We start from the raw sequence: 57,671 nt of genomic DNA, 5'->3' as shown, positions 1-57,671 counted from the left end.
CACCGGGAGCACGGACGCGCCGAACTCGTTCGCCAGCCGGGCGTTCAGGGAGAGTTCGTCGGGGAGCTGGGTGCCGGCGAAGTCGGTGCCGAGGACGAGGACCACGTCGTAGTCCCGGGCCACCAGATGGAAGCGGTCGACCAGGGTGGCGACCAGTTCGTCGGTGCCCTGCTCGGCCTGGAGCGCGGACGCCTCGACGTAGTCCATGCCGTAGACGGTGGCCGGGTCCTGCGAGAGCCGGTACCGCGTCCGCAGCAGCTCGAACATCCGGTCGGGTCCGTCATGGACGAGGGGCCGGAACACGCCGACCCGGTCCACCTGCCGGGTCAGCAGCTCCATGACCCCCAGTTCGACCACCTGGCGGCCGTCGCCGCGGTCGATGCCGGTCACGTACACGCTGCGCGTCACGTGTGCACTCCGTTCCTTCGTCTCGCCGTCTCGCCGGTCTCTTCCGTGGCACGGAGTCCGTGGCACAAAAATCGCCCGCCCAGGTGAGCGGAACCCTCTTGACAATACCCCCGCCGGGGGTTAGGGCGCCCGTCAAGACATCACCCGGTCGGCGGACGTGAAACAATCGACATTGGCTCACAGGCAACGACAGCGAGCAGGAGACACAGCACGATGCGCATCGGAGTTCTCACCGCAGGCGGCGACTGCCCCGGCCTGAACGCCGTGATCCGGTCGGTCGTGCACCGGGCGGTGGCGCAGTACGGCGACGAGGTCATCGGCTTCGAGGACGGCTACCGGGGTCTGCTCGACCGCCACTACCGCAGCCTGGACCTGGACGCCGTCAGCGGCATCCTGGCCCGCGGCGGCACCATCCTCGGCTCCTCCCGGCTCGAGCGCGACCGGCTGCGCGAGGCCTGCGACAAGGCCACCGACATGGTCGAGGAGTTCGGCATCGACGCGCTGATCCCGATCGGCGGCGAGGGTACCCTGACGGCCGCCCGCATGCTCTCCGACGCCGGTCTGCCGGTGGTCGGCGTCCCGAAGACCATCGACAACGACATCTCCTCCACCGACCGCACCTTCGGCTTCGACACCGCCGTCGGCGTGGCCACGGAGGCCATGGACCGCCTGAAGACCACGGCCGAGTCCCACCAGCGCGTGATGGTCGTCGAGGTCATGGGCCGGCACGCCGGCTGGATCGCCCTGGAGTCCGGCATGGCCGCCGGCGCCCACGGCATCTGCCTGCCGGAACGCCCCTTCGACCCGGCCGACCTGGTCAAGATGGTCGAGGAACGCTTCGCCCGCGGCAAGAAGTTCGCGGTCGTCTGCGTCGCCGAGGGCGCCCACCCCGCCGAGGGCAGCATGGACTACGGCAAGGGCGAGATCGACATGTACGGCCACGAGCGCTTCCAGGGCATCGGCACCGCGCTGGCCTACGAGCTGGAGCGGCGCCTCGGCAAGGAGGCCAAGCCGGTCATCCTCGGCCACGTCCAGCGCGGCGGCGTGCCCACCGCCTACGACCGCGTCCTCGCCACCCGCTTCGGCTGGCACGCCGTCGAGGCCGCGCACCGCGGCGAGTTCGGCCGGATGACCGCGCTGCGCGGCACCGACATCGTGATGGTGCCGCTCGCGGAGGCCGTCACCGAGCTGAAGACGGTCCCGAAGGACCGCATGGACGAGGCGGAGTCGGTCTTCTAGGCCCCGCGGTCCCCACCCCCCTCCCCGCCGCTCCTGGACTCCACCGCCGCCCAGAAGTTCTCCACGATCCGGTCGAGGAACTCCCGGCCGGAGTCGCCCGCGCCGCTGCCGCCGCCACCCCAGCCGAGGGTGGCGGCCATGCGCCCCTGGTAGTCGAGGTGCAGCTCCCGCAACACCTCCTCCACGACGTCCCGGGCCAGGGGCACCAGCCTCGTCACCGGCCGCACCTGCGCCTGCCACCGGGTCGTCACCGCGCCGCGCAGCAGGCCGGCGAGCGGCGCCTCGCGGCCCGTGACGGCGACGAACTCGGGCGGGGCGAGCTCCAGCACCCGGGCCAGGGCGGCCGACTGACGCTCGTCGCCGCGCCACTGCCCGCTCTCCTCCGTCCGCAGGTAGCCGCGCAGCTCCATGCCGACCGCGTGGGCGACGTCCTCGGGCGCGATCCCACGGGCGACGCGGTGCTCCCGCAGGGTCCGTGGGCGGCTGATCAGTTCCCCCGGTGAGCACCACAACACCCCGGCGAGCGCGGTGAGTTCCGCGCCGCCGGGAGCGGCCGTGCCGCGTTCCCAGGCGACGACGAGGCCGGGCGTCACGTACGGCAGCCCGTACGAGACGCGCATCCCGTGCGCGACGTGCTCGGGCCCCATGCCGAGGCCGGCCCGGAGCCTGCGGGCGGCCGGGGCGTCGAACGGGGGGCCGGCGGACTCGGGCCGGGGCGGAGGTGGGCGCACCCGCCACAAGCTAGGGCCGCGGCCGGCCGGTGGCCACGGTCGGTTCCGCCAGGATCACCGGCTGTGCAAGGGCGCGGGTTTGGAGGTTCTACCTGACGCGCCCGGCCTGGGGCACACTCTCAGGGAACCGCCGGGGGAAGGGGCGCTCATGGCCGAACGGGACGTCGGCATGGGGCAGTTGTTGCTCGCCGAGTACCAGACGATCAAGGACGAGCAGAAGACGCGGATCGGGTTCCGGGACAACCTGCTCTACGTCACGCTGACCGTCGTGGCCGCGGTGATCGCCGCCGCCGCACAGGCCAGGCAGACCGCGATGCTGCTGGCGCTGCCGCCGGTGTGCGTCGTGCTCGGATGGACGTACCTGGTCAACGACCAGAAGATCTCCGCCATCGGGGCGTACGTGCGCGAGGAACTGGGGCCCCGGCTCGCGGAGACGGTGCGCGTGCGGGGGTCCGAGGTCTTCCGCTGGGAGGTCGCCCACCGGGGCGACGCCCGGCGGGTGTCGCGGAAGGCCGCCCAGTGCGTGGTGGACCTGCTGGCCTTCTGCGTCGTGCCGCTCAGCGCGCTGACCGTCTACTGGGCGGGGGACGACGTGTCCGCCGGTCTGGCGGTCCTGTCCGTCCTGGAAGCGGTCTCGGTGGCCGGGCTGGGGGTGTACATCGTCCAGTACGCCGTGCCGTTCGGGCCGCGCGGGGCGGGAGACGGCGGGGCGGCAGGTCCCGGGGCGGGAGGTCCCGGGGCGGGAGGGGGCGGGGTGGCGGGTGCTGGCGTCGGGAGCGGTGGGGCGGCAGGCCCTGGGGCGGGAGGCGGCGGAGCGGCGGGTGCTGGCGTCGGGAGCGGTGGGGCGGCAGGTCCCGGGGCGGGAGGCGGCGGAGCGGCGGGCACCGGCGGCGGAAGTGGCGGGGCGGCAGGCCCCGGGGTGGGAGGCGTCGGTGTCGGGAGCGGTGGGGCGGCAGGTCCTGGGGTGGGAGGCGGCGGAGCGGCGGGTGCCGGCGGCGGAAGTGGCGGGGCGGCAGGTCCCGGGGTGGGAGGCGTCGGTGTCGGGAGCGGTGGGGCGGCAGGTCCTGGGGTGGGAGGCGGCGGAGCGGCGGGTGCCGGCGTCGGGAGCGGTGGGGCGGCAGGCCCCGGGGCGGGAGGCGGCGGTGTCGGGAGCGGTGGGGCGGCAGGTCCCGGGGCGGGAGGCGACGGGGGTGAGTGACCGCGCCGGCTCCCGCGCGACCGGCTCGCCGTCAGGGATGAGCCGCGGCGCATGCCCGGACGCGCGCGCCCCGGCGCACCGCCCGGCGCGGCCCTGAGCGGGGCGCGTGTGACCGGCGAGGCGGGCGAGGCCGGCGCCCCGGTGGTCACCGGCCCGGCGCCGGTGACTCCGAGACCCAGCGGTAGACCAGCTCGGGCCGGCCCACCTGGCCGTACACCGGACGCCGCTCGGCCCGGCCCGCGTCGACCAGGTGCTCCAGGTAGCGCCGGGCGGTGATCCGGGATATCCCCACGGCCTCCGCGACCCCGGTCGCCGCCAGACCCTCCCGGGCGTCCCGGAGGGCGCCGGTCACCCGCTCCAGCGTCGGGCCGCTCAGGCCCTTCGGCAGCGCTGCGGGGGACGGCGCGCGCAGCACGGCCAGCGCCCGGTCCACCTCGTCCTGCCCGCCGGCCTCGCCCACCGCCGCGTGGAACTCGGCGTACCGCACCAGCCGGTCGCGCAACGTGGCGAAGGTGAACGGCTTCAGGACGTACTGCACGACGCCCAGCGAGACGCCCTCCCGCACCACGGCCAGGTCCCGCGCCGACGTCACCGCTATGACGTCCGTGTGATGCCCCGCCGCCCGCAGCGACCGGGCGAGCTGCAGCCCGTGCACGTCCGGCAGGTGCAGGTCCAGCAGCAGCAGGTCCACCGCCTCGCGGTCCAGGAACCGGCGCGCCTCAGCCCCGGTGTGCGCCTTCCCCACCGCGACGAACCCCGGCACCCGACCGACGTACATCACGTGCGCGTCGGCGGCGACGGGGTCGTCCTCCACCACGAGGACCCGGATCGCCGGCCGCTCCCCGCTCATCTGCCGCCACCCACCGCCGTGCGCAACGGCAACCGCACCTCGAACACCGCGCCGCCCTCCTCGGCCTCCGTCACCGTCAGCGCGCCCTCGTGACGCGTGACCGCCTGCCGCACGAGAGCCAGGCCCAGGCCCCGTCCGCCGGGACCCGCGGGTTTCGTCGAGTACCCCCGCTGGAATACCAGGTCGGCGTGGGCCGGGTCGACCCCGGCCCCCGTGTCCGAGACCCGCAGCACCAGTTCGGCGCCCTGCGCGTAAGCGGTCACCGTCACCCGTGCCCCGGTGCTGCCCTGTGCCGCGTCCACCGCGTTGTCGATGAGGTTGCCGAGGACCGTCACCAGGTCGCGCGCGGGCAGGCCCTCGAGCAGCCCGTCGTCCAGCCGGCTGTCCGCCGACACCACCAGCTCCACGCCCCGTTCGTTCGCCTGCGCCGTCTTGCCCAGCAGCAGCGCGGCCAGCACCGGCTCGCTCACCGCGGCCACCACCTGGTCGGTCAGCGCCTGTGCCAGCTCCAGTTCGGCCGTGGCGAACTCCACCGCCTCCTCGGCCCGGCCCAGTTCGATCAGCGAGACGACCGTGTGCAGGCGGTTCGCCGCCTCGTGCGCCTGCGAGCGCAGGGCCTGGGTGAAGCCCCGCTCCGAGTCCAGCTCGCCCATCAGGGACTGCAGTTCGGTCACGTCGCGCAGCGTCACCACCGTGCCCCGGCGCTCTCCGCCGGACACCGGCGAGGTGTTCACCACCAGCACCCGGGAGGCCGTCAGATGCACCTCGTCCACGCGCGGCTGCGCGGACAGCAGCGCCCCGGTCAGCGGGACCGGCAGGCCCAGGTCCGCCACCGAGCGGCCGATCAGGTCCGCGTCCCCGGTGCCGCCCACCCCCAGCAGCTCCCGGCCGCCGTCGTTGATCAGCGCCACCCGGTACTGCCCGTCCAGCATCAGCAGCCCCTCGCGCACCGCGTGCAGCGCCGCCTGGTGGTAGTCGTGCATCCGGCTCAGCTCGGTCGCGTTCATGCCGTGGGTGTGGCGGCGCAGCCGCGCGTTGATCACATAGGTGCCCACCGCGCCCAGCAGCAGGGTCCCGCCGGCCACCCCCAGCAGCGCGGTGACCTGCTCCTGGACCCGGGCGCTGATCGCCTCCACCTTGATGCCGGCGCTCACCAGGGCGATGACCCGGCCGTTCTCCTCCACCGGGGTCACCGCGCGGACGGACGCGCCGAGGGTGCCGGTGTAGGTCTCGGTGAAGGTGCGGCCGTGCCGCGCGGGCTCGATGCGGCCCCAGAAGTGCCGGCCGATCTGCCTTTCGTCCGGATGGGTCCAGCGGATGCCGGACGGAGTCATGATCGTCACGAAGTCGACGTTCGTGTCCCGCATCACCCGCATCGCGTACGGCTGCAGCTCCGCGCTCGGATCGGGGGTGTGGATCGCCGAGCGGACCGAGGGGGAGTCCGCTATCGAGCGGGCCACGGCGGTCGCGTGCCGGGCCGCCGCGTCCACCGCCTGCCGGCCGTCGCTGAGGTAGGTGAACAGCGCGTACCCGGCCACCACCACCGCGATCAGCACCGCCTGCACGGCGAACAGCTGGGTCGCCAGGCTGCGGGGCCGGGGCAGGGACGGGAAACGCATGCCTGCAGTGTGCCTCTCCCTTCAGGCGTGAACTAAATGAACGGAAGGGTGACCGCTCTCACAGGGGCGGGAGATAGTCACGGCATCCCCACCCCGGACGTGAGCCGCACGCCGGTGATGCCGACGAAGACGTCAAGGAGGGCAGCCGTGGCCGCCAGCACCCCAGATACGGCACCTGCCGCACCCCGCGCCAAGCGGGACCGGACCCATTACCTGTACATCGCCGTCATCGTGGCGGTCGCGCTCGGTATCGCCGTGGGACTGATCTGGCCCGACGCCGCGGTCGAGCTGAAGCCGCTGGGCACCGGCTTCGTCAACCTGATCAAGATGATGATCTCGCCGATCATCTTCTGCACGATCGTGCTGGGCATCGGCTCGGTGCGCAAGGCCGCGAAGGTCGGCGCCGTCGGCGGTATCGCGCTCGGCTACTTCCTGGTGATGTCGCTGGTCGCGCTCGCCATCGGGCTCGTCGTCGGCAACGTGCTGCACCCCGGGGACGGACTGCACCTGACCGACGCGCTCAAGCAGACCGGGCACGCCCAGGTCTCCGCCGACGCGCTGCCGCCGGTCGACTTCGTGCTGTCGATCATCCCGGTCACGTTCGTGTCCGCCTTCACCGAGGGCCAGGTCCTGCAGACCCTGCTGATCGCCCTGCTCACCGGGTTCGCGCTGCAGGCCATGGGCTCGGCCGGGCAGCCGGTGCTGCGCGGTGTCGAGCACATCCAGCGGCTGGTCTTCCGCATCCTGTCCATGGTCATGTGGGCCGCCCCCATCGGCGCCTTCGGCGCCATCGCGGCCGTCGTCGGCTCGGCCGGCCTGGACGCGCTGAAGAGCCTCGCCGTGCTGATGCTCGGCTTCTACGTGACCTGCTTCCTGTTCGTCTTCGTCGTGCTCGGCGCGGTGCTGCGGATCGTCGCCGGCGTGAACATCCTCTCCCTCTGCAAGTACCTCGCCCGGGAGTTCCTGCTGATCCTGTCCACCTCCTCCTCCGAGTCCGCGCTGCCGCGGCTCATCGCGAAGATGGAGCACCTGGGCGTCAGCAAGCCGGTCGTCGGCATCACCGTGCCGACCGGCTACTCCTTCAACCTCGACGGCACGATGATCTACATGACCATGGCGTCGCTGTACATCGCGGACGCCCTGGGCACCCCGATGTCCGTCGGCGAGCAGATCCCGCTGCTGCTCTTCCTGCTGCTGGCCTCCAAGGGCGCCGCGGGCGTCAGCGGCGCCGGCCTGGCCACGCTGGCCGGCGGCCTGCAGTCGCACAAGCCCGCGCTGGTGGACGGCGTCGGCCTGATCGTCGGCATCGACCGGTTCATGAGCGAGGCCCGCGCCCTGACCAACTTCGCCGGCAACGCCGTGGCCACCGTGCTGATCGGCACCTGGACCAAGGAGATCGACAACGGCCGGGTCCGGCAGGTGCTGGCCGGCGACCTCCCCTTCGACGAGACGACGCTGCTGGACGAGCAGCAGTCCGCCGCCGGGCTGCCCGAGCCCCGCGAGGGCGGCGAGAAGGAGCTGGCCAAGGCCTGATCCGAAGCTCCGGACGCCCGGCCCCGCCTGAACCCGGGCCGGGCGTCCGGTACCGCCAGCCGGGCGGCCGGGTCTCCCCCCGTGACTCGGCCGCCCGGCTCCCATCCACTAACGTGCCGTTCCGGTCGACCGGAACGGCACGTCGGTGTCGTTCCCGAACGCGGTACGAAAGGCAGGGCACGGGGGATGAGCATCGACTGGGACCGGCGGACCTGCGCACGCAGGGGCCATGTCACCTACGCGCCGGACGACCCCCGGCTGCGGTCGCGGCTGCACGCCCGGACGGAGCTCGGCGACGTCTGGCGCTGCCTGCGCTGCGGCGACTTCGTGCTCGGCGAGCCGCACGCGTCCGGGCCGGCCGAGGACGCACCCCTGGTGCCCCGCGGGAAGGTGCTGCGGGACCTGTTCATCCTGCGCTTCCTCGCGGTCGAGCGGGCCGTGCGCGGGGTGTTCATCGTGCTGGTCGCCGTCGCGGTGTGGCGGTTCAGCAACAGCCGGAACGCGGTGCGCCGGCTCTTCAAGGAGTACCTGAACGTCTTCCGCCCGGTGTTCCGGCACTTCCACTACGACCTCGACCACTCCCCGGTGGTCGGCTCCGTGCAGAAGGCCTTCGGCTACCGGCAGTCCACGCTGCTGCTGGTGGCGGCACTGCTGCTGGCCTACGCGCTGGTCGAACTCGTCGAGGCGGTGGGCCTCTGGTACGCCAAGCGCTGGGCGGAGTACCTGACGGTGGTCGCCACGGCCGCCTTCCTGCCGCTGGAGATCTACGAACTCACCGAGCACATCAGCTGGCTGAAGATCGCCACCCTCGTCCTCAACGTCCTCGCTGTCCTCTACATCGCGCTGGCCAAGCGCCTGTTCGGCCTGCGCGGCGGGCGCCGGAAGTTCGAGGAGGAGCGGCACAGCGCCTCGCTGCTGGAGGTGGAGGAGTCCGCCGGGATGGCCGCCCACGGCCGGCCCTTGCCTTGACGCCGACGTCAACGCCTACGGTCGTACCCATGCGAATCGGCGAGCTGGCCGCACGGGCCGGGACCACCACCCGCGCCCTGCGCTACTACGAGACGCGGGGGCTGCTGCCCGCCCGGCGCGACGGCAAGGGGCACCGCACCTACGACGAGGGCGACCTCCGGCTGGTCCGCCAGATCCGGACCCTGCAGGACTGCGGGTTCGACCTGGAGGAGACGCGGCCGTTCGTGGAGTGCCTGCGGGCCGGGCACCCGGAGGGCGACTCCTGCCCGGCGTCCCTGGTGGTCTACCGGCGCAAGCTGGACGAGCTGGACGCGCTCGTCGGCCAGCTCACGGCGGTGCGGGAGACGGTCGCCGGGCAGCTGCGGCGGGCCGAGCTGGCCCGGGAGGCGCTGGCCGCCGAGGCGCTGGTTCCGGGCGGTCCGGAACCCCTGTGCGAACTGGGAGGGCGGGACGAATGATCAAGGCTGCGGGTGTGGCCGAGGTGGGGGACGCGGACTTCGGGACGGAGGTGCTGCGGGCGGACCTCCCGGTGCTGGTGGAGTTCACCGCCGACTGGTGCCCGCCGTGCCGCCAGATGGGGCCGGTGCTCAGCGACCTGGCGTCGGAGCAGGAGGGCCGGCTGAAGGTGGTGCAGCTCGACGTGGACACCAACCCCGAGACCACGAACGCGTACAAGGTGCTGTCGATGCCGACGTTCATGGTGTTCCAGGGCGGTGAGCCGGTGAAGGCGATGGTGGGGGCGCGGGCCAAGCGCCGGCTGCTGGAGGAACTGGCCGACGTGCTCTGAAAGCGGCCCCGCACACCAAAAAATCCCCTGAGCAATTGCGCTCGGGGGATTTCTCTGCGTATATTCAGTGATTCGCGACTTCATTTGGGAGAAGACGCGGAGCAGTGCACTGAGCAGAGTATATCCGGGCGGGAGCGGAATTGTCAAACAGCGAATTTCCGGACGATGAATTGCGGCGCGAGCAGGAATTCATCGACGGACTGTACGCGCGCGTCGACGAGCTGCGCGGCGAGGCCGAGACCTCGGTCGCGGACGCCCTCGCGCAGGGCGACAAGCCCATGCAGGCCCGGCTGGAGCGGGACATCCTGGTCGCCGAGCGGTCCGGGCTGCTCGCCGCGCTGAACGCGGTGGACGGTTCGCTCTGCTTCGGCCGGATCGACCTCACCTCCGGAGTCAGCCACCACATCGGCCGGATCGGACTGCGCGAGGACGACGCCGAGCGCACCCCGGTCCTCATCGACTGGCGGGCCGACGTCGCCCGCCCCTTCTACCTGGCCACCGGCCACACCCCGATGGGTCTGCGCCGCCGTCGGCACCTCACCACCGAGGGCCGCACCGTGACCTCGCTGCACGACGAGATCCTCGACCTCGGCGACGCCACCCGCACCGGTTACGAGGACCCCAGCGGTGACGCCGTCCTGCTGGCCGCGCTGAACTCGGCGCGCACCGGCCGGATGAGCGACATCGTGCAGACCATCCAGGCCGAGCAGGACGAGATCATCCGGGCCCCGCACCGCGGGGTGCTGGTGGTCGAGGGCGGCCCGGGCACCGGAAAGACCGCCGTGGCGCTGCACCGCGCGGCCTACCTGCTCTACGAGCACCGCGAGCTGCTGGCCCGCCGCGCCGTGCTCATCGTCGGACCCAACCCCGCGTTCCTCGGCTACATCGGCGAGGTGCTGCCCTCCCTGGGCGAGACCGGCGTGCTGCTGGCCACGGTCGGCGAGCTGTTCCCCGGGGTACGGGCCACCGCCGCCGACACGCCGGAGGCGGCCGCCGTGAAGGGCCGCGCGGACATGGCCGACGTGCTCGCCGCCGTCGTCCGCGACCGGCAGGCCCTGCCCGATCCGGTCGTCACCGTCGAGCACGACCGCGAGGTGCTGATGCTCGACGACGGACTCGTGAGCGTCGCCCGTGAGCGCACCCGCGCCACCGGGCTGCCGCACAACGCCGCCCGCGAGCACTTCGAGGGCCACATCCTCAACACGCTCACCGAGCTGTACGCCGAGCGTGTGGGCACCGACCCGTACGACGGCGGCAGCCTGCTGGACCCCGCCGACATCACCCAGATCCGCGACGAACTCGCCGAGAACCCCGAGTTCTGGTCCGCCGTCGACCTGCTGTGGCCCCGGGTCACCCCGCGGCGGCTGGTCGCGGACTTCCTCGCCGAACCGGACGGCTACCTGCCCCCGGCCGACGCCGACGCGATCCGCCGCCCGGTGACCCGGGCCTGGACCGTCGCCGACGTACCCCTCCTGGACGAGGCCGCCGAACTCCTCGGCGAGGACGACCGGATCGCCAGGGCCCGTGCCGAACGCGAGCGGGAGACGCAGGTCGCCTACGCCCAGGGTGTGCTCGACGTCTCCTACGCCTCCCGGACCTACGAGTTCGAGGACAAGGAGGACGGCGACCCGGACGCCAGCGAGGTCCTGTCCGCGCACGACATCATCGACGCCGAGCGGTTCGCCGAGCGGCACGAGGAGCAGGACCACCGCAGCGCCGCCGAGCGGGCCGCGGCCGACCGGACCTGGGCCTTCGGGCACATCATCGTGGACGAGGCGCAGGAGCTGTCCCCGATGGCCTGGCGGCTGCTGATGCGACGCAGCCCGACCCGTTCCATGACCCTGGTCGGCGACCCCGCGCAGACCGCCGAGGCGGCCGGTGTCGGCTCCTGGGCGGACATCCTCGCCCCCTATGTCGAGGACCGCTGGGAGCACGCCCGGCTCGGCGTCAACTACCGCACCCCGGCCGAGATCATGGAGCTGGCCGCGGCCGTGGTCCGCGCCGAGAAGCCGGACTTCGAACCGCCGAGCTCGGTGCGCTCGACGGGGGTGCGGCCCTGGGTGCGGGACGCGCGCGGCGACCTGCCCGGCGCGGTCGCCGAGGCGGTCGCCGAACTCACCCCCGCCGAGGGCCGGCTCGCCGTCATCGCCCCGCGCGAGCTGCACCGGGCGCTGGCCGCCCGGCTCGACGGGGTGACGGCGGACGCGGAACCCGACCTCACCCGCACCGTCGTGCTCCTCGACCCCCGCCAGTCGAAGGGCCTGGAGTTCGACTCGGTCCTGGTCGTGGAACCGGCCCGCTACGGCACCAGCGACCTCTACGTGGCCCTCACCCGCGCCACCCAGCACCTCGGCGTACTCCACACCGGCGACCTGCCGGCGGGGCTGAAGGACTGAGCCCCCGGCGGGGGCGACCGCCTACGCCGGACGCAGCCACACCGTGGCCAGCGGAGGCAGCGTCAGCCGGATGCTCGCGGGGCGCCCGTGCGCGCCCTGCGGCTCCGGCTTGACCGCGTCCGGGTTGACCACGTCGCTCCCGCCGTACCGCCCCGCGTCGCTGTTCAGCACCTCCACCCACGCCGGCACGTCCTCCGGCACACCGATCCGGTAGTCGTGCCGCACCACCGGCGCCAGATGCGAGACCGCGAGCAGCGGATTGCCCTCGGCGTCGAGCCGCAGGAACGCGAAGACGTTGTCGTCCACGGCGTCACCGGTGACCCACTGGAAGCCGGCCGGATCGGTGTCCCGCTGCCACAGGGCCGCAGTCGTGCGGTAGGTGGCGTTCAGGTCCCGTACCAGGTCCCGCACGCCCCGGTGGTCGCCCTCGGCGCCGTAGGACGGGTCGAGCAGCCACCAGTCGGGGCCGTGCGCCTCGGACCACTCGGCTCCCTGGGCGAACTCCTGCCCCATGAAGAGCAGCTGCTTGCCCGGGTGCGCCCACATGAAGCCGAGGTAGGCGCGCAGGTTCGCGCGCTGCTGCCACCAGTCGCCCGGCATCTTCGACACCAGCGAACCCTTGCCGTGCACGACCTCGTCGTGGGAGATGGGCAGCACGTAGTTCTCGCTGTACGCGTACACCATCGAGAACGTCAGCTCGTGGTGGTGGTAGCTGCGGTGCACCGGCTCGTGGCTCATGTACTGCAGCGAGTCGTGCATCCAGCCCATGTTCCACTTCAGCCCGAAGCCCAGACCGCCGAAGCCGCTCGGGCCCCGGTGGTGGGTGGGGCGGGTGACGCCGTCCCAGGCCGTGGACTCCTCGGCGATGGTCACCACGCCGGGGCAGCGCCGGTAGACGGTGGCGTTCATCTCCTGGAGGAACGCCACCGCGTCCAGGTTCTCCCGGCCGCCGTGCTCGTTCGGCGTCCACTGGCCGGGCTCGCGCGAGTAGTCGAGGTAGAGCATCGAGGCGACGGCGTCCACGCGCAGTCCGTCGATGTGGAACTCCTCGCACCAGTACACCGCGTTCGCGACCAGGAAGTTGCGCACCTCGCGCCGGCCGAAGTCGAACTCCAGGGTGCCCCAGTCGGGATGGGCGGCGCGCAGCGGGTCGTGGTGCTCGTACAGGGGCCGTCCGTCGAACTCCGCCAGGGCCCAGGCGTCACGCGGGAAGTGCGCCGGGACCCAGTCCATCAGGACGCCGATGCCCGCCTGGTGCAGCCGGTCCACGAGGTACTTGAAGTCGTCCGGTGTGCCGAGCCGCGCCGTGGGCGCGTAGAAGCCGGTGACCTGGTAGCCCCAGGAACCGCCGAACGGGTGCTCGGCGACCGGCATCAGCTCCACATGGGTGAAGCCCATCTCCGTCACGTAGGCGGGGAGCTGCTCGGCGAGCTGCCGGTAGGTGAGGCCCGGCCGCCAGGACGGCAGGTGGACCTCGTACACGGAGAAGGGCGCCTCGTGGACGGGCGTCTCGGCGCGCCGGGCCATCCACTCGGCGTCGTCCCACTCGTGGTGCGAGGCGTGCACGACGGAGGAGGTCGCGGGCGGGACCTCGGTGCGGCGGGCCATCGGGTCGGCCTTGAGGGTGTGCGAGCCGTCCGGGCGGGTGATCTCGAACTTGTACAGCTCGCCCTCGCCGACGCCCGGCACGAACAGCTCCCAGACGCCCGTGGAGCCGAGCGAGCGCATCGGGAAGGCTCCGGCGTCCCAGAAGTTGAAGGTGCCGGCGACCCGGACCCCCCGCGCGTTCGGCGCCCACACCGCGAACCGGGTGCCCGTCACCCCCTGGTGCGTCGTGACGTGCGCGCCGAGCGCCCGCCAGAGCTGCTCGTGCCGGCCCTCGCCGATCAGGTGCAGGTCCAGCTCGCCCAGCGTGGGCAGGAACCGGAACGCGTCCTCCGTCTCGTGGACGGCGCCGTCGTAGGTGACGAGCAGCCGGTAGGCGGGGACGTCGGTGAGCGGGAGCAGCCCGGAGAAGAAGCCGTCGCCGTCGTCGTGCAGCTCGGCCCGCAGGTCCCCGGAGACCACGGTGACCGCCTGGGCGTAGGGGCGGAAGGCCCGGAAGGCGACACCGCCGGGGACCGGGTGCGCGCCGAGCACGGAGTGCGGGGCGTGGTGCGTGCCGTGCAGCAGCCGTTCCCGGTCACCGGCGTCGACGGCGGGGGAGACCGCCACCTCCGCGGGGGCAGGCCGGTCCGGCGGCTCGGGCCTGCGGGCGGCCGGGATCGCGGCCCGGTCGCTCCCGGACGGCCCGGTCCCGGACAGCCCGGCCCCGGCCTGGTCGGTCCCGGACGGATCGGCCCCGGCCCGGGCGGTCCTGCTCCGGTCCGGCTTGCTCTTGCCTGTCTTGTTCTTCGAGGGGGCTGACTTCTTGGACGTCACGGACGGTTCTCCCGGGCGAAGGTCGGGTCGGACGTGGCGAGGCGGCGGACCGCGGCGAGCGGCACGGGCAGCCACTCGGGGCGGTGACGGGCCTCGTAGACGACTTCGTAGACGGCCTTGTCGGTCTCGTAGGCCCGCAGCAGCACCGGGTCGGTGCGCGGATCGCGGCCCGCCACCTCCGCGTACCCGGAGCAGTAGGCGGACCGGCAGTGCCGCGCCCAGTCCGGGTCGGGCGGGTTCGCCGAGTGGGCGGCGTAGTCGAAGGAGCGCAGCATCCCGGCGATGTCGCGCACCGGCGGCTGCGGCATGCGCCGCTCGGCCAGCGGCCGGGCCGGCTCGCCCTCGAAGTCGATCAGCGACCAGGTGCCGGACGGCGAGCGCAGGCACTGGCCGAGGTGGAGATCGCCGTGGACGCGCTGGGCGGTCCAGGTGTGCCCCTCGGCGGCCAGCTCCGCCAGCGCCTCGAAGGCGGAACGCAGCCCGCGCTCGTACGGCAGCAGCGCCGGCACCGCCCGCACGGCCGCCTCCAGCCGCTCGGTCATGCCGTCCACCAGCAGCCGGAGCTGGGCCTGGCCCAGGGTGACCGTCGGCAGGGCGCGGGCCAGCGCGGTGTGCACCTCGGCGGTCGCCCGGCCGAGCGCCCGGGCCTCGGCGAGGAAGTCCTCGCCCTTGGCCAGCTCACGCAGCGCCAGCTCCCAGCCGTCGTCGGCGCCGTTCAGGAACGGCTGGAGCACCGCCAGGACGTAGGGCTCCGGTTCCGGCCCGGCGAGCAGCCACGCCGTCGGCGCGGGCACCCGGTCGCAGCCCTCGCCGGCCAGGGCGAGCGGTATCTCCAGGTCGGGGTTGACCCCCGGCACCACCCGGCGCAGCAGCTTCAGAATGAACGTATCTCCGTAGACGATCGACGAGTTGGACTGCTCGGCGGTCATCAGCCGGGGTACGAGGCCGTCCCGGATCTCCTGGTCCGGGTCCCGTTCGAACCGCAGCCCGCCGATGCGCGCCCGGGTGCGCAGGGCCTCCAGGAGCACCTCGGCGGGCCGGGGGTCGTACAGGGCCTCGTACACCGTGCGTCCGGCGAGCGGGCCCTGCTCCACATGCCCGATCAGCGCGGGCGCCAGCCGTGGCGGCAGCGCCTCGCGCACGCCTATCAGCAGCTGGTAGCAGTCGCCGGGGTGCGCCGGGGCGCCCAGTACGGGTGGCTGGTGGACGCGCAGCAGCAGGTGGTAGAGGCCCAGCCGGCCGTCCGGGGGCAGCAGTTCGGTGACGGCCACCTGGGTGAACCCGGTGACCGGACGTCCCTTGCCCGCGAACCAGCGCTGCCTGGGCAGCCACTCGCGCAGCAGCGGATCGAGCGATGTGAGGAGGTGGCCGGTCGTGCGGTCGGTGCCGAAGGGGGTGACCGTTTCCGCCATGGGCGTCACGTTCCTTTCCCCGGATCGTCGGGGTGTGAGTGTTGCGTGCCCCGGGTGGGGCGGAGGAAACCGCCGGCCGCCCCACCCGGTGGCACTACGCGGCGTCCCGGCGCAGCCGGAACCAGTAGAAGCCGTGGCCCGCGAGGGTCAGCAGGTAGGGCAGTTCACCGATGGCCGGGAACCGCACCCCGCCGAACAGCTCGACCGGATGGCGTCCGGTGAACGGCCTGAGGTCCAGTTCCGTGGGCTGTGCGAACCGGGAGAAGTTGTGCACGCACAGCACCAGGTCGTCCTCGAACTCGCGCAGGAAGGCGATCACGGCCGGGTTGGAGGACTGCAGCTCGGTGTAGGACCCGAGCCCGAAAGCGGGGTTCTGCTTGCGGATCTCGATCATGCGGCGGGTGAAGTGCAGCAGCGACGACGGCGACGACATGGACGCCTCGACGTTGGTGACCTGGTAGCCGTAGACCGGGTCCATGATCGTGGGCAGGAACAGCCGTCCCGGGTCGGACGACGAGAAGCCGGCGTTGCGGTCGGGCGTCCACTGCATGGGGGTGCGCACGGCGTCGCGGTCGCCGAGCCAGATGTTGTCGCCCATGCCGATCTCGTCGCCGTAGTAGAGGATCGGCGAGCCGGGCAGCGACAGCAGCAGCGCGGTGAACAGCTCGATCTGGTTGCGGTCGTTGTCGAGCAGGGGCGCGAGCCGGCGCCGGATGCCGATGTTGGCGCGCATGCGGGGGTCCTTGGCGTACTCGGCCCACATGTAGTCGCGTTCCTCGTCGGTGACCATCTCCAGGGTCAGCTCGTCGTGGTTGCGCAGGAAGATGCCCCACTGGCAGTTCGACGGGATCGCGGGCGTCTTGGCGAGGATCTCGGAGACCGGGTAGCGGGACTCGCGGCGCACGGCCATGAAGATGCGCGGCATGACCGGGAAGTGGAACGCCATGTGGCACTCGTCGCCGCCGGAGGCGTAGTCGCCGAAGTAGTCGACCACGTCCTCGGGCCACTGGTTGGCCTCCGCCAGCAGCACGGTGTCCGGGTACTGCGCGTCGATCTCCTTGCGGACCCGCTTGAGGAACTGGTGCGTCGCCGGCAGGTTCTCGCAGTTGGTGCCCTCCTGCTGGTACAGATACGGCACGGCGTCCAGCCGGAACCCATCGATGCCGAGGTCGAGCCAGAACTTCAGCGCGGAGATCATCTCCTCCTGCACGGCCGGGTTCTCGTAGTTGAGGTCCGGCTGGTGCGAGAAGAAGCGGTGCCAGTAGTACTGCTTGCGTACGGGGTCGTACGTCCAGTTGGAGGCCTCGGTGTCGACGAAGATGATCCGGGCGTCCTGGAACTGCTTGTCGTCGTCGGCCCAGACGTAGTAGTCCCCGTACGGGCCGTCCGGGTCCCTCCTCGACTCCTGGAACCACGGGTGCTGGTCGCTGGTGTGGTTCATGACGAAGTCGATGATGACCCGCATGCCGCGCTGGTGCGCGGAGTCCACGAACTCCACGAAGTCCGCGAGGTCGCCGAACTCGGGGAGTACGGCGGTGTAGTCGGATACGTCGTAACCGCCGTCACGCAGCGGGGACTTGAAGAAGGGCGGCAGCCAGAGGCAGTCGACGCCGAGCCACTGGAGGTAGTCGAGTTTGGCGGTCAGACCCTTGAGGTCGCCGATGCCGTCGCCGTTGCTGTCCTGGAAGGAGCGGACCAGGACCTCGTAGAAGACGGCGCTCTTGAACCAATCCGGGTGCCGGTCCTTGGCGGGGGTGTCCTCGAAGGTGTCCGGGACGGGCTCGTTGACGATCATATGGCGGGTGACCCTCCGGTCGGCGGGGTGGACGGTCGCAGGACCTCGCTGTGCTCACCCGGTGGACGTTCCCCGGACTCCCGGCCGACGGCCAGCACATGCGCGCCGCCCGGACCGAGGCGCACGTAACTGGCCCTGCCCCAGTGGTAGGTGTCGCCGGTGAGCAGGTCGCGCACCGGCGTCGACTCGTGCCATTCCAGGCCGAGTTGCGGCATGTCCAACGAGACCGTGGCTTCCTGGGTGTGGTGCGGGTCGAGGTTGGCGACGACCAGAACCGTGTTCGATCCGCTCCGCTTCGAGTAGGCGATCACCGCGTCCTTGTCGGTGTGGTGGAAGTGGAGGTCGCGCAGCTGCCGCAGGGCCGGATTGGCGCGCCGGATGGTGTTCAGTCGGGTGATGAGGGGGGCGATGGTGCGGCCCTCGCGTGCGGCGGCTTCCCAGTCGCGGGGTTTGAGCTGGTACTTCTCGGAGTCGAGGTATTCCTCGCTGCCTTCGCGGAACGGGGTGTTCTCGCAGAGCTCGTAGCCGCTGTAGATGCCCCAGGCGGGGGAGAGGGTCGCGGCGAGCACGGCGCGGACCTCGAAGGCGGGGCGGCCGCCCTGCTGGAGGTAGCCGTGCAGGATGTCGGGGGTGTTGGCGAAGAAGTTCGGCCGCATCCAGGCCGCCGCCTCGCCCGACAGCTCGGTCAGGTACTCGGTCAGCTCCTGCTTGGTGTTGCGCCAGGTGAAGTACGTGTACGACTGCTGGAAACCGATCTGGGCCAGGGTGTGCATCATCGCGGGCCGGGTGAACGCCTCGGCCAGGAAGATCACGTCGGGGTCGGCGCGGTTGACCTCGCCGATGACCCGTTCCCAGAACACCACCGGTTTGGTGTGCGGGTTGTCGACGCGGAAGATCCGCACCCCGTGGTCCATCCAGTGCCGCAGGATCCGCACGGTCTCCGCGACCAGGCCGTCCATGTCCGCGTCGAACGCGATCGGGTAAATGTCCTGGTACTTCTTCGGCGGGTTCTCCGCGTAGGCGATCGTCCCGTCCGGGCGGTGGTGGAACCACTCCGGGTACTTGTGCACCCACGGATGGTCCGGGGAGCACTGCAGCGCGAAGTCCAGCGCGATCTCCAGGCCGAGTTCCCGGGCCCGGGCGACGAAGTGGTCGAAGTCCTCCAGGGTGCCCAGGTCGGGGTGGACCGCGTCGTGGCCGCCCTCGGGCGAGCCGATCGCCCACGGCACCCCGACGTCCCGCGGCCCGGCGGTGAGGGTGTTGTTGCGGCCCTTGCGGAACGTGGTGCCGATCGGATGGATCGGCGGGAGGTACACGACGTCGAAGCCCATCTCCGCGATCGCCTCGAGCCGCCGCTCGGCACTGCGGAACGTGCCGTGCGGCCGCTCCGCGGTGCCCTCCGAACGCGGGAAGAACTCGTACCACGAGCCGTACAGCGCCCGCTCCCGCTCCACCAGCAGCGGCATCGCCTCCGACGCGGTCACCAACTCCCGCAACGGAAACCGCGACAGCACCCCCTCCACCTCCGGCGACAGCGCAGCCGCCAGCCGCCAGGCGGCCGGCCGGCCCTCGTCCCGGAGCGCCGCGGCGGCCGCCAGGACGGGCTCGCGCCGTTCCTCCGGCACCCCGGCGGCCGCCCGTTCGTACAGCTGTGCGCCCTCGGTGAGGACCAGGTCGGTGTCGATGCCCGCCGGGACCTTGATCCGCGCGTGGTGCCGCCAGGTGCCCACCGGGTCGGACCAGGCCTCCACCGTGTAGGTCCAGAGGCCCGCTTCGCCCGGCGTCACGGTGGCGCCCCAGCGGTCGGTGCCCGGGGCGAGTTCGCGCATCGGGGTCCAGGGGCCCGGCCGGCCCTCCGGGTCGCGCAGTACGACGTTCGCGGCGACGGCGTCGTGTCCCTCCCGGAACACGGTGGCCGACACCTCGAAGGCCTCACCGGTGACGGCCTTGGCGGGCCGGCGACCGTGCTGGACCACGGGGCGCACGTCGAGGACGGGGATGCGCCCGACGGCCGTGGAACCCGCCTCGGCGGGGCGCCCCTCGGGCGGCACGGGATCGCGGAGGTTCTCCGCCGGCTTCCCGGCCTTCCTGCCCGAGGCCTTCTTGCCGGCTGTCCTGCTGGTCGGTGGTGCTGACGAGTGGTGCGTGGCGGGCATGACCGCTCCTGTCCGCGTCAACGTGGGTGTGGGCGGATGGAAATGGGGAGGTGGGTCCTGCGTTCGTGCTGGGTGCTGCTGTGGGGCGTACCGGGGGAGCCTTCCCATCCGCAACGGGTGGGCAATCCGGCACTTTGTTAACTACTCGCGCGTACGTCTACGTTCAAGACCGGCCCTCTTCTCCGGGTGCCCGCCCACCGCGGCTCCACGCCCCCGGCACCACCCGTCCTGTGACCCCGGCGCGCCCCGACACCCGTTCCGGTACGTCCCCACCGACCCTCCGGTAACCACTACCGTCGACAGGGACGACGAGACGTACAGCGCCGTGCGTCTCACACCACGCAACGCGTCCGAGGTGAGATGTGAAGGCGATCCGCCGGTTCACCGTCCGTCCCGTTCTCCCCGAACCCCTCCGGCCGCTGAGCGACCTGGCGCGCAATCTGCGCTGGTCCTGGCATGCGGAAACGCGCGACCTGTTCCAGTCCGTCGACCCCGAGCGATGGGCGGCGGCCAAGGGCGACCCGGTGCGCCTCCTGGGCGGAGTGCGCCCGGCCCGGCTGGCCGAGCTGGCCGGCGACCGGCGGTTCCTGCGCCGGCTGACCGCGGTCGTCGACGACCTCGGCGACTACCTGACCGGCGACCGCTGGTACCAGCAGCAGGGCGACGGACTGCCCGCCGCGGTCGCCTACTTCTCCCCGGAGTTCGGCATCACCGCCGCGCTGCCCCAGTACTCCGGCGGCCTCGGCATCCTGGCCGGCGACCACCTCAAGGCGGCCAGCGACCTCGGGGTGCCGCTGATCGGGGTGGGGCTGCTGTACCGGCACGGCTACTTCCGCCAGAGCCTGTCCCGGGACGGCTGGCAGCAGGAGCACTACCCGGTGCTCGACCCGCACGAACTGCCCGTCACCCAGCTCAAGGAGGCCGACGGCGCCCCGGCCCAGGTCTCGCTCGCGCTCCCCGGCGGCAGGGCGCTGCACGCCCGGATCTGGCTGGCGCAGGTCGGCAGGGTGCCGCTGCTGATGCTCGACTCCGACGTGGAGGAGAACGACCTCGGCGAACGCGGGGTGACCGACCGGTTGTACGGCGGCGGCAGCGAGCACCGGCTGCTGCAGGAGATGCTGCTGGGCATAGGGGGTGTCCGGGCCGTGCGCACCTACTGCCGGCTCACCGGCCACCCCGAGCCCGAGGTCTTCCACACCAACGAGGGGCACGCGGGCTTCCTCGGCCTGGAGCGGATCGCCGAACTGTGCGCGCGGGGGCTCGACTTCGACGCGGCGCTGGAGGCCGTGCGGGGCGGCACCGTGTTCACCACGCACACCCCGGTCCCGGCCGGGATCGACCGGTTCGACCGGGAGCTGGTCGCCCGGCACTTCGGCCCGGACTCCGAACTCCCGGGCATCGACGTGCAGCGGATCCTGGCCCTCGGCATGGAGACCTACCCCGGCGGCGAGCCCAACCTGTTCAACATGGCCGTCATGGGGCTCCGGCTGGCCCAGCGGGCCAACGGGGTGTCCCTGCTGCACGGGCAGGTCAGCCGGGAGATGTTCGCGGGCCTGTGGCCGGGGTTCGACGCCGAGGAGGTGCCCATCACCTCGGTGACCAACGGGGTGCACGCCCCGACCTGGGTGGCCCCGGAGGTGCTCAGGCTCGGCGCCCGGCAGATCGGCTCCCAGCGGACCGAGGACGCGCTGACCGTCGGCGGCTCCGAGCGCTGGGACTCGGTGGCGGACATCGCGGACCAGGACATCTGGGAGCTGCGCCGCACCCTGCGCGAACAGCTCGTGACCGAGGTGCGCGAGCGGCTGCGCGCCTCTTGGCGGCAGCGCGGCGCCGGGGACGCGGAGCTGGGCTGGATCGACGGCGTCCTCGACCCCGACGTGCTCACCATCGGGTTCGCCCGGCGGGTGCCGTCGTACAAGCGGCTGACCCTCATGCTGCGCGACCGCGACCGGCTGATGGAGCTGCTGCTGCACCCGCAGCGGCCGATCCAGATCGTGGTCGCGGGCAAGGCGCACCCGGCGGACGACGGCGGCAAGCGTCTGGTGCAGGAGCTGGTGCGGTTCGCCGACGACCCGCGTGTGCGCCACCGCCTCGTCTTCCTGCCCGACTACGGCATGGCGATGGCGCAGAAGCTCTACCCGGGCTGCGACGTCTGGCTGAACAACCCCCTGCGGCCGCTGGAGGCCTGCGGCACCTCCGGGATGAAGGCGGCGCTCAACGGCTGCCTCAACCTGTCGGTGCTGGACGGCTGGTGGGACGAGTGGTTCCAGCCGGACTTCGGCTGGGCCGTGCCGACCGCCGACGGCGCCGGCACCGATCCCGACCGCCGTGACGACATCGAGGCCGCCGCCCTCTACGACCTGCTGGAACAGCGGGTGACCCCGCGCTTCTACGAGCGCGGACGGGCCGGGCTGCCGGACCGCTGGATCGAGATGGTCCGCCGCACCCTCGGCCGGCTCGGCCCGAAGGTGCTGGCCGGCCGCATGGTCCGGGAGTACGTCGACCGGCTGTACGCCCCCGCCGCCCAGTCGCACCGGGCGCTGACCCCGGACACGGCACGGGAACTGGCCGCCTGGAAGGCCAGGGTGCGGGCCGCCTGGCCCGGGGTGAGCGTCGACCACGTGGAGACGACGGCCACGACCGCCACCGCGGAACTGGGCACGACCGTGGGGCTGCGGGTGCGGGTGGGGCTGGGCGAACTGGAGCCGGACGACGTGGAGGTGCAGGCGGTCTCGGGCCGGGTGGACGCGGAGGACCGCATCACCGACGCCACCGCGGTCCCGCTGAAGCCGACCGGCGCCCCCGACCTGGAGGGCCGCCGCCTCTACGAGGGCCCGCTCTCCCTGGACCGCACCGGCCCGTACGGCTACACGGTGCGCATCCTCCCGGCCCACCGGCTGCTCACCTCGGCGGCCGAACTGGGCCTGGTGACGGTGCCCTCGCAGGACGCCGCGGAGGGAGCGGGGGTGCTGCTGCGCTGAGGGCGCCCGGGTCCGGCGGGCGGCGCGTCGCCGCTCAGGCCTCGTCGTACTCGGCGCACAGACGCTTCAGGACGGTGCCGCAGCGGCGGGCGTAGGCGTGCTGGAAGCCCCGGGTGGCGGGGCCGCCGGCGCGGGCGTACCACTTCCGCGGCCGGCTGAAGGCGGCGACGGTCAGCCAGACCGTGCCGTCACCCGTACGGTCGACCACGAAGGCCTCCTCGCCGCACTCGGGGTGGCCTTCGAGGGTGCCGTAGGCCCAGCCGGCCCGCCGGGGTTCCTCGGCGCTCCAGACGACACGGCAGGGGGCCTTGATGACGCCGGCCAGGGTGACCGTGACGTCCACGCCGGGGTCGGCGCGGTCGGCGCCGGCGTCGATGCCCACGCCCATGGCGCGGTGCATCTCCCAGGTCAGAACCGCCTCGGCGGCCCGGTCGAAGACCGCCGTTCCCTCGCCGAGGCGGGTGCGGACGAGCATCGGGCGGAAGCCGGGCGGGCAGACGGTCAGGTCGTCGCGCGTCGCGCCGACCGGTTCGTAGGTGAAGGGGGCCTGGGACATGGGTCAAAAGGGTAGGGCGGTACCCGGGACGACGTCCGACCGGGTACCGCCCGGCTCACCGGGCCGCCGTCACTTGACGTTGACGGCCGCCCAGGCGGCCGCGACCGTCTTGTACTCGGTGGGGGAGGGCGGTACCGGGCCATCCGCCCCGGTACCGCCCTCGTCCGGCTTCGCCGCGACTAGTTGACGTTCACCGCCGCCCAGGCGGCGGCCACCGTCTTGTACTCGGTGCTGGTGGAGCCGTACAGGGCCGACGCCGCGTTCAGCGTCGCCGTGCGGGCGCCCGAGTACTTCGTCGTCGACGTCATGTACGTGGTGAGCGCCTTGTACCAGATCTGCAGCGCCTTGGCGCGGCCGATGCCGGTGACCGTGGAGCCGTTGTAGGTGGGCGAGTTGTACGTCACGCCGTTGATCGTCTTCGAGCCGCTGCCCTCGGACAGCAGGTAGAAGAAGTGGTTCGCGACACCGGACGAGTAGTGCACGTCCTTGTTGCCCACGGTGGAGGACCAGTAGTCGGCGGAGCCGCCGTCCTTGCTGGGCTTGTCCATGTAGCGCAGCGGAGTGCCGTCGCCGTTGATGTTGATCTTCTCGCCGATGAGGTAGTCGCCCTTGTCGGAGGCGTTGTTGGCGTAGAACTCCACGCCGGTGCCGAAGATGTCGCTGGTGGCCTCGTTCAGGCCGCCGGACTCGCCGCTGTAGTTGAGACCGGCGGTGTTGGAGGTGACGCCGTGGCTCATCTCGTGGCCGGCCACGTCGAGCGAGGTCAGCGGGTGGGTGTTGCCGCTGCCGTCGCCGTAGGTCATGCAGAAGCAGCTGTCGTCCCAGAACGCGTTGACGTAGCCGCTGCTGTAGTGGACGCGGGAGTAGGCGCCGACGCCGTTGTTCTTGATGCCGTTGCGGCCGAAGGTGGACTTGTAGAAGTCCCAGGTCTCCTGCGCGCCGTAGGCGGCGTCAGCGGCGGCGGTCTGGTCCGAGGAGGAGCTGGAGGCCGCGCCCGTGCCCCAGATGTTGTCGGCGTCGGTGAACAGGGTGCCGGTGCCGGAGGTGCCGCGGGCCAGGTTGTACGTCTTGTGGCCGCCGCGCGTCGTGTCGTACAGCTGGTACGTCGAGCCCGACAGGTTGGTGGTGAGGCTGACCGACCCGGAGTACAGGGTCTTGCCGGTGCCGGTCGCGTTCTCGACGCCCTGGTACTCGTAGAGCTTCTTGCCGGTGGCCGCGTCGGTGATGACGTGGAGCTGGTTCGGGGTGCCGTCGTCCTGGAGGCCGCCGACCACCGTCTCGTAGGCGAGGACGGGCTTGCCGGAGCCGGCCCAGATCACCTTGCGCGCGCCGTCCGCCGTGGTCTTGGCGGAGCCCAGCGTTCTGGCGGCGCCCACGGCCTGCTTCTCCGCCTTGGCGGCGGTGATCTGCGGCTTGAGCGAGGCCACCTTCACGGCCGACTTGTTGGCCTTGGTGACGCCCTCGGCCTTGCCGGACTTGGCGGTGTGGACGATGAGGTCGCCGCCGAGCACGGGCAGTCCGCCGTAGGTGCGCTCGTAGCGGGTGTGCAGGGTGCCGTCGGCGTCCTTGACGACGTCCTTGACGACGAGCTTCTCCTTGGCGCCGAGGCCGATCTCCTGCGCGGTGTCGGCCGCGCCGGCCTGGGCCTTCTGGATGAGCGTGGTGCGCGCCGCGGCGGAGAGCTGCGTCGGGGCGGCCGCCAGCGGCTTCGCGGCGGCGGCCTCGGCCGCGTTCTGGGCGCTGGCACTGGTGGTCAGACCAGTGGAGAGCAGGGCTCCGGCGGCGACGGCGGTGGCGACGGCCAGAGTGGTGCGCTTGCGACGCGCGTAGAGGGGGCTCACAGAAGCTCCTTCTCGTGGGGGAGTCCGATCAGCGTGGGGTCACTGTCCGGAGGTGGTGATGGGAAGTTGCTGTGCTGCTGCGGCGGTGAGGGAAGAGTGGCACCAGGGGTGCGTACATGTCATGACCCTGATGTGATGTTGGCTCAAACCCGACTGTCCGATAATCGTTTCGGCAATGTGAACGGGCGCCGCCCGAGGGTGCGAACCCCCGGACGACGCCTTTGTTCTCCGGCTCGTGGCGAGCGGTTTACGGGAAGGTCAGCTTCCAGCTGTTGATCTTGCCCGTGTCATACGTGGCTTGATCCTGAACCTTCAACTTCCAGGTTCCGTTGGCCGACTCGGAGGAGGCGTTGACCGTGTAGGTCGCCTGGACGTTGTCCGCCGAGTCGGAGGAGGAGAAGTTCTTCAGGCGGTAGGAGGCACCAGACGGGCCGACCAGGTCGATCACCAGGTCGCCGCGCCAGGTGTGCGTGATGTCCACGCTCACCTGGAGGTTGCTCGGCGCGTTTCCGCTCCTGCCGGAGACCGTGATGCTGGAGGTGACGGCGGGACCGTTGTCCGGGATCGACACCGGGGTGGTGTTCTCGTACGAGGTGCCGCCGCCCCCGCCGCCGCCGGAGCGCGAACCGACCGCCACGCCCGCCCAGGCGTCCTGCACGGCCTTGTACTCGGCGCTGGTGGTGCCGTACAGCTCGCCGGCCGCCGCGAGCGTGCCGGTGCGCGCGCCCGCGTAGTTGGTGGTGGAGGTCCACTTGGTGGTCAGCGCCCGGTACCAGATCTGCAGCGCCTTGTCCCGGCCGATGCCGGTGACCGGGAGGCCGTCCGCCGTCGGCGAGTTGTAGCTGACGCCGTTGATGACCTTGGCGCCGCTGCCCTCGCTCAGCAGGTAGAAGAAGTGGTTGGCCGGGCCGGACGAGTAGTGGACGTCGACGCCGCCGATCCCCGAGTACCAGCTGTCCTTGGACGCGCCGTCCTTGCTGGGCTTGTCCATGTAGCGCAGCGGGGTGCCGTCGCCGTTGATGTCGATCTTCTCGCCGATGAGGTAGTCGCCGACGTCGGAGGAGTTGTTGGCGAAGAACTCCACGCCGGTGCCGAAGATGTCGCTGGTGGCCTCGTTCAGACCGCCGGACTCGCCGCTGTAGTTGAGGTTCGCGGTGTTGGAGGTGACGCCGTGGCTCATCTCGTGCCCGGCGACGTCCAGGGCTGTCAGCGGGTCGGCGTTGCCGGAGCCGTCGCCGTAGGTCATGCAGAAGCAGCTGTCGTCCCAGAAGGCGTTCACGTACGAGTTGCCGTAGTGGACGCGGGAGTAGGCGCCGACGCCGTTGTTCTTGATGCCGCTGCGGTTGAAGGTGCTCTTGTAGAAGTCCCAGGTGACCGCGGCGCCGTAGTGGGCGTCCGCGCCCGCGGTGGCGGCGTTGGACGTGGTGCCGTTGCCCCAGGTGTCGTTGGACTGGGAGAACAGCGTGCCGGTGCCCGAGCTGCCGTGGTTCAGGTTGTACGTCTTGTGGCCGCCGCGCGCCCCGTCGGTCAGAGTGTAGGTCGAGCCCGACTGGGTCGTGGTCAGCGTGACCTGGCCGCTGTACTGGGTGTTGCCGATGCCGTTCTTGATCCCCTGGAACTCGAACAGCTTCTTGCCGGTGGCCGCGTCGGTGATGACGTGGAGCTGGTTCGGGGTGCCGTCGTCCTGGAGGCCGCCGACCACCGTCTCGTAGGCGAGGACGGGCTTGCCGGAGCCGGCCCAGACGACCTTCCGCACGCTGTCCGCGGCCGACCGGGTGCCGCCGAGGGCCCTGGCCCGCTGGACGGCCTGCTTCTCGGCCGCGGCCTTGCGCACGGCCGGGGTGAGGCTCGCGACCTTCAGCGCGGCCCGGTTGGCCTTGACGACCGACTTCGTGGCGCCGGACCGGGCGGTCTCGACGACGAGGTCGCCGCCGAGCACCGGCAGCCCGGCGTAGGTGCGCTCGTAGCGGGTGTGCAGGGTGCCGTCGGCGTCCTTGACGACGTCCTTGACGACGAGCTGCTCCTTGGCGCCGAGGCCGATCGCCCGGGCCGTCGCGGCCTTCCCGGCGTCCGCGTGCCGGATCAGCTCGGTGCGCTGCGACGGGGTGAGCTCGAGGGCGACATGGGCCGGATCGGCCTTGCCGGCCCGCTGCTGGGCGGGGGCGGCGGTCGCGGCGCCGGACTGGACGGCCGCGGCGATGAGGGCGGCGACGCCGGCGAGGGCGACGGTGGCGGTACGGCGGTGCCCGGTGTGGGGGGTGCGTCTGCGAGAGGTGCTGCTCAACACTGACTCCTTCTGCATGACCGCGGGTCGCGCGGCCAGGGGAGACCGGACGGTGGGTTGGGACGTCCGGGCAGATCAGGGCGTTACGCGGAACCACGTGCAGGTGCGCGGCAAGCTCACCCGGTGCGTGCGAAGCTGTGCGTTCGCTGTGAGCCGGCCGTTGTGAAGAGTGACAGGGAATCACCTGACCTGTCAGGACCACGTCACGAACTTGGCCGGAAATCGTACGTAGTCCGGATATTCATGTTCGGTATACGAACCGTTGGCCGTGTGACGGGACTCCGGCCGGCCGCGCCGGACGCACCGGCCGGGCCGCCCGCGCCCCGCCGGATCAGCCGGCCGCGCCGTCGCCGTGCCAGGTCCGCCACAGGGACGCGTACGCCCCGTCCGCCCGCACCAGCTCCTCGTGCGTGCCCACTTCGCTGAGCCGGCCGTCCTCCATCACGGCCACCCGGTCCGCGTCGTGCGCGGTGTGGAGGCGGTGGGCGATGGCGATGACCGTGCGGGACTGGAGGACCGCGGCCAGCGCGCGTTCGGCGTGGCGGGCGGTGGCGGGATCGAGCAGGGCCGTCGCCTCGTCGAGGATCAGGGTGTGGGGGTCGGCCAGCACCACCCGCGCCAGCGCCAGTTGCTGGGCCTGGGAGCCGTCGGTCGCGTGGCCGTTCGGCCCGAGGACGGTGTCGAGCGCGGCGGGCAGGGCGCGCACCCAGTCGTCGGCGCCCACCGCCTTCAGGGCCGACCACAGCGCGTCGTCCGTGGCGGCCGGCTCGGCGATCAGCAGGTTGTCCCGGACCGTGCCGAGGAAGACGTGGTGCTCCTGGGTCACCAGCACCACCTGGCGACGCAGCAGTTCCGGAGCCAGGGAGGCGACCGGCACCCCGCCGACCGTCACCGAACCCGCGCTCGGGGAGTCGATGCCCGCGAGGAGCCTGCTGAGGGTCGTCTTCCCCGCGCCGGACGGACCCACCACGGCCAGCCGCTCACCCGGCCGCACCGTGAGGTCCACCCCGCGCAGCACCTCGCCGCCGCGCTCGTAGGCGTACCGCACCCCGCGCACGTCGATCCGGTCGTCCCCGGGGGCCGGGCAGACGCCTTCCGTCTCCGTCCGGGGCGCCTGCGCCAGCCCCTCGACGCGTGCGAACGACGCCCCGCTGCTCTGCAGTTGCTCCACCCGCATCAGGATCTGGTCCAGCGGCTCCGTGAACTGCCGCAGGTACAGGGCCGCCGCCACCACCGCGCCGACGCCCACCGCCCCGCGCTGGTGCAGCCAGCCGCCGAGCAGCAGCGCGCCCACCACGGGGACCGTGTACGTCACCTCGACCGCCGGGAAGAAGACGGTCCGCAGGTACAGGGTGTGGAAGCGGGTCCGGCGGGACCGCTCCAGCGCGTCCCGGCTCGCGGTGATCCGCCGCCCGCGCAGCCGGAAGGCCTCGACCGTGCGCGCGCCGGAAGCCGTCGACGCCACGATCTCGGCCACCTCGGAGTTGGCCGCGCCCTCCGCGAGGTAGCCGTCCCGGGCCCGGCGCAGGTACCAGCGCAGCGCCGGCCAGATCGGCGTCAGGCACATCACGCCGAACAGGCCCAGCAGCGGGTCGAGCGCGAACACCGCGCCCAGCACGAACAGGCCCTGCACGCTGTTGACGAGCAGGTCCGGGCCGACGTCCCGCAGGGTGGTGCCGACCGTCGCCACGTCGGCGGTGCCGCGCGCGGTCAGGTCCCCGGTGCCGGCCCGCTCCACCGTCGAGGCGGGCAGCGCCAGCACCCGGTCGACGTACTCCTCGCGCACCCGGGCCAGCGTCCGCTCCCCGAACCGGTGCCCGACGTACCGCGCCCAGCGCGCCAGCACCAGCTGGGCGAGCGCGCACACCAGGATCAGCAGCGCCGGCCCGTCCACCGCGTCGACCCCGTGCCCGGCCCGGACCTCGTCGATGATCCGCCCGACCAGCCACGGCCCGGCCAGCCCCGCCGCGGCCGCCGCGGCGTTGAGCACCAGCGCGGCGGCGAACGCCCGCCCGTCCGCCCGCACCAGCCGCAGGGTCGCCCGCCGCACCGCCGTCCGGTCCGCGACCGGCAGCAGCTCCTCGCCCGCCGTCACCGTACGGCCTCCTCGGTGTCCTGAGTGTCCGCGGCGTCCGGGGCGTCCTCGACGTCGCGCGCCACCAGCGCCCGGTAGCCCGGCTCCTCGGCCAGCAGCCGCCGGTGCGGGCCGCTCGCCGCCACCTTGCCGCCGGCCAGGAACAGCACCGTGTCGGCGCGGTCCAGCACCAGCGGCGACGTGCTCGTCACCACCGTCGTACGGCCCTCGCGCGCCTCCCGCAGCCGCGCGGCGACCGTGGCCTCCGTGTGCGCGTCCAGCGCCGAGGTCGGCTCCACGGCGAGCAGCACCTCGGGGTCGGCCAGCAGGGCCCGCACCAGCCGGATCCGCTGCCGCTGACCGCCGGACAGGCTGCGGCCCTGCCCGGCGACGGCCGAGTCCAGGCCGTCCGGCAGCCCCCGTACGACGTCCTCCGCGGCGGCGGCGAACACCGCCCGGCGCAGCGCGTCCTCACCGGCCGGCTCCGCCGCGGCCACCATCTCCCTGAGCGGGCCCGCGAACAGGTCCGCCTCGTTGTCGGCGACCAGGATGCGCGACCGCACCTCGGCCAGCGGCACCGCGTCCAGCCGCACCCCGCCCCAGGTGGCGTCGGTCGTCCCGTACCGGCCGAGCCGGTCCACCACCGCCGCCGCGTCGGCGGGACGCGCGGCGGCCAGCGCGACCAGCCGGCCGGCCGGCACCCGCACCCCGGACGCCGGGTCGTGCAGCTCGGCCGGTCCGTCCGGCGCGGGCAGCGCGCCCTCGTCCGGCTCCGGCTCCTGCCGCAGCAGCGCCACCACCCGGCGAGCCGCCACCACACCCCGGTTGAGCTGGTAGGTCAGCTCGATGAAGAACGCCACCGGCAGGATCAGCACCGCGACGTAGCCGTACACCGACACCAGCTCGCCGATGCTGATGCCGCCCTCGGCCGCCTGCCGCGCCGCCAGCCAGGTCACCAACGCCAGGAACAGGGTGGGCACGCCCATGCCCAGCGCCTGCACCCAGCTCGCCACCGCCCCCACCCGGTACCCCTGGGCGCGCAGCCGCCGCGAGTCGCCGCGGAAGGCGTCCGCGAACAGCCCCTTGCCGCCGAAGCCGTTGAGGACCCGCAGTCCGCCCGCGAGGTCACCGATACGCGCCGTCAGCACGCCCTGCCGCTCCCGGTACTCGGCCTCCGCGCCCTGCAGCCGCCGGGTCAGCGGCCCGGTGAGCAGCGCGATCACCGGCACCCCGAGCAGCACCACGGCGGCGAGCTGCGCCGAGATGGACAGCAGCACCCCGGCCACCACCACGTAGACCACCAGCGAGCCCACCCCGGGCCCGACCACCGTAAGCGCCTGCGAGATGGTCTGCACGTCACCGACCCCGATGGTGACGACCTCCCCGGCCCCGGCCCGGCGCGGCAGCGCCGCCCCCAGCCGGGCCGCGTGCTCCACGACCAGCTTCACCGTGCGGAAGTTGGCGTCCATCCGCACCCGGGTCATGGTGCGGTGCCGCATGATGCTCAGCCAGGAGTTCAGCCCGCCGAGCACGAGCATCACGCCGGCCCACCCGGCCAGCACCCAGGGCTTGCCCGGCACCAGACCGTCGTCCACCGCCCGCGACATCAGATACGGCTGCGCCGCCATCAGCACCATCCAGATGCTGCCCAGCAGCGCGCCCACCAGGGACCGCACGTGCTGGCGCAGCACCAGCCAGCCCAGGTAGTGCCAGCCGCCGCGGATGTCGGGTGTGCCCGGATCCTCGTACGCGTCGATCAACGCGCCGCCCCCGTCCTGTCGGTACCGCTACGCCAGACTGTCCCGCCACGCCCTGTGCAGATCCGCGAACCTGCCCGTGCCCGCGATGAGTTCGTCCGGGCTGCCGTCCTCGACGATCCGGCCGTGCTCCATCACCAGCACCCGGTCGGCGATCTCCACGGTCGACAGCCGGTGCGCGATCACCACGGCGGTACGGCCGCGCAGCACCGTGGCCATCGCCCGCTGCACCGCCCGCTCACCCGGCACGTCCAGGGAGCTGGTCGCCTCGTCGAGGATCAGCACCGACGGATCGGCCAGCAGCGCGCGGGCGAACGCCACGAGCTGGCGCTGCCCGGCCGAGATGCGGCCACCGCGCTTGCGGACGTCCGTGTCGTAGCCGTCGGGCAGGGCGCTGATGAACTCGTGCGCGCCGATCGCCTTCGCGGCCCGCTCGACGTCCTCCCGCGTGGCGTCGGGCCGGCCGATCGCGATGTTGTCGGCCACCGTACCGGAGAACAGGAACGCCTCCTGGGTCACCATGACCACCCCGCGCCGCAGCTCGGGCATCCCCAGTTCGCGCAGGTCGACCCCGTCGAGCAGGACCCGCCCGGCGGACGGGTCGTAGAACCGGGCGAGCAGCTTGGCCAGCGTCGACTTGCCCGCGCCCGTGGAGCCGACGACGGCGACGGTCTGCCCGGCCGGCAGCGTCAGGTCGAAGCGGGGCAGCACCTCGCCGCCGGTGCGGTACGCGAAGCTGACCCCGTCGAAGACCACCTCGCGGCCCGGGAGGTCGCTCTCCAGCGAGGGCAGCTCACGGGGCGCCGACGGCTCCGGCACGGACGGCGTCTGCGCCAGCAGCCCGGCGATCTTCTCCAGGGACGCCGCCGCCGACTGGTAGGAGTTCAGGAACATCCCGAGCCGGTCGATCGGGTCGTACAGCCGTCGCAGGTACAGCACGGACGCCGCCAGCACGCCCAGCTCCAGCGAGCCGGACGCCACCCGGTAGGCGCCCCACAGCACGATCCCGGCGACCGCCGTGTTGGCCACCAGACGGGAGCCGACCACGTACCGGGCCATCTCCAGCAGGGCGTCGCCGTTGGTGCGCTCGTGCCGCTGGTTCAGCACGGCGAACTCGGCGTCGTTCGCCGCCTCCCGGCGGAAGGCGCGCACCGGGCGGATGCCGTTCATCGTCTCCACGAACTTCACGATCACCGCCGCGATCGCCGTGGACCGCGCCCGGTACACCCGCCCCGCCCGCCGCTGGTACATCCGCACCAGCAGGTACAGCGGCACGAAGGAGGCCACCGCGACCGCGCCGAGGCCGAGATCCAGCCACAGCAGCATCGCCGAGATGTAGACGAAGGACAGCACGACGGTCACGAGCTCCTGCAGCCCCTCGTCGAGGAGCTCGCGCAGCGATTCGACGTCCGTCGTGGAGCGGGAGATGAGGCGGCCGCTCGTGTACCGCTCGTGGAAGTCGACGCTGAGGGCCTGCGCGTGTCGGAAGATCCGGCCCCGCAGATCCAGCAGCACGTTCTGGTTGACCCGCGCCGAGGCCTCGATGAACGCGTACTGCAGCCCGCCGGAGAGCAGCGCGCACAGCAGATATCCGACGCCCACCGCGATCAGCGGCCCGTGGTCGTGGTCCCGGAACGCCGGAACGGCCCTGTCGATGGCGTACGCGACCAGCAGCGGGCCCGCCTGCACGGCCGCCTGCTGGAGCAGCAGCAGGAGCGTGGTCACCGCGACCCGGGACCTCATGGGCGCGAGCAGCGAGCGCAGCAGCGCGGCCGTGGCGCCGGGCGGGGTGGGCAGGACGTCGTGGTCGAAGGGGTCGCCGTCGCCGGCCTCCCGCGTCCGCGGCCGGTCGTCGTCCTGCGTGGCCGGGGCGGCGGTCGTCGTGCTGGTCATCGGTTGTCCTCCCGGTCCCCGGCCGCCGCGCCCGACATCAGGTGCGCGTACTCGGCGTTCGTGCGCAGCAGTTCCTGGTGGGTGCCGACGGCGGCGATCCGGCCGTCCGACAGCAGGGCGACCCGGTCGGCGAGCAGCACCGTGGACGGCCGGTGCGCCACGATCAGCGCGGTGGTGTCGGCCAGCACCTGGCGCAGCGCGGCCTCCACGGCTGCCTCGGTGTGCACGTCCAGCGCGGACAGCGGGTCGTCCAGCACCAGGAACTCCGGCCGGCCGACCACCGCGCGGGCCAGGGCCAGCCGCTGGCGCTGCCCGCCGGACAGGCTCAGCCCCTGCTCGCCGACCTGGGTGCCGGTGCCCTGCGGCAGCGCGTGCGCGAAGTCGGCCTGGGCGACCGCCAGCGCCCGGTCCAGGTCCGCCTTCCCGGCGCCGTCCGCCGCGCCCATCAGCACGTTCTCGCCCACGGACGCCGAGAAGAGCGTGGGTTCCTCGAAGGCCACGGCGACCCTGGCGCGCAGCTCCTCGCGGGGCATGGCGGCGATGTCCACGCCGTTCAGGCTGATGCGCCCCGAGGTGACCTCGTGCAGCCGGGGGACGAGCGCGGTCAGGGTGGTCTTGCCGCTGCCGGTGGCCCCGACCAGGGCCATGGACTCACCGGGGCGGATGTGCAGGTCGATGCGGTCGAGCAGGGGCGGGGAGTCCGGGGGAGCGTCGGGGTAGCGGAATCGGACGCCGTGGAAGCGCAGTCCCGGTTCCGCCGCCCCGGCGCCGGCGTCGCCCGCGGCCGCCCCGGTGTCCTCCGGCTCCTCGTCCATCACCTCGAAGTACCGCTCGGTGGCGGTCGCCGCCTCCTGGCTCATGGCCAGCAGGAAGCCGATGGAGTCCACCGGCCAGCGCAGGGCGAGCGCCGTGCTCAGGAAGGCGACCAGCGTGCCCGCGGACAGCTCGCCGTCGGCCACCCGCAGCGCGCCGACCACCAGCGCCGCGCCGATCGCCATCTCCGGGAGCGTCACGATCACGCCCCAGATGGTGGCCAGCAGCCGCGCCTTGCGCAGTTCGGTGCCGCGCAGCCGGCCCGACAGCTCGTGGAACGCCCGCGCCTGGCTGCGGTGCCGGCCGAAGCCCTTGATGATGCGGATGCCGAGCACGCTCTCCTCGACGACCGTGGTCAGGTCGCCGACCTGGTCCTGGGCGCGCCGCGCCACCTCGGCGTAGCGCCGCTCGAAGACCACGCAGGTCCACAGGACCGGTACGGCGGGCCCGAGGATGACGAGGCCCAGCACCCAGTCCTGCATCAGCATGATCACCACGCCGACCAGGATCGTCACCCCGTTGACCAGCAGGAAGGTCAGCGGGAACGCCAGGAACATGCGCAGCAGCATCAGATCGGTGGTGGCCCGGGAGAGGAGCTGGCCGGACGCCCACCGGTCGTGGAAGGACACGGGCAGCCGTTGCAGCCGGCGGTACAGGGCCGCCCGCAGCTCCGCCTCCACGTGCGACAGCGGCCGGGCCACCAGCCAGCGTCTTATGCCGAACAGGACCGCCTCGGCGATGCCGAGCAGCAGCAGGCACAGCGCGCCGAGCCAGACACCCGCCGGGGCGCGGTCGGCGACCGGCCCGTCGACCATCCACTTCAGGACCAGCGGGATCACCAGGCCCACGCAGGAGGCGGCTATCGCGACGAACGCGGCCGTGAACAGCCGCGCCCGCACGGGCCGCACGTACGGCCACAGGCGCAGCAGGGTGCGGACGGCCGAACGCTCGGGGCGGACTTCTTCTGCGGTGGTTGCACGTGTCGTGGGCATCAGGGGTGAGCCTACGGATCGCCACTGACATCGCCCACCGAGTTTTGGCCGTACCCGGCTCCGCCGCTGGACCTACGACCTGCGGCTTCGCCGGTCCGGAACCACCGGGGGGAGCCGCCGTACGGCCCCCGCGCCGTCCGGCGCAGCGGCGCCCGCCGGGCGGCCCGCCGAGTACGCGGCCGCACCCCGCATCGGCCGATCGGACGATACGGCCGTCGCGGGACGGACGAGGTGCGGGGCGGGGGCGGGCAGCGCGCTCGCCCGGCCGTCCGGACAGACCGCGGGGCCGGGCGAACGGGCCGGCGGTGGGGCCGGGCCGGCCCGGGCAGGCGCCGGGGCCGATCTCCGCCGCCGGTGCTCACCCCGCCCGCAGGAACAGCACCGACCGGGCGGGCACCGTGATCGCCGTGCCCGCCGAGTGGACCGTGCCCGGCGCCTCGGACTGCTCCTCGCGCGAGGTGTCGACCAGCACCTCGTAGCGCTCCGCCCACGGCGGGCCCGGCAGCACGAAGGCCGTCGGGCGGTCGCCGGCGTGCAGCACCGCGAGGAAGCTGTCGTCCAGGACCGGCGCGCCCCGCTCGTCCCGGCCCGGGATGTCCTGACCGGACAGATACATGCCAAGCGTGGCGGCGGGGGCGTACCAGTCGCCCTCGGTCATCTCCTCGCCCAGCGGTGTGAACCAGGCCAGGTCGCGCAGCCCGGCCGCGGAGTGGGCGCGCCCGGAGAAGAAGGCCCGGCGGCGCAGCACCGGATGGCGGTGGCGCAGGGCGATCAGCCGGGAGGTCAGCTCGTACAGCGAGCGCCAGGCCGGGTCGTCCAGCAGGGACCAGTCCAGCCAGCTGATCTCGTTGTCCTGGCAGTAGGCGTTGTTGTTGCCGCGCTGGGTGCGGCCCAGTTCGTCCCCGGCGACCAGCATCGGCACACCGGTGGAGAGCAGCAGCGTCGCCAGCAGGTTCCGCAGCTGCCCGCGCCGCAGCGCCCGTACCCGCTCGTCGTCCGTCTCCCCTTCCGCGCCGCAGTTCCAGGAGCGGTTGTCGTCGGTGCCGTCCCGGTTGCCCTCGCCGTTGGCCGCGTTGTGCTTGCCGCCGTACGAGACCAGGTCGCGCAGGGTGAAACCGTCGTGCGCGGTGACGAAGTTGACGGAGGCGTACGGACGCCGGCCGCCCCAGGCGTACAGGTCGCTGGAGCCCGACAGGCGGTAGCCCATCTCCCGCACGTCGGGCAGCGCGTGGCGCCAGAAGTCCCGCACGGTGTCCCGGTAGCGGTCGTTCCACTCCGTCCACAGCGGCGGGAAGGCGCCGACCTGGTAGCCGCCCGAGCCGATGTCCCACGGTTCGGCGATCAGCTTCACCCGGCGCAGCACCGGGTCCTGGGCGATCACCGCCAGAAAGGGGGACAGCATGTCGACGTCGTGCATCGAGCGGGCGAGCGCCGCCGCGAGGTCGAAGCGGAAGCCGTCCACGCCCATCTCGGTCACCCAGTAGCGCAGCGAGTCCGTGATCAGGCGCAGCACCTGGGGCTGGACCACGTGCAGGGTGTTGCCGCAGCCGGTGTAGTCCGCGTACCGGCGGGCGTCGTGCTGCAGCCGGTAGTAGCCCCGGTTGTCGATGCCCTTCAGGGAGAGCGTGGGCCCCAGTTCGCCCGCCTCGGCCGTGTGGTTGTAGACCACGTCGAGGATGACCTCGATGCCGGCCGCGTGCAGCGCGCGGACCATCCGCTTGAACTCGCCGACCTGGCCGCCCGTCGTGCCCGACGCCGCGTAGGCCGCGTGCGGGGCGAAGTAGCCGATGGAGTTGTAGCCCCAGTAGTTCCTCAGACCCCGGCGCAGCAGATGGTCCTCGTGCGCGAACTGGTGGACGGGGAGCAGCTCCACGGCCGTGACGCCCAGCCCGGTGAGGTGCTCGAGCGCCGCCGGGTGGGCGAGCCCGGCGTAGGTGCCGCGCAGTTCCTCCGGGACGCCGGGGTGCAGCCGGGTGAAGCCGCGCACGTGCAGTTCGTAGATGACCGAGTCCGCCCACGGCGTCTTGGGGCGGCGGTCGTCGGACCAGTCGTCGTCGTCGTGGACGACGACGCCCTTGGGGACGTGCGGCGCGGAGTCCCGATCGTCCCGGACGGTGTCGGCGACATGCTGCTCCGGCCAGTCCCGGACGTGCCCGTAGACCTCCGGCGGCAGCCGGAACTCCCCGTCCACCGCGCGCGCGTACGGGTCGAGGAGCAGCTTGGCGGGGTTCCAGCGGGCACCGGTCCACGGGTCCCAGCGGCCGTGCACCCGGTAGCCGTAGCGCTGCCCGGGCATCACGCCGGGTACGAAGCCGTGCCAGATCTCGTGCGTCAGTTCGGTCAGCGGAACCTGGGTCTCCCGGCCCCGCTCGTCGAACAGGCACAGCCGGACCGCCTCCGCCCCGGCGGCCCACAGCGCGAAGTTGGTGCCCGCGACCCCGTCCGGGCCGACCCGGAAGCGGGCTCCCAGCGGGGTCGGCGCACCCGGCCACACGGGCGGCGCGGGCGGCTTGCCGCGACGGGCGCCGCTCACCGCGGCCGTCGCCGGCCCGCTCCCGGCGGCCGGCTCCTCGGCCCGTGCCCGCTGCTCGGCTGCGCTCGTCACCAGTCGGCCCCTCTTTCAGTGGCTCGCCCGCGGGGCGCAGCGCGCCGCGCCGAACGGCCGGGCGCGCGCCGGGCGCACGCCCGGCCCGCCCGGTGCGGCTGCGCCCCGGCGGCTCCGACGCGGGCTGGGGGAGCCCTCCCCGGCGGGGGGAAGGCTCCCCTTCGTGTCGTCCTCCCCACTGTTCTGCCCAGCGCGGGCGTCGCACTCACGTTTCCCCGGAGCGTGCCCGCTCGTTGAGTCCCATGTGAGGCACGCACAAGGACGCGCACGGCGCGCGGGGGCCGCGCTGGCCGCCGTACTGACATGGGTGGGACTGCTGGCCGGCTGCACCGCGGGCGGCTCCGGTGGTCTGGACATCGACCGGATGCTCGGCGGACCGCCGGCTCCGAAGGAGGCCATCCGGGTCACCCCGGAGGACGGCAGCACGGCCGTACGGCCGGGGGAGCGGCTACGGGTGAGGGTGCCCGCCGGGCGCCTGGAGAAGGTGAGCGTCGTGATGTCCCAGGACGCACAGGACGCCCCGGTACCCGGGCACATCACCGCGGACGGGCTGGGCTGGGAACCGGACGACGGACGGCTGGCGCTGGCCGCCAAGTACACCGTGGACGCGGTCGCCCTCGACTCCGAGGGCCGCCGCTCGGCCCGGCACACCACGTTCACGACGTATGTGCCCGAGGAGCGGTTCATCGGCTACGTCACCCCCGAGAACCGGGCCACCGTCGGCGTCGGGATGATCGTCTCCCTCTCCTTCAACCGGGAGATCACCGACCGCGCCGCCGTCGAGCGCGCCGTGCGGGTGCGGGCGAACCCGCCGGTGGAGATCCGCCCGCACTGGTTCGGCAAGGACCGGCTCGACTTCCGTCCCGAGCGCTACTGGAAGCCCGGCACCGAGGTCACCGTCGACCTCGGCCTCAGGGACGTGGAGGGCGCGCCCGGCGTCTACGGCCTTCAGGACAAGACGTTCTCCTTCACCGTCGGCCGCGGCCAGGTCTCCCGGGTGGACGCGGCGAAGCACATGATGGAGGTGCGGCGCGACGGGCAGTTGCTGGCGACCGTGCCGATCACCGCGGGCGCCCCGAAGACCACCACCTACAACGGCAAGATGGTGGTGATGGAGATGCTCGAGGTGACCCGCATGAACAGCCGGACCGTCGGCTTCGGCGGCGAGTACGACATCCCCGACGTCCCGCACGCCATGCGGCTCACCGACTCCGGCACCTTCCTGCACGGCAACTACTGGTCCCCGGAGGCCCCCGGCAACGTGAACGTCAGTCACGGCTGCGTCGGGCTCAGGGACGTCAAGGGCGGCGGCTCGGACACACCGGCGGGCTGGTTCTTCGACCGCAGCCTCATCGGCGACGTCGTCGAGGTCGTCAACAGCAAGGACAAAACAGTCGCTCCCGACAACGGGCTCGGCGGGTGGAACATGGCATGGAAGGAGTGGAAAGCGGGCAGTGCCGTCAAGTGAGCCGAACGGGTGAGGGGTTCGGGCCACGGCGGTCGGTTGAAGTTGCGACGGAACGGTGACCTTCGGCCGACTCCCCGGTCGAAACCCTGCGGTTACCATGCGCACACCAAATGTGGTGGGGAGCGGGCCTGACCTGGTCCGGCGAGGGGAGTGCAAGGTGGACGTGCGGCCGATATCGGGGGCGTCGGTGGGGGGCCGGAGGGTCGGCCGTAAGGGGTTGGTGCTGATATCCGGCGCTCTGCTCGTGGCCGTCACCGCGTGCGGCGGGGGCGACTCGCAGGCCGGGTCCGGAACGGGGAACGGGAAGGGCCAGGACGCCGGCGCGCGGCAGAGCGAGCAGTCCACGGCCGCCGTCAGCATCTCGCCCAAGTCGGGGGCCACCGGCGTCGACACCAGCGGCGCCCTGAAGGTGAGCGTCGCCAAGGGCAAGCTGACCGAGGTCGTCGTCAAGGACGCCAAGGGCGCGAAGGTCGACGGCGCCGTCACCGCCGACGGCGCCGCCTGGAAGCCGTCGACCCATCTGGCCGCGGGCACCAAGTACAGCGTGCACGCGGTCGCGAAGGACTCCGCGGGCCGGGAGGCCGCCGAGGACTCCAGCTTCACCACGCTGACCCCGCGGAACACCTTCGTCGGCTACTTCACCCCCGAGGACGGTTCGACCGTCGGGGTGGGCATGCCGTTCTCCGTCCGCTTCACCCGGGGCATCACCAGCCCGGCGGACGTCGAGAAGGCCATCCGCGTCAGGACCGAGCCGGCCGTCGACGTCGAGGGGCACTGGTTCGGCAACGACCGCCTGGACTTCCGCCCGGAGAAGTACTGGAAGGAAGGCACCAAGGTCACCGTCGACCTGAACCTCGACGGCGTCGAGGGCCGCGACGGCGTCTACGGCAAGCAGCGCAAGACCGTGAAGTTCACCATCGGCCGCAACCAGGTGTCCGTGGTGGACGCCAAGAAGCACACGATGAAGGTCACCCAGGACGGCAAGGTCGTCAAGACCATCCCGGTCACCACCGGCAAGCCCGGCTACGACACCTGGAACGGCCAGATGGTCATGAGCGAGAAGCTCGCCGTGACCCGCATGAACGGCGAGACCGTGGGCTACGGCGGCGAGTACGACATCAAGGACGTCCCGCACGCCATCCGCCTCACCAACTCCGGCACCTTCATCCACGGCAACTACTGGGGCGGCGGCGCCTTCGGCAACTACAACGCCAGCCACGGCTGCGTCGGCCTGCGCGACGTGCGCGGCGGCTACGACAAGGGCGTGCCGGCGGCCTGGTTCTTCAACCACTCGATGATCGGCGACGTGGTCGTCGTGAAGCGCTCGCACGACCGGACGGTGGCCCCGGACAACGGGCTCAACGGCTGGAACATGTCGTGGGAGGACTGGAAGAAGTGAGCCCGGCGCGGGTGCGCTGCGCTGATCGCGCAGTTCCCCGCGCCCCTTCGGGGCGCTTGTGACGGACGGCACCGCGTCAACCGCCGTTAGCCCCCGTTAACCTGCTGCGCATGACCGTGAATCTCGAAGTCGCCGAAGGTGTCGGAACCATCCGCCTGGACCGGCCGCCGATGAACGCGCTGGACGTGGCCACGCAGGACCGGCTGAAGGAGCTCGCCGAGGAGGCCACGCGCCGCGAGGACGTGCGCGCCGTGGTGATCTACGGCGGCGAGCGGGTGTTCGCGGCGGGCGCGGACATCAAGGAGATGCAGGAGATGGACCACACCGCGATGGTCCTGCGCGCCCGCGCCCTGCAGGACTCCTTCACCGCCGTCGCCCGCATCCCCAAGCCCGTCGTCGCGGCCATCACCGGCTACGCGCTCGGCGGCGGCTGCGAACTGGCCCTCTGCGCCGACTTCCGCATCGCCGCCGACAACGCCAAACTGGGCCAGCCCGAGATCCTGCTCGGCCTGATCCCGGGCGCCGGCGGCACCCAGCGGCTGCCCCGGCTGGTCGGCCCGTCCAAGGCGAAGGACCTGATCTTCACCGGCCGCCAGGTGAAGGCCGACGAGGCGCTCGCCATCGGCCTGGTGGACCGCGTCGTCCCCGCCGCCGAGGTGTACGAGCAGGCGCACGCGTGGGCGGCGAGGCTCGCGCAGGGACCGGCGATCGCGCTGCGCGCGGCCAAGGAGTCCGTCGACACCGGTCTGGAGACCGACATCGACACCGGCCTCGCGGTCGAACGCAACTGGTTCGCGGGCCTGTTCGCCACCGAGGACCGCGAGCGGGGCATGCGCAGCTTCGTCGAGGAGGGGCCGGGTAAGGCGAAGTTCCTGTAACCCCCGGACGTGTGAACTCACGCACAGGCTCTTGCGATTGACGCGTTGTCTGATCCGGGTCCCTCGATGGGGCGGTTTATGGGAGCCTTAACCCAACCTTAAGCCTGCCTCGTCGAGGGAGCCTGACGATTGCCCGGAAGTGAGTCGTCTCCGCAGCTCGGACGGGCTGTCGTCGACCCTGTAATGCCCTCGGCATATGCCGGCGGGCTGGAGCGGGACGGGAGCGCGCGGGGGGCGTATTCCCCGGGAACGCCCACGGAGACGACTCCGGACGGCCATCATGGGGGCATGGCGGGGCTGGAGGGCATCGGACAGCCGCGGGGACACAGCCGTGCGGCCGCGGCGCGCTGGTCGCCCGCGGTCGAGGACGAACGGGCGCTCAAGGCGCTCGAACTCTTCGGCAACCCGACGGAGGCGGAGGTGCCGCTGCCGTCCCGCCCGGAGTCCGCGGCCACCGCACGCCGGCTGGCCCAGGTCGTCGTCCTGCGGCACTGGGGGCTCACCCCGAAGATGGCCGAGGACGCGGTCCTGCTCGTCTCCGAACTCGTGGGCAACGCCGTGCGGCACACCGGGGCCCGGGTCTTCGGTCTGCGGATGCGCCGGCGTCGCGGCTGGATCCGCGTGGAGGTCCGTGATCCCTCGCGGGGACTGCCCTGTCTGATGCCGGTTCAGGAGATGGACGTCAGCGGCCGCGGCCTGTTCCTGGTGGACAAACTGGCCGACCGCTGGGGCGTGGACCTGCTGCCGCGCGGCAAGACCACCTGGTTCGAGATGCGCGTCGCCGAGCGCGAGCCCGGCCGCTGAGACCGGCGCGGCCGCCGCCCCGCCCGCTTCGACGGGGCGACCCGACATCCTCCCCGATCGGGCCAATCGGGCGTTTTCTTACCCTTCCCCCCTTAAATGGTGCGGGTGACCACGACCAACCGTCGCGAAGTGCTGCGTGCGGGCGCCGGGCTCGTCGCCGGAGGCGCGCTCGCCGCCGGTTGCGCGGGCGCTCCGGCCGGACCGAGCGCCACCGCCTCCGCCGACCCGTCCGCCCGCGCGTCCGGCCACCCCGCGGCCACCACCTCCCGAACGGCCCCCGCCCCCCGCCCGTATCCCGGTCAGCCCGCCCAGATCACCCACGGCCCGCGCAACCGCCCCCGGGTCGCCCTCACCTTCCACGGCCAGGGCGACCCGCAGCTCGCCGCCTCCCTGCTGGGCGCGGCCGAACGGCGCGGCGCCCGGCTGACCGTGCTCGCCGTCGGCACCTGGCTGGACGAGCACCCGGACCTCGCCCGCCGCATCCTCGACGGCGGCCACGACCTCGGCAACCACACCCAGCGGCACGTCGCCGTCAACGCCATGTCACCGGCCGCCGCCCGCAAGGAGATCACCGACTGCGCGGACCGGCTTCAGCGGCTCACCGGTTCCATCGGCACCTGGTTCCGGCCCTCCCGTTCCCCGACCGCCTCCCCGGAGGTCGCCGCACTGGCCCGCGCCGCGGGCTACCCGCACGTGCTGTCGTACGACGTCGACTCGCTCGACTACACCCGGCCCGGCGCCGACGCCATCACCCGCAAGGTCGCGGCCGAGGTGCGCTCCGGCTCGGTGGTGAGCCTGCACTTCGGCTACCCCGGCACGGTCACCGCCCTGCCCGCCGTACTCCACGAACTCGACCGCCGCGGACTGCGCGCGGTCACCACCACGGAGCTGCTCAGCTGATGCGAACCACGAAAGCCGCCCGCCCCCTGGCCGCCGGGGCCGCCGTCGCCGCCCTGACCCTGCTGTCCGCCTGCGGCGGCTCCCAGCACCGCGAGAACGAGGCCATCGGCAGCAAGGCGCCGGTCCAGCCGCAGGTGAAGAAGGCCCAGGTCGACATGCTGCCGGGGATGCCACCGGTGGAGGACCCCGCCGACATCTACGCCGCCGACCGCCCGGGCAAGCTCTCCCCGGTGGTCGCGGGCTTCCCGTCCCGGGTCTACGTCCCCAACACCAACTCCGACACCGTCACGGTCATCGACCCGAAGACGTACAAGATCATCGAGACGATTCCGGTGGGCCGCCAGCCGCAGCACGTCGTGCCCTCCTGGGACCTGCGAACGCTGTGGGTCAACAACGACCTCGGCAACTCCCTCACCCCCATCGACCCGAGGACCGGCAAGGCGGGCAAGCCCGTCGACGTGCACGACCCGTACAACCTGTACTTCACCCCCGACGGCAAGTACGCCGTCGTCATGGCGTCCAAGGACCGCCAACTGGTTTTCCGGGACGCGCACACCATGAAGCAGGTCAAGGCCGTCCCGGTCGCCTGCTCCGGGGTCAACCACGCGGACTTCTCCATCGACGGCCGCTACTTCATCGTCTCCTGCGAGTTCAGCGGGGAACTGCTCAAGGTCGACACCGCGAGGATGAAGGTCGTCGGCGAGCAGAAGCTGGCCGTGCACGGCGCCATGCCGCAGGACGTGAAGATCTCGCCCGACGGCAAGCGTTTCTACATCGCCGACATGGTGGCCAACGGCATGTGGGTGCTGGACGGCGACACCTTCGGCAAGCCCGAGTTCCTCGCCACCGGCAAGGGCGCGCACGGCCTGTACGTCAGCCGCGACTCCCGCGAGATGTACGTCTCCAACCGCGGCGAGGGCACGATCTCCGTCTTCGACTTCACCAGGAACCGGCTCACCAAGAAGTGGCGCCTGCCCGGCGGCGGCAGTCCCGACATGGGCGGGGTCTCGGCCGACGGCAAGGTGCTCTGGCTCTCCGGCCGCTACAACGCCGAGGTGTACGCCATCGACACCCGCACCGGCGCCGAACTCGCCCGCATCAAGGTCGGCAGCGGCCCGCACGGACTCGCCGTCTACCCCCAGCCGGGCCGCTACTCCCTCGGCCACACCGGCGTCTTCCGCTGAGCCGACGGCCGCTCAGGGGGCCAGCAGCAGCGCCTCCGCGCCCACCAGGCGGTAGCCGGCCGCCTGGAACGCCCGCATGCTGCGGGCGTTCCCCGGGGCCGTCTGCGCCCACAGCGGCTCCGCCGCCAGGTGCCGGGCCGCCGTCACCAGGGTCCGGCCCAGCCCCCGGTGCCGCGCCCCCTCGTCCACCTCGACGCTCACCTCCAGCCTTCCGCCGACCCCGCGTCCCATGACCAGCACCCCGCCGTCCGCCGTCCACGCCCGCACCCCGTCGCGCCGGCGGCGGGCGTAGGTGATGCGCGGGTGGCCGGCGTCCTCGATCTCGGTCAGCGCGAGCGGCGGCCGGCCGGGCAGGGGGGATCCGACCAGCAGCGCGTCCACGGTCTCGGCCCGGCGCCCGGTCCTGGCCAGGAGGGCGGCCAGGAAGACGGGGTTCAGCGCCGCGGACAGCGGATCGCAGTCCACCGCCTCCAGCGTCTCGCGCACCCACCGCGGGTCCTCGTCCGTGAAGACGACCGAGTGCGCGGTGAAGGCCAGCACGCCCGCGTCCCGCGCCCCGTGCTGCGGCACGACCGTCGTACGGCCGTCGGCCGGCGGGTACGCCCCGTGCGCCGCCGCGTCCAGTATGTCCCGCAGGGTCTCCACGCCACCGCTCCTCGAGTCGCCACCGGCCGGAAGGCCCAGACTCGCAGACGTGCCCGGGTGGTCGCCGTACGGGGGTCGCACACGGACCGTTAATCTGACCAGCGTCAGTACGCCAGCACGGCATGAGCAACGCGAACATAAGGGGCGGATCGATGGCGGACATCGAGGAAGCACGCAAGCAGTTCCAGCGGATCGACGCGGACGGTGACGGTTTCATCACCGCGGCGGAGTTCAAGTCCGCCCTCGCCCAGGGGGGTGACTGGAACGTCACCGACACCGTGGCGGAGGCCGTCATCCGCACCCGTGACCTCAACGGCGACAAGGTCCTGTCGTTCGACGAGTTCTGGGCCTACCTGAGCAAGTGACCTGCCCGGAGGGGGTGCCGTCCCGCAGCGGGGCGGCACCCCCTCCGTCATGAGCCGCGCCGGCCCGCCGCCCGCGTACCCCGTTCGCCGTAACGGCCGGAATAGCCCGGCGGCCCCCGGGGTTGTCGCCCAGGTCAGAAGCATGCACATGCATGGACTGGGAAGGTCTGTCATGAAGATCGGCATCATCGGCGCGGGCAACATCGGCGGCAATCTGACCCGGCGGCTCACCGCGCTCGGGCACGACGTGTCCGTGGCCAACTCGCGGGGCCCCGAGACCCTGAAGGCACTGGCCGAGGAGACCGGCGCGACGGCGGTACGGGCGACCGAGGCCGCGGACGGCGCCGAGGTCGTCGTGGTCACCGTCCCCCTGAAGGCGGTCCCCGGCCTGCCCTCCGGCCTGCTGTCCGGCGCCGCCGAGAACGTGGCCGTGATCGACACCGGCAACTACTACCCGCAGCAGCGGGACGGCCGGATCGCCGGGATCGAGGACGAGGGCCTGACCGAGAGCCGCTGGACCGAGCGGCACCTCGGGCACCCGGTGATCAAGGCGTTCAACGGCACCTACGCCCAGGACATCCTGGACCGCCCGCGCCCGGCCGGCGACCCCGAGCGGATGGCGCTGCCGGTCGCCGGCGACGACGAGGCCGCCAAGCGGATCGTCCGCGACCTCATCGACGAGCTGGGCTTCGACACGGTCGACGCGGGCGGCATCGACGACTCCTGGCGCCAGCAGCCGGACACCCCGGTCTACGGCCTGCGGGCGGGCGTCGAAGCGGTCCGCAAGGCACTCGCGGAGGCCTCCCCGGAGCGGTCGGCGGCCTTCCGCGGCTGACCCGCCGACGGCGTCGTCAGGGCGTGGCCCACTTCCGCAGGGCGGCCTTGTCCGCGAAGGCGGCCACGTCCTTGTCGTGGGGTTCGCTGCTGTACTGGTGGAAGCGCCACTTGGCCTTGATGCGGGGGTGGCCCGCGCTCACGTAGTCGGCGATCCACAGGCCGTCGCCGGCGTACGAGGTGCGGTCCTTGTTCAGCCAGTAGTCCCGGTTGGTGTACAGCAGCACCCGGTTGTGCGGCCGCAGTTGCTTCACCGTCCGGATGAACAGGTCCTTCTCCGCGTTGCTCGCGTGGTTGCCCTCGCTGGTGGTCTCCCAGTCGACGGCGAGCAGTTCGCCCGCCTTCTCCGGGGCGTGCCGGACGAAGTACTCGGCCTGAGCGGTGATGTGCCCCGGCCACAGGAAGTGGTAGTAGCCGACGACCAGTCCGGCGTCGCGCCCGTGCTTGGTCTGCGCGGAGAGCCGGGGGTTGACGTACGAACGCCCCTCCGTCGCCTTGATGAAGACGAAGGAGATGCCGTCCGTGCCGTAGGACGAGGACTGGTACGCGCTGACGTCGATGCCGTGCAGCATGGGGGACCCCCTGGGTGCCGTGGGGTTGCAGGAGTTGACTCATATATGCCCCGTCCGGCCCGAGAGATCCGCCCCCGCCTCCCGGCCGCCGTCGCGACGGCCCGCCCGGTGCGGGAGTTCAGCCCACCAGGCCCAGGCGGGCGGCGGTGACCCCGGCCTCGAAGCGGCTGGAGGTGCCGAGTTTCTCCATGATCTGGTTCATCAGGCGGCGCAGGGTGCGGTCCGAACAGGCCAGCCGGCGGGCGATGGTCTCGTCCTTGGCGCCGGTGGCCAGCAGGGCCAGCACCTCGCGTTCCTGCGCGGACAGTTCGTATCCGGCGCGTCCGCGCCCGGTCCGGCGTACGGTGTGCGGCCGGGCCAGGTCCCAGGCGTGGGTGAAGACCTTGCGGAAGCACTGCGCGACGGGCGTGCTGTGCAGGATGACGTCGCCGCCCTCGCCCTGCGGCCCGGGCCCCGCCCCGATGATGACGATCGCCCGGTCCAGGACGTTCATGTGGAGCGGCACCGTCGCGGCGACCCGCACCTCGGCCCCGGCCTCGGTCAGCGCGTTCAGATAGCGGGCCGGCGCCTGTGAGCGGACGGCCTGCTGGGACGTCAGCATGCGCACCCGGACGCCGTTCGCCAGCATGTCCAGGTCCCCGGCGAGGCTGGACTCCAGGACCTGCGCGTCGGGGAAGGAGTTGCGCATCGCCAGGAACTCCTCCCGGCTGAGCGCGTCCAGTTCCTCCAGCCGCCTCCGGGTGCGCTCGCGGTCCGTGAAGTACTCGGTCTCCACCGCTTCCCGGGCGTCGAACCGCGGGGCCGTCAGCACGGACAGCACGTCGTCCAGCGCCTCGGCGTCCCGGTCGGCCCGCTCGGCGGTCTCCCGCAGCAGACGCCGGTGCTCCGCGACGATGCGCCGCAGGGCCCGGTCCGGAGTGCTCAGCCGGTCGCCGTCCGGGTCGAGGAGCCGCCGGTCGGCGAGCCACCGGGCCAACTCCTCCGGGAGCCGTCGTAGTTCCTCCCGTTCGGCGGTGGCGTCCCGGGCTCCCGACGCCGAGATCCGCTCGACCATGGTCAGGTAGGCCGCTCGCGCCTCGGCGGCGGCCGGCCCGTGCGAGGGGTTCTGCGCCGGATGCATGCGCGAACGATACGGGCCCCCTCCCGGAGGAGGCCAGGGACGTCACCGGGCGGCCGCCCTGGCCGGAAGCGGACGTGCCGGAATCGGACAGGAGCGGACGGACCGTACGGCGGTTAACCTCGTCGCCGCCCGCCCGACTCCTCGTGGCACCCGGTACGCCTCCCCAGCCCCCACCACTCGCCGGGAGCCGTCGGGGAGCGGGGCGCCGACCCCCGGATCCGGCCGGTTCCGCGCGGCGAGGCTTGACCCGCGCTTGGCATGCGCATGCTCATTACGGCAGTGCGGGACCGCCCACCCGGGTCCCCACCCCCACCCGCATCGGCCGGGGGGCGCGGCACCACCACGCCCCGCCTCCCGGTTCCTCCCACCCCACGAAGGAGACACGGTGCTTCGAAGAATCTCCCCGACCGGCCTGTCCCTGACAGGTGTCACCCTGGCCGCCGCACTGGGCCTGGCGGCGCTCCCCGCGAGCGCCGCCCCGGCCCGTGAGGGCACCGGCGCCCCGGCCGCACTCGCCGCGGCCGCACCCGACATCGACGTCACCAAGGTCCAGGCGCACCTGACCGAGCTGAACGCCATAGCCACCCGCAACGGCGGCAACCGCAGGTCGACCACCCAGGGCTACCGTGACTCGGTCGCCTATGTGAAGGGCAAGCTCCAGGCGGCCGGTTACACCGTCACCGAGCAGGCCTGCACCTCCGGCTGCACCAGCGGCGCGGGACCCAACCTGATCGCCGAGTGGCCGCACGGCGACGCGTCGAAGGTGTACATGTTCGGCTCGCACCTCGACAGCGTCTCCGCCGGACCCGGCATCAACGACAACGGCTCCGGCAGCGCCACCCTCCTGGAGGTCGCGCTGAAACTCGCCGAGACCAACCCGTCGATGGCGGGCCGCGTCCGCTTCGGGTGGTGGACGGACGAGGAACAGGGCCTCAACGGCTCGGACTTCTACGTCCGTTCGCTGACCTCCGCCCAGCGCTCGGCGATCAAGGCGTACTACAACTTCGACATGGTCGCCTCGCGCAACGGCGGCTACTTCATCAACCACATCACCTCCGCGGCCGCCGCACCCATGAAGGCCTACTGGGACTCGCTGAACCTCCAGCCGGAGGAGAACACCGAGGGCGCCGGCCGCTCCGACGACTACTCCTTCGAGAACTACGGCATCCCCACCTCCGGCTACGCCATGGGCGCCAGCGCCCGCAAGACCTCGGCGCAGGCGGCCAAGTGGGGCGGCACGGCGAACGCCGCGTACGACAGCTGCTACCACTCCTCGTGCGACACCACGAGCAACATCAACGCCACCGGGCTGAACCGCAGCGCCGACGGCGTCGCCTACACCCTGTGGTCGCAGGCGGTCTCGGCCACCGTCCCGGCCGACGACTTCTCGCTCTCGGCGAGCCCCGCCACCGGCAGCACCGCCCCGGGCGCCTCGGTGACCACCACCGTGTCCACCGCCACGACCAACGGCTCGGCCCAGACGGTCGGTCTGTCCGCCTCGGGCGCCCCCGCCGGGGTCACGGTCTCCTTCAGCCCGGCCTCGGTCACCTCCGGCGGCTCGTCCACGGCGACCGTCACCGTCGGCTCCTCCGTGGCCCCGGGGACGTACAACCTCACGATCACCGGCACCGGTTCCACCACGCACACCGCGCAGTACACGCTGACCGTCACCGGCGCGGGCGGCTGCACGGCCTCGCAGACCGTAGCCAACGGCGGCTTCGAGAGCGGCACGTCGCCGTGGACGGGCGACACCGGCGCGATCGGCGCGTTCAGCGGCCAGTCGGCCCACTCCGGCACCCGGTACGCGTGGCTGGCGGGCTACGGCTCCACCGCCACCGACACGGTCGGCCAGACCGTGACCATCCCGGCCGGCTGCACCCGGGCGACCCTGAAGTACTGGCTGCACATCGACACCAACGAGTCGGGCTCCACGGCGTACGACACCTTCCAGGTCAAGGTCGACGGGACCGTGAAGCAGACGTACTCCAACGTCAACGCGGCCACGGGCTACGTGGAGCGCACGCTCGACCTGAGCCAGTACATCGGCCGGCAGATCACGCTGACCTTCACCGGCTCCGAGGACTCCAGCCTGCAGACCAGCTTCGTCGTCGACGACGTCACCCTGACGACCGGCTGATCGTCCGACAGCCCGGCGGCAGGTGACGAGACGCGTCGTGGCGGGCCCCCGTTCCCCGGGCGCCCGCCACGGCCTAGCACTCGATGATGTTCACCGCGAGCCCGCCCCGGGCCGTCTCCTTGTACTTCACCGACATGTCCGCGCCGGTGTCCTTCATGGTCTTGATGACCTTGTCCAGGGACACCTTGTGCGAGCCGTCGCCGCGCATGGCCATCTTCGCCGCGGTGACCGCCTTCACCGCGGCCATGCCGTTGCGCTCGATGCACGGGATCTGGACCAGCCCGCCCACGGGGTCGCAGGTCAGGCCCAGGTTGTGCTCCATGCCGATCTCGGCCGCGTTCTCCACCTGCTCGGGGCTGCCGCCGAGCACCTCGGCGAGTGCGCCCGCGGCCATGGAGCAGGCGGAGCCGACCTCGCCCTGGCAGCCGACCTCGGCGCCGGAGATGGAGGCGTTCTCCTTGAACAGCATGCCGATGGCGCCGGCGGCGAGCAGGAAGCGGACCACGCCGTCCTCGTCGGCGCCCGGCACGAAGTTGATGTAGTAGTGCAGGACCGCCGGGATGATGCCCGCCGCGCCGTTGGTCGGGGCGGTGACCACCCGGCCGCCGGCCGCGTTCTCCTCGTTCACCGCCATCGCGTAGAGCGTGATCCACTCCATCGCGTGCGCGAGCGGGTCGCCCTCGGCGCGGAGCTGGCGGGCCGAGACGGCCGCGCGCCGGCGCACCTTCAGACCGCCGGGCAGGATGCCCTCCCGGGTCATGCCCCGCTGGACGCACTCGCGCATGACCCGCCATATCTCCAGCAGGCCCGCGCGGATCTCCTCCTCGGTGCGCCAGGCCCGCTCGTTCTCCAGCATCAGCGAGGAGATCGACAGACCCGTCTCCCGGGTCAGGCGCAGCAGCTCGTCACCGGTGCGGAAGGGGTACTTCAGGACCGTGTCGTCCAGCACGATGCGGTCGGCGCCGACCGCGTCCTCGTCCACGACGAAGCCGCCGCCGACCGAGTAGTACGTCTTGGAGAGCAGCTCGGCGCCGGCCGCGTCGTACGCCCACACCGTCATGCCGTTGGCGTGGTACGGCAGCGCCTTGCGGCGGTGCAGGACCAGGTCGTCGTCGAAGGAGAACGCGATCTCGTGCTCGCCGAGCAGCGAGATCCGGCCCGACCGCCTGATCGTCTCCACCCGCTCGTCGGCCGACTCGACGTCCACCGTGCGCGGCGAGGCGCCCTCCAGACCGAGCAGCACCGCCTTCGGGGTGCCGTGGCCGTGGCCGGTCGCGCCGAGCGAGCCGTACAGCTCGCAGCGCACCGCGGCGACGGAGCCCAGCAGGTCCTCGTTGCGCAGCCTGCGGGCGAACATGCGCGCCGCGCGCATCGGACCGACCGTGTGGGAGCTGGACGGGCCGATGCCGATCGAGAACAGGTCGAAGACCGAGATGGCCACGGAAACTCCTCAATACGGGGTGGTGCGGGTGCGGCACCGCGCACACGTTCCAGTGTGCGCGGTGCCCGGCGAAACAGGGACTTACTTGTTCAGACCCGGGTACAGCGGGTGCTTGTCGGCCAGGGCCTTCACCCGGGCCCTGAGCCCCTCCACGGCGGCGCCCTCGAACGGGGCGGACGCCTTGAGCGTCTCGGCGATCACGTCCGCGACCTCGGTGAAGTCCTCGGCCGTGAAGCCCCGGGTCGCCAGGGCCGGCGTACCGATGCGCAGGCCCGAGGTCACCATCGGGGGACGCGGGTCGTTCGGGACGGCGTTGCGGTTGACCGTGATGCCGACGTCGTGGAGGCGGTCCTCGGCCTGCTGCCCGTCCAGCTCGGACTCACGCAGGTCCACCAGGATCAGGTGCACGTCCGTGCCGCCGGACAGCACGTTGACGCCGGCCTCGCGGGCGTCGGCGGCGATCAGCCGCTCGGCGAGGATGCGGGCGCCCTCCACCGTACGGCGCTGGCGCTCCTTGAACTCCTCCGAGGCGGCGACCTTGAAGGACACCGCCTTGGCCGCGATCACGTGCTCCAGGGGGCCGCCCTGGAAGCCCGGGAAGACGGACGAGTTCAGCTTCTTCGCGAAGGCCTTCTTCGCCAGGATGACGCCGCCGCGCGGGCCGCCGAGGGTCTTGTGGGTCGTGGAGGTGACCACGTCCGCGTACTCGACCGGGTTCGGGTGCAGACCCGCCGCGACCAGGCCCGCGAAGTGCGCCATGTCGACCCACAGGTACGCCTCGACCTCGTCGGCGATCCGGCGGAACTCGGCGAAGTCGAGCTGCCGCGGGTAGGCCGACCAGCCGGCGATGATCACCTTGGGGCGGTGCTCCTTGGCGAGCCGCTCGACCTCGGCCATGTCGACCAGGCCGGCCTCGTCCACGTGGTAGGCGACCACGTCGAACTGCTTGCCGGAGAAGTTCAGCCGCATTCCGTGGGTGAGGTGGCCGCCGTGCGCCAGGTCCAGGCCGAGGATGGTGTCACCGGGCTGGGCGAGGGCGAACAGCGCCGCCTGGTTCGCGGAGGCGCCGGAGTGGGGCTGGACGTTGGCGTACTCGGCGCCGAACAGCTCCTTGATCCGGTCGATGGCGATCTGCTCGGCGACGTCGACGTGCTCGCAGCCGCCGTAGTAGCGGCGGCCGGGGTAGCCCTCGGCGTACTTGTTGGTCAGCACCGAGCCCTGGGCCTCCATCACCGCGAGCGGCGCGAAGTTCTCCGAGGCGATCATCTCCAGCGTCGACTGCTGGCGGTTCAGCTCGGCGTCGACCGCGGCGGCGATCTCCGGGTCCAGTTCGTGCAGGGACGTGTTCAGGACAGTCATACGGCTACGACTCCTCAGCCGGCGTTCTGGGCGGTGTACTCGTCGGCGGAGAGCAGGTCGGCCGGCTCCTCGGTGACGCGTACCTTGAACAGCCAGCCGCCCTCGAAGGGGGCCGAGTTCACCAGCGACGGGTCGTTGACGACGTCCTCGTTGACCTCGGTGATCTCACCGGTGACCGGCGAGTACAGGTCCGAGACCGACTTGGTCGACTCCAGCTCGCCGCAGGTCTCACCCGCGGACACCGTGGAACCGACCTCGGGGAGCTGGGCGTAGACCACGTCGCCGAGCGCGTTGGCCGCGAACTCCGTGATGCCGACCGTCGAGACGCCGTCCTCGGCGGCCGACAGCCACTCGTGCTCCTTGCTGTAGCGCAGCTGCTGGGGGTTGCTCATGGCCTGAATTCTCCTGTACGCGCGGGAGTGCTGATGAATGGGGGACTGCCGGACCCGCTGCCGGGCAGCGGGATGTGCGCAGGGTCACGTCCGGGGACGGACCGCGCCCAGTGTCTACTTCTGGCGCTTGTAGAAGGGCAGCGCCACGACCTCGTACGGCTCGTGGCTGCCCCGGATGTCCACGCCGACGCCCTCGGCGCCCGGCGCCGCGTGCGCCGCGTCGACGTACGCCATCGCGATCGGCTTGCCCAGGGTGGGGGATGGGGCGCCGGAGGTGACCTCGCCGATCACCTCGCCGCCCGCGACGACGGAGAACCCGGCCCGCGGCACCCGGCGGCCCTCGGCGACCAGGCCGACGAGCTTGCGCGGCGGGTTCTGCTCGGCCCTGGCGGCGGCCTCGGTGAGCGCCTCGCGGCCCACGAAGTCGCCCTCCTTCTCGAACTTCACCACCCGGCCCAGCCCGGCGTCGAAGGGCGTCAGGGAGGTGGTCAGCTCGTGCCCGTACAGCGGCATGCCCGCCTCCAGGCGCAGGGTGTCCCGGCAGGACAGGCCGCACGGCACCAGGCCGGCGCCCTCGCCCGCCTTGGTCAGCGCCTGCCACAGCTCCACCGCGTGCTCCGGCTTCACGAACAGCTCGAAGCCGTCCTCGCCGGTGTAACCGGTGCGCGCGATCAGCGCGGGGACGCCGGCGACGGTGCCGGGCAGGCCCGCGTAGTACTTCAGGCCGTCCAGGTCGGCGTCGGTCAGCGACTTCAGGATGCCGGGGGACTCGGGGCCCTGGACCGCGAGCAGCGCGTAGGCGTCGCGGTCGTCGCGCACCTCGGCCTCGAAGCCCGCGGCGCGCTCGGTCAGCGCGTCCAGCACCACCTGGGCGTTGGAGGCGTTGGCGACGACCATGTACTCCTGCTCGGCCAGCCGGTAGACGATCAGGTCGTCCAGGATGCCGCCGTCGGCCTGGCAGATCATGGTGTAGCGGGCGCGGCCGACGCCGACGGAGGCGATGTTGCCCACCAGGGCGTAGTTCAGCAGGGCGGCCGCCTGCGGCCCGGTCACGGTGATCTCGCCCATGTGGGAGAGGTCGAAGAGGCCGGCCCGGGTCCGCACCGCGACGTGCTCGTCGCGCTCGGAGCCGTAGCGCAGCGGCATGTCCCAGCCGGCGAAGTCGGTCATCGTCGCGCCGAGCGAACGGTGCAGGGCGTCGAGCGCGGTGCGGCGCGCTGGAGTGGGTTCGGTACTGCTCATCGGTCGGTCGTCTCCCAGGGCAGGTATGACAGGCGAGGAACGTTCCTCCCCATCTGTCATCGGAACCTGAGAGGTTCGCCATGATCCTCACGAGGAGTGGTCACGGCTTGCACCTTGGGTGGAGCCACTGTCGCAGCGGCCCGCTTTTCAGATGTGCCTCGCCCGCGCGGTAACGGGGCCTGAGAGATTCAAGGGAGGGACTTGCTCCTTCGGCGTCCCAGCGGAGCTGGCTGGGAACTCTCCCGCGCGGATTCAAGCGGCCGGTATGCAGTTGGCGCGCACATCATTGCACGCCGCGCCCCGCCCCGTCAGGGCCCGCATCTGTAACCGAGCTGTGGCAGTACGCGTACCCAACCGCTGGACCGGCGCATTACCTTCTCTTTACATTCGATGGGCAAAGGGTTACCGAGCCCACAGGGGAGGACGATGACGGTGAACAGGACCACGGCCTACGCCGCCACCACCGGTCTCGCGATGCCGGAGCAGCCCTCCGCCCCGGCCCGCGAGCGCTGCGCCGGGCGGCCCGCCCCGGTCGTCCGCGACCTGCGCGAGCGCGCCGGGCGCAGCCCGCACGACCTGCTCTTCGGCCCCCGCGACCTGGTGGTGGTCACCGGGCTGCCCGGCAGCGGCAAGTCCACCCTGATGCACCGCGCGGTCCCCGGCCACCGCGTCGACTCCCAGGACGCCCGCGACCGCTGGGCCGCCCGCGTGCCCCGCTTCCTGCCCTACGCGCTGTACCGCCCCCTGGTCCGGCTCGCCCACTACGCCGCACTGCGCCGCGCCCTCGGCACCGGCGAGGGCGTCGTCGTCCACGACTGCGGCACGCAGGCCTGGGTGCGCGGCTGGCTGGTCCGCGCGGCCCGCCGCCGCGGCGGCACCCTGCACCTGCTGCTGCTCGACGTCACCGCGGAGACCGCCCGCGCGGGCCAGCGCGAGCGCGGCCGCGGCGTCTCCCGCTACGCCTTCCGCCGCCACCGCCGTACGGCGGCCCGCCTGCTGCGCGCGGTGGAGCGGGGGGAGCTGCCCGCCGGCTGCGGCTCGGCGGTGCTGCTGGACCGGGACGCCGCCGCGGTGCTGCGCCGCATCGGCTTCGCCGGCCGATCCGGCTGAGCGCCGTCACGGCCACCCGCTAGCCTTTCGGACCACAGCAGTGGTTCCCAGCAGGCGGCAGGCAGATGGACTTCTCGGCGGCGGACCTTCCCGCGGACTTCCCGGCACAGACGCACCCCCACCCGCACGGCGGTTGGCCCGGCAACGAGCTGGAGGAGGTGCTCTCGGCCTCCCTCGGCATACCCGGCGCGGGCGGGCGGATCGCCGAGGTGCTGGGCCGCAGCCTGCTGTGGGTCCCGCTGCCCAACGGCGGCGGACCGCACAGCGGACCGCTGGACCTGCCCACGATGGAGATCGAGGGCCAGGTGTACGTCCCGGTCTTCAGCTCCGAGGAGCAGCTCCGCCTGGCGGCCGGCTCCCACATGTCCTTCACCGTCGCCCCGGCGGTGGAGTTCGCGCGCGGGCTGCCCCCGCAGGCCGGCATCCTCGTGAACCCCGACGGGGTGGTCGGCCTGCCGCTGCCGCCCGAGGCGGTGGCCGAACTGTGCCGCACCGGCCACACCCCGCTGGACGGCCCGGCCACCGGCGGCCGGGTCCGCCTCTTCGAGCCGGACTGGCAGGACGACCCGGTCGACTTCCTCGCCGCCGCCTCCGCCGAGTTCGCCGGCACCGGCGTGGTGGTCACGGCCCGCCGCTGCCTGGCCTCGGTGGAGACGGCCGACCCCGTGATGTTCGTGGGCGTCGAACTCTCCCAGTGGGAGGGCGACCTGCGGGCCCTTCCGCTGGAGGCTCTCGGCCGGGCCCTGGGCAAGGCGCCGGTCGGATGGCAGGTCAACCTCGTCCTTCTGGACGTCACGGACGACCCGGTGGCCACCTGGCTCAAGTCCCACGTCCGCCCCTTCTACCAGTACGGCCACTAGAAGGCGGCGCCGAGGAGGCACGGACCCGGGGGCGCGGGGCGGTGTCGGTCAGCGGCTCCGTCAGCGGCGAGACCGGCCGACCGGCCTCCGCCCACCCGCGCCCGCGCAGGAACCCGGGGCTCCGAGCCGATCGGCGCTTAAGCTGTCTCCGAACGCGGGGCACTGATTCGAGAAGGGCCGGTAAGACAGGTGAGCGCGAGCCACAGCGGCAGCGTCGAGCACATGCTGCGCCAGGTCACCCCCGGCCGCTACGACGCCTACGAGGCACTGCTGCGCGCCCTCGCCACTCCCTCCTCCGGCCAGATCTGGATGCTGCTGTGGCACGGCCAGGCCGGGTCCCCGGACGCCCAGTACGGGAACATGGAGGTCGACGGCCTCGGCTATGCCCCCTGCGTGACCTCCGCGCAGGAACTCTCGGCCAGCGGCTGGAACCGCTCGTACGAGGTGGTCGACGGGCTCGACGTGGCCCGCACCCTCTACCCCGACCACTACGGCCTCTGGCTCAACCCGCACGCCCCGGGCGGCGGCGTCGGCATCCCCTGGACGGACCTGCGCCGCATCGCCACCGGCCTCGACCGCCAGCCCGCCGGCCCGCTGCGGCTGTCGGAACCCGGCGTCGACGTCGCGCAGTTCTACGCCCTGCTCGCGCAGAACGCCCACCGCACCCCGGCCCTGCGCTCGCTGCGCCGCGCCTGGGTGCAGCCCACGCTCGGCGCGCCGTACCTCGCCATCGGCCTCGACGTGTACGACACCTCGCCCGCCTCCGTCGACTCGGTGCGCGCCATGATGCAGCAGTCCGTCGGCGCGGTCCCCGAGGGGCTGCCGGTGTCCACGGTCGCGATGACCGACGACTACGACCCGGTGGTGCTGTGGATGCGGGCCAACGCCCGCCCGTTCTACGATCGCGACGCGCACGCGGCCGTCCCCCAGCCGCAGCCGCAGACCCCGCCGCAGCCCCAGGCGCCGGCTCCCGGGTACGGCTACCCGCCGGTCCACGGGGGCTACTGAGCAACCGGGCCGGGCAGTCCGCCACTTGGACAGTGATGGAGAATTCGTGTCCGAGACGGACTTCTCCGCGCGTAGAAGAGCGATGTTTCGTCCGTTTCGAAACAAAACAGCCGTCTGCCCCAAGTGCCCCGCGTCCGGTGGCCGTTACCCACTGATCGGATAACGGAATCCCCTGGACTGCATCACGGTTGCGCATACTTTCCCCGTCAGCTCTGGCGGGTGATCGCAAAGAAGCTGAAGACTCGCGATTCAGACGTGAGGTCGAACCTCACGATCGAGGCAAGTCGACAAAGCCGCAAACCGCGGCAGGCGCAGGCCGGTCACCACCGGCGAGAGGGGTCGGGTCACTGTGACCGCACCGATCGAGACCACCGGGGCGGCAGCCGAGGCACAGCCGGAAGCTGTGCTCGAGGGTGCCGGTAAGGGGCGGATCGAGGGTCGTTCCCTTGGGCAGATCGCCTGGTCGAGATTCAAGAGGGACAAGGTCGCGGTGGCGGGCGCCGTCATCGTCGTCCTGCTGATCGCCCTGGCCGTCCTCTCCCGGCCCCTGCAGGCCCTGCTCGGCCTCGACCCCAACGCCTTCAACCAGGACCTGATCACCCCCGACACCTCGCTGCCCAAGGGCAGTTGGGGCGGCATGAGC

At 72.4% G+C, this 57,671-nt stretch carries 43 protein-coding genes, 1 pseudogene and 1 riboswitch (2 of these 45 only partly in view); of the genes and pseudogenes, 21 read left to right on the top strand and 23 right to left on the bottom strand.

Translation table 11 applies throughout. From position 1 onward, the window contains the following. Positions 1-408, bottom strand: the beginning of a protein-coding gene (gene pta, locus ACFYU0_RS29655) for a phosphate acetyltransferase (RefSeq protein WP_389305108.1). Its footprint begins 1,683 nt before the window's first position; 408 of the gene's 2,091 nt are visible here — the first part of the coding sequence; the start codon lies at positions 406-408; the stop codon falls past the left edge of the window. Between the two features lie 213 nt (positions 409-621). Here pta and ACFYU0_RS29650 point away from each other — a divergent pair, with 213 nt between their 5' ends. Further along, on the top strand, positions 622-1,647 hold the full coding sequence (locus tag ACFYU0_RS29650) for an ATP-dependent 6-phosphofructokinase (protein WP_389305106.1): 1,026 nt from the start codon (positions 622-624) through the stop codon (positions 1,645-1,647). Here the strand turns inward: ACFYU0_RS29650 and ACFYU0_RS29645 are convergent. Next, positions 1,644-2,378: a helix-turn-helix domain-containing protein gene (locus ACFYU0_RS29645; RefSeq protein WP_389305104.1), complete on the bottom strand. Its 735-nt coding sequence runs from the start codon at positions 2,376-2,378 to the stop codon at positions 1,644-1,646. The genes ACFYU0_RS29650 and ACFYU0_RS29645 overlap by 4 nt on opposite strands. 148 nt (positions 2,379-2,526) lie before the next feature. Between ACFYU0_RS29645 and ACFYU0_RS29640 the strand changes: the two are divergent. Then, positions 2,527-3,072 (top strand): annotated as a pseudogene (locus ACFYU0_RS29640) (hypothetical protein); the annotation flags it as partial. A 649-nt stretch (positions 3,073-3,721) separates the two neighbouring features. Here ACFYU0_RS29640 and ACFYU0_RS29635 read toward each other — a convergent pair. After that, a complete protein-coding gene (locus tag ACFYU0_RS29635) occupies positions 3,722-4,426 on the bottom strand; it encodes a response regulator (protein ID WP_351672300.1) in 705 nt (234 codons plus the stop codon). Beyond that, the gene (locus ACFYU0_RS29630; protein WP_389305101.1) at positions 4,423-6,045 is read right to left on the bottom strand and encodes an ATP-binding protein; all 1,623 of its coding nucleotides are present in this window, start codon (positions 6,043-6,045) and stop codon (positions 4,423-4,425) included. The genes ACFYU0_RS29635 and ACFYU0_RS29630 overlap by 4 nt, the downstream gene beginning before the upstream one ends. Positions 6,046-6,162: 117 nt before the next feature. On the opposite strand from ACFYU0_RS29630, the gene ACFYU0_RS29625 reads away from it, so the two are divergent. The 5 genes from ACFYU0_RS29625 to ACFYU0_RS29605 all read left to right on the top strand — a co-directional run bounded on the left by ACFYU0_RS29625 (position 6,163) and on the right by ACFYU0_RS29605 (position 11,730). Then, the gene (locus ACFYU0_RS29625) at positions 6,163-7,578 is read left to right on the top strand and encodes a cation:dicarboxylate symporter family transporter (RefSeq protein WP_351672372.1); all 1,416 of its coding nucleotides are present in this window, start codon (positions 6,163-6,165) and stop codon (positions 7,576-7,578) included. 186 nt (positions 7,579-7,764) lie between these two features. After that, complete coding sequence (locus ACFYU0_RS29620; RefSeq protein ID WP_389305099.1) at positions 7,765-8,547, top strand: DUF2127 domain-containing protein; 783 nt, start codon at positions 7,765-7,767, stop codon at positions 8,545-8,547. 29 nt (positions 8,548-8,576) lie between these two features. Continuing rightward, entirely contained in the window at positions 8,577-9,005 is a 429-nt protein-coding gene (locus tag ACFYU0_RS29615; RefSeq protein ID WP_351672294.1) for a MerR family transcriptional regulator, read from the top strand. After that, on the top strand, positions 9,002-9,334 hold the full coding sequence (locus ACFYU0_RS29610) for a thioredoxin domain-containing protein (protein WP_351672292.1): 333 nt from the start codon (positions 9,002-9,004) through the stop codon (positions 9,332-9,334). Before ACFYU0_RS29615 ends, ACFYU0_RS29610 begins: the two co-directional genes overlap by 4 nt. A 170-nt stretch (positions 9,335-9,504) precedes the next feature. Further along, positions 9,505-11,730 carry a HelD family protein gene (locus tag ACFYU0_RS29605; RefSeq protein WP_389305164.1) on the top strand — a complete coding sequence of 742 codons (2,226 nt, stop codon included), beginning with the start codon at positions 9,505-9,507 and terminating at the stop codon, positions 11,728-11,730. Positions 11,731-11,751: 21 nt separating this feature from the next. Here the strand turns inward: ACFYU0_RS29605 and glgB are convergent, their stop codons facing one another. From glgB to ACFYU0_RS29585, 4 genes are all read right to left on the bottom strand, one after another. After that, the gene (gene glgB / locus ACFYU0_RS29600; protein ID WP_389305162.1) at positions 11,752-13,995 is read right to left on the bottom strand and encodes a 1,4-alpha-glucan branching enzyme; all 2,244 of its coding nucleotides are present in this window, start codon (positions 13,993-13,995) and stop codon (positions 11,752-11,754) included. Positions 13,996-14,147: 152 nt separating this feature from the next. Beyond that, positions 14,148-15,563: a phosphotransferase gene (locus tag ACFYU0_RS29595; protein ID WP_351672286.1), complete on the bottom strand. Its 1,416-nt coding sequence runs from the start codon at positions 15,561-15,563 to the stop codon at positions 14,148-14,150. A gap of 94 nt (positions 15,564-15,657) precedes the next feature. Beyond that, a complete protein-coding gene (gene treS / locus ACFYU0_RS29590) occupies positions 15,658-17,358 on the bottom strand; it encodes a maltose alpha-D-glucosyltransferase (protein ID WP_351672284.1) in 1,701 nt (566 codons plus the stop codon). Beyond that, positions 17,355-19,514 carry an alpha-1,4-glucan--maltose-1-phosphate maltosyltransferase gene (locus tag ACFYU0_RS29585; RefSeq protein WP_389305096.1) on the bottom strand — a complete coding sequence of 720 codons (2,160 nt, stop codon included), beginning with the start codon at positions 19,512-19,514 and terminating at the stop codon, positions 17,355-17,357. Before ACFYU0_RS29585 ends, treS begins: the two co-directional genes overlap by 4 nt. Positions 19,515-19,876: 362 nt before the next feature. On the opposite strand from ACFYU0_RS29585, the gene ACFYU0_RS29580 reads away from it, so the two are divergent. Beyond that, a complete protein-coding gene (locus ACFYU0_RS29580; protein ID WP_389305094.1) occupies positions 19,877-22,495 on the top strand; it encodes a glycosyltransferase family 1 protein in 2,619 nt (872 codons plus the stop codon). A 34-nt stretch (positions 22,496-22,529) separates the two neighbouring features. Here ACFYU0_RS29580 and ACFYU0_RS29575 read toward each other — a convergent pair whose 3' ends face one another. The 8 genes from ACFYU0_RS29575 to glgX all read right to left on the bottom strand — a co-directional run bounded on the left by ACFYU0_RS29575 (position 22,530) and on the right by glgX (position 37,310). Then, positions 22,530-23,051 (bottom strand): DUF1990 domain-containing protein, encoded by a 522-nt coding sequence (locus ACFYU0_RS29575; protein WP_389305092.1) that lies wholly within the window; start codon positions 23,049-23,051, stop codon positions 22,530-22,532. Between the two features lie 179 nt (positions 23,052-23,230). Continuing rightward, positions 23,231-24,892 carry a M4 family metallopeptidase gene (locus ACFYU0_RS29570; RefSeq protein WP_389305090.1) on the bottom strand — a complete coding sequence of 554 codons (1,662 nt, stop codon included), beginning with the start codon at positions 24,890-24,892 and terminating at the stop codon, positions 23,231-23,233. A 247-nt stretch (positions 24,893-25,139) separates the two neighbouring features. Beyond that, a complete protein-coding gene (locus ACFYU0_RS29565; protein ID WP_351664591.1) occupies positions 25,140-27,179 on the bottom strand; it encodes a M4 family metallopeptidase in 2,040 nt (679 codons plus the stop codon). A gap of 328 nt (positions 27,180-27,507) precedes the next feature. Further along, positions 27,508-29,271 carry an ABC transporter ATP-binding protein gene (locus tag ACFYU0_RS29560; protein ID WP_389305088.1) on the bottom strand — a complete coding sequence of 588 codons (1,764 nt, stop codon included), beginning with the start codon at positions 29,269-29,271 and terminating at the stop codon, positions 27,508-27,510. Next, entirely contained in the window at positions 29,268-31,010 is a 1,743-nt protein-coding gene (locus tag ACFYU0_RS29555; protein ID WP_389305086.1) for an ABC transporter ATP-binding protein, read from the bottom strand. The genes ACFYU0_RS29560 and ACFYU0_RS29555 overlap by 4 nt, the downstream gene beginning before the upstream one ends. 27 nt (positions 31,011-31,037) lie before the next feature. After that, a complete protein-coding gene (locus ACFYU0_RS29550; protein WP_389305084.1) occupies positions 31,038-32,900 on the bottom strand; it encodes an ABC transporter ATP-binding protein in 1,863 nt (620 codons plus the stop codon). Then, a complete protein-coding gene (locus ACFYU0_RS29545) occupies positions 32,897-34,705 on the bottom strand; it encodes an ABC transporter ATP-binding protein (protein WP_389305082.1) in 1,809 nt (602 codons plus the stop codon). Before ACFYU0_RS29545 ends, ACFYU0_RS29550 begins: the two co-directional genes overlap by 4 nt. A 358-nt stretch (positions 34,706-35,063) precedes the next feature. Continuing rightward, the gene (gene glgX / locus ACFYU0_RS29540) at positions 35,064-37,310 is read right to left on the bottom strand and encodes a glycogen debranching protein GlgX (RefSeq protein WP_389305080.1); all 2,247 of its coding nucleotides are present in this window, start codon (positions 37,308-37,310) and stop codon (positions 35,064-35,066) included. Positions 37,311-37,554: 244 nt separating this feature from the next. Here glgX and ACFYU0_RS29535 point away from each other — a divergent pair, with 244 nt between their 5' ends. The 6 genes from ACFYU0_RS29535 (at position 37,555) to ACFYU0_RS29510 (ending at position 43,943) form a co-directional block, all read left to right on the top strand. Next, entirely contained in the window at positions 37,555-38,778 is a 1,224-nt protein-coding gene (locus ACFYU0_RS29535) for an Ig-like domain-containing protein (RefSeq protein WP_351664579.1), read from the top strand. A 157-nt stretch (positions 38,779-38,935) separates the two neighbouring features. Continuing rightward, the gene (locus tag ACFYU0_RS29530) at positions 38,936-40,177 is read left to right on the top strand and encodes an Ig-like domain-containing protein (RefSeq protein ID WP_389305077.1); all 1,242 of its coding nucleotides are present in this window, start codon (positions 38,936-38,938) and stop codon (positions 40,175-40,177) included. Between the two features lie 110 nt (positions 40,178-40,287). After that, positions 40,288-41,055 (top strand): enoyl-CoA hydratase-related protein, encoded by a 768-nt coding sequence (locus ACFYU0_RS29525; protein ID WP_199212081.1) that lies wholly within the window; start codon positions 40,288-40,290, stop codon positions 41,053-41,055. Between the two features lie 288 nt (positions 41,056-41,343). Further along, entirely contained in the window at positions 41,344-41,859 is a 516-nt protein-coding gene (locus tag ACFYU0_RS29520) for an ATP-binding protein (RefSeq protein WP_351664575.1), read from the top strand. Between the two features lie 96 nt (positions 41,860-41,955). Further along, positions 41,956-42,759, top strand: a complete 804-nt coding sequence (locus ACFYU0_RS29515; protein ID WP_389305075.1) for a polysaccharide deacetylase family protein — start codon at positions 41,956-41,958, stop codon at positions 42,757-42,759. Further along, the gene (locus tag ACFYU0_RS29510; protein ID WP_389305073.1) at positions 42,759-43,943 is read left to right on the top strand and encodes a hypothetical protein; all 1,185 of its coding nucleotides are present in this window, start codon (positions 42,759-42,761) and stop codon (positions 43,941-43,943) included. The genes ACFYU0_RS29515 and ACFYU0_RS29510 overlap by 1 nt, the downstream gene beginning before the upstream one ends. Positions 43,944-43,955: 12 nt before the next feature. Here the strand turns inward: ACFYU0_RS29510 and ACFYU0_RS29505 are convergent, their stop codons facing one another. Further along, entirely contained in the window at positions 43,956-44,588 is a 633-nt protein-coding gene (locus ACFYU0_RS29505) for a GNAT family N-acetyltransferase (protein WP_389305071.1), read from the bottom strand. A gap of 152 nt (positions 44,589-44,740) precedes the next feature. Between ACFYU0_RS29505 and ACFYU0_RS29500 the strand changes: the two genes are divergently transcribed. After that, a complete protein-coding gene (locus tag ACFYU0_RS29500) occupies positions 44,741-44,953 on the top strand; it encodes an EF-hand domain-containing protein (protein ID WP_199213668.1) in 213 nt (70 codons plus the stop codon). A gap of 148 nt (positions 44,954-45,101) precedes the next feature. Beyond that, entirely contained in the window at positions 45,102-45,788 is a 687-nt protein-coding gene (locus tag ACFYU0_RS29495) for an NAD(P)-binding domain-containing protein (RefSeq protein WP_351664567.1), read from the top strand. A gap of 16 nt (positions 45,789-45,804) precedes the next feature. Here the strand turns inward: ACFYU0_RS29495 and ACFYU0_RS29490 are convergent, their stop codons facing one another. After that, positions 45,805-46,359 carry a GH25 family lysozyme gene (locus ACFYU0_RS29490; protein ID WP_389305068.1) on the bottom strand — a complete coding sequence of 185 codons (555 nt, stop codon included), beginning with the start codon at positions 46,357-46,359 and terminating at the stop codon, positions 45,805-45,807. Between the two features lie 118 nt (positions 46,360-46,477). Continuing rightward, on the bottom strand, positions 46,478-47,479 hold the full coding sequence (locus tag ACFYU0_RS29485) for a LuxR C-terminal-related transcriptional regulator (RefSeq protein ID WP_389305066.1): 1,002 nt from the start codon (positions 47,477-47,479) through the stop codon (positions 46,478-46,480). A gap of 385 nt (positions 47,480-47,864) precedes the next feature. Here ACFYU0_RS29485 and ACFYU0_RS29480 point away from each other — a divergent pair, with 385 nt between their 5' ends. Further along, positions 47,865-49,616, top strand: a complete 1,752-nt coding sequence (locus ACFYU0_RS29480) for a M28 family peptidase (RefSeq protein ID WP_389305064.1) — start codon at positions 47,865-47,867, stop codon at positions 49,614-49,616. Between the two features lie 73 nt (positions 49,617-49,689). Here the strand turns inward: ACFYU0_RS29480 and ACFYU0_RS29475 are convergent, their stop codons facing one another. From ACFYU0_RS29475 to gcvT, 4 genes are all read right to left on the bottom strand, one after another. Beyond that, positions 49,690-51,057 carry an L-serine ammonia-lyase gene (locus ACFYU0_RS29475; protein WP_351664559.1) on the bottom strand — a complete coding sequence of 456 codons (1,368 nt, stop codon included), beginning with the start codon at positions 51,055-51,057 and terminating at the stop codon, positions 49,690-49,692. 81 nt (positions 51,058-51,138) lie between these two features. Then, positions 51,139-52,416: a serine hydroxymethyltransferase gene (gene glyA / locus ACFYU0_RS29470; RefSeq protein WP_389305061.1), complete on the bottom strand. Its 1,278-nt coding sequence runs from the start codon at positions 52,414-52,416 to the stop codon at positions 51,139-51,141. 14 nt (positions 52,417-52,430) lie between these two features. Next, positions 52,431-52,808, bottom strand: a complete 378-nt coding sequence (gcvH, locus tag ACFYU0_RS29465; protein WP_351664555.1) for a glycine cleavage system protein GcvH — start codon at positions 52,806-52,808, stop codon at positions 52,431-52,433. 114 nt (positions 52,809-52,922) lie between these two features. Next, entirely contained in the window at positions 52,923-54,050 is a 1,128-nt protein-coding gene (gcvT, locus tag ACFYU0_RS29460) for a glycine cleavage system aminomethyltransferase GcvT (RefSeq protein ID WP_389305059.1), read from the bottom strand. Between the two features lie 157 nt (positions 54,051-54,207). Beyond that, positions 54,208-54,305, bottom strand: a riboswitch (glycine riboswitch). Positions 54,306-54,482: 177 nt separating this feature from the next. On the opposite strand from gcvT, the gene ACFYU0_RS29455 reads away from it, so the two are divergent. The 4 genes from ACFYU0_RS29455 to ACFYU0_RS29440 all read left to right on the top strand — a co-directional run. Next, the gene (locus ACFYU0_RS29455; RefSeq protein ID WP_351664551.1) at positions 54,483-55,160 is read left to right on the top strand and encodes an AAA family ATPase; all 678 of its coding nucleotides are present in this window, start codon (positions 54,483-54,485) and stop codon (positions 55,158-55,160) included. Positions 55,161-55,225: 65 nt separating this feature from the next. Then, positions 55,226-56,020: an enhanced serine sensitivity protein SseB gene (locus ACFYU0_RS29450; protein WP_351664549.1), complete on the top strand. Its 795-nt coding sequence runs from the start codon at positions 55,226-55,228 to the stop codon at positions 56,018-56,020. 222 nt (positions 56,021-56,242) lie between these two features. Further along, on the top strand, positions 56,243-57,028 hold the full coding sequence (locus ACFYU0_RS29445; RefSeq protein WP_389305160.1) for an enhanced serine sensitivity protein SseB C-terminal domain-containing protein: 786 nt from the start codon (positions 56,243-56,245) through the stop codon (positions 57,026-57,028). Positions 57,029-57,377: 349 nt separating this feature from the next. Then, on the top strand, positions 57,378-57,671 hold the 5' portion of the coding sequence (locus ACFYU0_RS29440; protein ID WP_351664545.1) for an ABC transporter permease. The gene runs 705 nt beyond the window's last position; the window shows 294 of its 999 coding nt (coding positions 1-294); it begins with the start codon at positions 57,378-57,380; its stop codon lies beyond the right edge, outside the window.

The organism is Streptomyces sp. NPDC003720, assembly GCF_042875075.1.
Lineage (GTDB): Bacteria > Actinomycetota > Actinomycetes > Streptomycetales > Streptomycetaceae > Streptomyces.
This window is presented reverse-complemented; position numbering and strand designations above follow the sequence as displayed.

Bases quoted from the DNA above. Each gene is read 5' to 3' on its own strand.
- ACFYU0_RS29650 (WP_389305106.1), top strand. From the start codon at position 622: ATGCGCATCGGAGTTCTCACCGCAGGCGGCGACTGCCCCGGCCTGAAC.
- ACFYU0_RS29635 (WP_351672300.1), bottom strand. From the start codon at position 4,426: ATGAGCGGGGAGCGGCCGGCGATCCGGGTCCTCGTGGTGGAGGACGAC.
- ACFYU0_RS29630 (WP_389305101.1), bottom strand. From the start codon at position 6,045: ATGCGTTTCCCGTCCCTGCCCCGGCCCCGCAGCCTGGCGACCCAGCTG.
- ACFYU0_RS29625 (WP_351672372.1), top strand. From the start codon at position 6,163: ATGCCGACGAAGACGTCAAGGAGGGCAGCCGTGGCCGCCAGCACCCCA.
- ACFYU0_RS29620 (WP_389305099.1), top strand. From the start codon at position 7,765: ATGAGCATCGACTGGGACCGGCGGACCTGCGCACGCAGGGGCCATGTC.
- ACFYU0_RS29615 (WP_351672294.1), top strand. From the start codon at position 8,577: ATGCGAATCGGCGAGCTGGCCGCACGGGCCGGGACCACCACCCGCGCC.
- ACFYU0_RS29610 (WP_351672292.1), top strand. From the start codon at position 9,002: ATGATCAAGGCTGCGGGTGTGGCCGAGGTGGGGGACGCGGACTTCGGG.
- ACFYU0_RS29595 (WP_351672286.1), bottom strand. From the start codon at position 15,563: ATGGCGGAAACGGTCACCCCCTTCGGCACCGACCGCACGACCGGCCAC.
- treS (WP_351672284.1), bottom strand. From the start codon at position 17,358: ATGATCGTCAACGAGCCCGTCCCGGACACCTTCGAGGACACCCCCGCC.
- ACFYU0_RS29585 (WP_389305096.1), bottom strand. From the start codon at position 19,514: ATGCCCGCCACGCACCACTCGTCAGCACCACCGACCAGCAGGACAGCC.
- ACFYU0_RS29575 (WP_389305092.1), bottom strand. From the start codon at position 23,051: ATGTCCCAGGCCCCCTTCACCTACGAACCGGTCGGCGCGACGCGCGAC.
- ACFYU0_RS29550 (WP_389305084.1), bottom strand. From the start codon at position 32,900: ATGACCAGCACGACGACCGCCGCCCCGGCCACGCAGGACGACGACCGG.
- ACFYU0_RS29545 (WP_389305082.1), bottom strand. From the start codon at position 34,705: ATGCCCACGACACGTGCAACCACCGCAGAAGAAGTCCGCCCCGAGCGT.
- ACFYU0_RS29525 (WP_199212081.1), top strand. From the start codon at position 40,288: ATGACCGTGAATCTCGAAGTCGCCGAAGGTGTCGGAACCATCCGCCTG.
- ACFYU0_RS29520 (WP_351664575.1), top strand. From the start codon at position 41,344: ATGGCGGGGCTGGAGGGCATCGGACAGCCGCGGGGACACAGCCGTGCG.
- ACFYU0_RS29515 (WP_389305075.1), top strand. From the start codon at position 41,956: ATGGTGCGGGTGACCACGACCAACCGTCGCGAAGTGCTGCGTGCGGGC.
- ACFYU0_RS29510 (WP_389305073.1), top strand. From the start codon at position 42,759: ATGCGAACCACGAAAGCCGCCCGCCCCCTGGCCGCCGGGGCCGCCGTC.
- ACFYU0_RS29500 (WP_199213668.1), top strand. From the start codon at position 44,741: ATGGCGGACATCGAGGAAGCACGCAAGCAGTTCCAGCGGATCGACGCG.
- ACFYU0_RS29495 (WP_351664567.1), top strand. From the start codon at position 45,102: ATGCATGGACTGGGAAGGTCTGTCATGAAGATCGGCATCATCGGCGCG.
- ACFYU0_RS29490 (WP_389305068.1), bottom strand. From the start codon at position 46,359: ATGCTGCACGGCATCGACGTCAGCGCGTACCAGTCCTCGTCCTACGGC.
- ACFYU0_RS29485 (WP_389305066.1), bottom strand. From the start codon at position 47,479: ATGCATCCGGCGCAGAACCCCTCGCACGGGCCGGCCGCCGCCGAGGCG.
- glyA (WP_389305061.1), bottom strand. From the start codon at position 52,416: ATGACTGTCCTGAACACGTCCCTGCACGAACTGGACCCGGAGATCGCC.
- gcvH (WP_351664555.1), bottom strand. From the start codon at position 52,808: ATGAGCAACCCCCAGCAGCTGCGCTACAGCAAGGAGCACGAGTGGCTG.
- gcvT (WP_389305059.1), bottom strand. From the start codon at position 54,050: ATGAGCAGTACCGAACCCACTCCAGCGCGCCGCACCGCGCTCGACGCC.
- ACFYU0_RS29450 (WP_351664549.1), top strand. From the start codon at position 55,226: ATGGACTTCTCGGCGGCGGACCTTCCCGCGGACTTCCCGGCACAGACG.
- ACFYU0_RS29445 (WP_389305160.1), top strand. From the start codon at position 56,243: ATGCTGCGCCAGGTCACCCCCGGCCGCTACGACGCCTACGAGGCACTG.